Raw genomic sequence first — 56,796 nt, forward strand, 5'->3', positions numbered from 1 at the left:
CTGCAAGGACCTCTCCGAAGAAAACACCCGTAAAATCATGTTCGAAAACGGAATGAACTTCATGAATCTCAAATATTGATCTCCCAGGGGTTTTCCCCTCTCAACGACTGGCCGGCGACGTGTTCGCCGGCCATTTTTTTTGGGAAGATTTGGCGAGAGGGCGGCGCGATCGAGGCCGGTCTAGTCGTGAACCCGTCCCGCTGACGCCTGCTGTCCGGCACGCAGCGCGGTCTCCAGATAGCGGTCAAGGTTGCGCTTCATCCGGTCGAGCGGCGCGGCCAATATCATTGCACCCATGCATCGGCCGTCGGGCTGATGGATCGGTACCGCGATTGCAGCGGTATCGCGCAGCATCTCGCCGAAGCTCGCGCAATACCCTTCCGCCCGGATTTTTTCGAGATTCGCTCGGATTGCTGCGGGATCTGTCTTGGTCTGACCGGTAAGCTGCCGCAGGTGAACGCGCCCGAGATAGGAATCGACGTCGGGCTCCGACCCGAACGCCAGCAGCACCCGCCCGGCCGCGCTGGCGTAAAGCGGCGCGCGGAGTCCGGCCTGCATCGAATAGCGAACGGGCTGCGAACTGTTGACCGCCTCGGTGTAAATGGCTTGGCCGATCTCCCAATCCGCGATCGCATAGCCGACCGACTCGCCTGTCTCGAATGCGAGCGCCTTGACCTGTGACCTGATCATCTCGGGCGCCGACCAGTTGCGCATGATCCGGCTCGCGAAGTGATAGGCGCTCGGTCCCAGTCGGTATTTCGTCCCTTCGAGCGTCAGATACTGAAGCTCGCAGAGGCCGCGTAGCGTGTCGAGAAAAGTGCTCTTGGGAACCGACAGGGCGGCGCTGAGTTCGCCAAGCCCGAGACCATCGGGCTTTCCGGACAGGAGCATCAGCAAGTCCAGTACCCGCGACATTGCACGCGGACCGCTCGATCGCCGCTCCAGACTGCCTGAATCTGTCGTCATCCACATTCCCCGTTATTTCCCGCCAACTCTTAGCCGTTCGAAATTTCGAACGCAATTCGAAAAACCGTTTGCAATGTCGAAGGGACTCGGTATGGTGACGTCATCGGACCGGTCACGAGTCCATGGATTATTGGGAGAGGTGAAAATGGCCACCAGTGCGTCCCGTACGATCAAGTCGGCACATCGCGTGCTCGAGATTCTCGAATATTTCGACCAGGACAGGCGGAGCGCCAGCGTGATGGAAATGTCGCGCGCGCTCAACTATCCGCAGTCGAGCACGTCGGAACTCCTGCGCTGTCTCACGCGGCTTGGCTATCTCCACTATAACCGCTTTCGCCGGGCCTATAGCCCGACCGCCCGTGTCGCGTTGCTCGGTGCGTGGGTGAAGCCATCGCTCTTTCGGGGCGGTCCGGTGCTGTCCGCGATCGACGAGGTGGCCAAGGCGACCGACGAGACCGTTATCCTGTCGACCAGCGCCAACTATGTCGTCCAGCATTTGCACGTCATCCACGGCAACAGCGAAGGCGCCGCAGATATTCATGGCGGCGAAACGCTACCTGTTCTGCACAGTCCGCAGGGCAGGCTGCTCCTTTCGAGCTACCGCAACGAACATGTGCGCTCGGCGGTCCACCGTCTCAATGCCGAGGAGGAGGATCTGGATCGCCGGGTCAACCTCAACGAGGTCATGGGCGAGTTCGTGGCCCTGCGTGAACGCGGATGGGTGATCGAAGAGATCGAAGGCGGAATGACCTGTATTGCTGTCCTGCTTCCGCGCCGCCGCAATCTCGACCGGCTGGTCGTCAGCATCGAGGCGCCGACTGAGAAGGTTAAGGACCGCACCGAGGAGATTCTCGACATTCTCCTGCAGAATCGCGACCGCATCGCGGCCCAGACACCCGAAGAACCGCGCTGCGGCCCGACCGCCGACAATGTCGTGCGGCTGCCCGAGACGATCAAGATCACCAATCATCGCCGCCACTTTGCCTGACAGGCGCGAGCTTTTCGCGCTTGTCGGCTAATCTGGCGCTTCTGGCCCGCGAGGGCGAGGTGAGGGTGGTCGAGCTCCCGGACCCGGGCGATCCGGGGCCGGGACAGGTTCGTCTGCGAATGGCGCACGCGCCGGTCAATCCGGCCGATCTTCTTTCCATCAAAGGCAACTACGCCTTCGCGCTCGACGCTGCGCTCCCGTTCGGCGCTGAAGGCGTGGGCATTGTCGAGGCGGTCGGCGCCGGCGTGTCCGACACGCGAACCGGCCAGCTTGCGCTCCCGCTTCTACGGGGCAACTGGTGCCGGGTGCGGGTCATGGACCGGCAGGCGATCATGCCCGTCCCCGCTGGCATCGATCCAGTCCGCGCCGCGCGTCTCCGCATCAATCCCGCGACCGCATCCCTGCTGCTCGACGCATCGGGGTGCAGGAGCGGCGATATTGTCGCGCAAAATGCCGCCGGCTCGTCGGTTGCGCGCTGGGTCCGATATTTTGCCGCCCAGCGGGGCATCGCGGTCATCGACATCGTTCGCCGGCCCGATCCGGATGTTCCCGGCGCGATTATCGATGGGCCGGAGCTGGCCGGCGACATTCTGCGTGCCACCGATGGCCGGCGCGTCAGCGCTGCGCTCGACTGCGTTGCCGGATCGGCAACCGACCGCCTTGCGCGCGCCGTTGCTCCAAAAGGGCGAGTATTGATATTCGGGCATTTGTCGGGCGAACCCGTCAGCATCAGCTCGCAGCTGCTCACCGGCGGATCGCTCAGCGTGACGGGTTTCAGCCTGCGGCCCGCGGAGAGCGAACTCGATCCCGGGGCGATGGATCGGATGTTCGAAACGATCTTCGCCGCCGAACTCGGCAACGGGCCTGATTTGACGCGGGAAACACGCGTACCATTGTCGCAAGCGGGCCGCGCGATCACGCTGGCGCGTGACGGCGGAGCGGGCCGCATCCTTCTCGATCTGGCGCAATGATATCGGGCATGTGAAGGCTGCCCGTGCTTTTGTTGACAGCGGCGCCGGATTTCCCTCTCAAATCCTCTCGCGCTGACTGGAGAGCAACATATGCAACTGGATTTCACGCCCGCCGAGATCGCGTTTCGCGACGAGGTCCGGTCGTTCCTGCGCGATGCGCTTCCCGACGACCTGCGTCAGAAAATGGTCGATCGCGCTCATCTTGGAAAAGACGACATCGTTCGCTGGCAGCGCATATTGAACGCGCGCGGCTGGGCAGTGACCCACTGGCCTGCCGAATATGGCGGCCAGCAGTGGACGCCGACCGAGCGCTATATTTTCCAGGAAGAGATGGCGCTGGCGCATGCTCCGGAGGGATCGCCCTTCAACGTGAACATGATCGGACCGGTCCTCTGCCGCTTCGGCACCCCCGCGCAAAAGGAGCGCTTCCTCGCTGCGACAGCGAACATCGATATCTGGTGGTGCCAGGGATTCTCCGAACCGGGTGCGGGGTCCGATCTCGCGAGCCTGAAGACAAGCGCGGTTCGCGACGGCGACCATTATGTCCTCAACGGGCAAAAGATCTGGACGACCCAGGCCCAGCATGCCGACTGGATGTTCGGGCTGTTCCGGACGGACAACAGCGGCAAGCAGCAGCAGGGCATCAGTTTCCTGCTCCTTGACATGCGTACGCCGGGCATCACCGTCCGCCCTATCGAGACGATCGACGGCGAGCACGACGCCAACGAGGTTTTCTTCGACGATGTCCGCGTTCCGGTTGAAAATCTCGTTGGCGAAGAGGGTCGCGGCTGGGATGTCGCGAAAAATCTTCTCGGTAACGAACGCAGCGGAATTGCCCGCATCGGGCTGTCCAAGGAGCGCTTGTCGCAGTTGCGCGCGCTCGAGGCGCAGCTGACCGCATCAGGCGAGCTCGCCGAGGAAGAGCGGCATGTGCTCGCGCGCAAGCTTGCCGAGGTCGAAGTCGATCTGCGCGCGCTCGAACTCACCCAGCTTCGCGTCGTCGCCGCCGACGCGCATGGCGGCGGTGCCAACGCGGCCGCTTCGATCCTCAAGGTCAAGGGTACGGAGATGCAGCAACGGATGACCGAACTCGTCACCGAACTCGCGGGACCTGCCGGGCTCGCAATGCCGCAGGCGGGCGGCCGCACAAACGACCCGGACGAGGGCTGGGTCGGCGCCGCCGCGCCCTTCTATTTCACAATGCGCAAGGTTTCGATCTTCGGGGGCTCGAACGAGATCCAGAAGAATATCATCGCCAAGACGCTGCTGGGACTTTGAACGATCATGGATTTTGAGCTGACCGACGAGCAGACGATGCTGAGCGAGACCGTGACCCGGCTCGTCGCGGAATCCTACGATTTCCAGCAGCGCGAACATGCCCTGCGAAGCGACACGGGATGGAGCCGCGAAGCCTATGCGAGTTTCGCTGAAATGGGTCTTCTCGGTCTGCCGTTTGCTGAAGAGGATGGCGGAATCGGAGGTGGCGGCGTCGAGATGATGCTCGTCATGGAGGCGGTCGGTCGCGGCCTCATGGTCGAGCCGTTTTTTGCGACCGTCGTGCTGGCGGGGGGCGTCCTGCGCCGCGCCGCCTCCGCGGCGCAGCGCGCGGCCATCCTGCCGGGCGTCATCGCGGGCGATACGATCCTCGCGCTCGCGCACAGCGAGCCCGGGCTCCCGCGCCACAGTCTCGATGCGCGTGTGGTCGCTAGACACACCGGCGACGGCTGGACGCTCGATGGGCACAAGATCGCCGTCATTCACGGTCAGAGTGCGGACCACCTCGTTGTGAGCGCGCTAAGCGATGCCGGCGTCTCGCTCTTTCTCGTCGAGCGTGACGCCCCGGGCGTCACGATTAGCGCCGCGCGCGGTTATGACGGGATTCCGATCGCGTCTCTCGCCTTGGCCGACGTGGGACTGCCAGCGAGCGCACTCATCGGAAGCGACGGCGAGGGCGCCGCGATCCTCGAGCGGGTCTTCGAGGAAGCCAATGCCGCGCTCGTCGCCGAGGCCGTCGGGGCGATGGCCGAGACCTTCGATGTCACGCTCGACTATCTCAAGACCCGCCAGCAGTTCGGAACCGCGATCGGCAGTTTCCAGGCGCTACAGCACCGGGCGGTCGAGATGCTGATGCAGCTCGAGCTTTCACGGAGCATGGCGATCCTTGCTGCAGTCTCGCTGGACATCGATCCCGGTCAACGCGCGCGGAACGTCTCCGCTGCCAAAGCTCTCATCGGCAAGTCGGGCCGGATCATCGGCCAGGAGGCGGTCCAGATGCATGGCGCGATCGGGATCACGTCCGAATATAAGGTCGGCCATGCGTTCAAGCGCCTGACCGCGATCGATGCGCTCCTCGGCGATCGGGATTTTCATATCTCGCGGCTCGTCGCGCTGCGCGGTGTCTACCCCGCCGCGGCCTGACCGCTCAAGCCCTTGGCAGGGAGGCTACGGCCCGCCGCCGGCCTAACTCGGACAGCGGTCGCCCGCGACAATCGCGCGGCTTTAGCCATCGGCGGCCTTGCGAAGCATGACTGCCCGGTCGCCATCGCGGACCACGACGAGTCGCATGCCGGGCTTGGTATAGTCCGCGAAATTCTCGAATTTCTCGCGGATCCCCGGGTTCAGTACGCGGATGAAACTGTCCGCATCGACGCGGAAACGGCGCTCCCCAAGCGTCCCGGCATCGACCGTGATCGAATCGGGCGCGACCGCGGTGACGGTCGCCGCAATCGCGCTCGGGTTTGCTGCCGACTGGACGCGCGAGTCGAAGGACAAGCGGATGCGATCGCTGTTGTTGGGCATACCGCAATGCGGCGTACTGGGGTGCACGATCAGAACGTCACCCGGCATATAATCCGTCGTCGCCCAGGCGTCGTCGGGGACCGCGTCGCGCGGGAAGGGGAAGGGCGAGCCCTTGCCTACATTATGGAAAAATCCGCGCTTGTTCTGACCGACAGCAAGCGCGAGGCCCCCCATCTCGCGAGGACATGGCGTCAGGACCACCCACACCGGTTTATAGTCCTGGATGCCCGGGCTGTAGAAGCCATCCTGATGCACCGTCGTGACAGGGCCGTTCGGCGGGTAAGCGCGATACTGGACGATCGGCACGGCGCAGGCGGGCTCGCCGAGAATCTTTTCCATCACCGCGATATTCGCGGGATGCTCGATCACGCTGCGCGCGATGCCGGCGAAACCACTATATTCTTCGATCGAATGCGGCAGCTGCCGTCCGGTGGCCTTGCCGAGCGGGTCGCCAGGCTCGGCGACGCCGAGTTCGATCGCGACTTCAAGCATCGCCTCACGCGCTCGTGCGATCGTTTCCGGGTCGAAAACGCCGCGGAGGAGCAGATATCCATTGGCTTGGTAGAATTCCTCGAGGGCGGCATGATCGTCGAGCAGATGGTTGCAGCTCTTCAGCTCGCGCGTGGGACGGACGTCGGTCACGCTGAGATCCTGCGCATCGGGCATGTTGATCGGTTCGATTTTCAAAGCCAGTTCCTCTTCCCACTCGCTGACCTTAAAATGGCAGCTGTCGTGCCCCGACTAGAACGCAGAAGCAGCACAAAAGGAGGGATGTGTTTGTGCAAGCTTCGGATCATTTCGATCATCTGCGCCGATCGGTGTCGATGTCGCGGAGCAGTTTCAATATGCCCATCACAGCGGCGTCCTGATGTTCTGCGATCTCGGCAACGCTCTTGCCGTCAGCGGCGGCGTCCATCTGGGAAATGAGTTCGGCCTGAAGATCCGGATCTCCGAGCGGCGGATCGGTCATCGTCGACCAGCGCTGCATGATGCCAGGGCTGAATTTTGGCAGGAAGGCGCCAAGCCCGCCGTCGCCGCCGGACGTATGGAAAGTCGTAAACTGTCCCTGGACCGCCCATTTGAGCGCCGGGCCGTGGGCGATCGCCCTGTCGATATCCTCGACCGACGCATAGCCTTCCGCCACCAGCCGCACCGCTTCACGAAACATGGCGCTTGTTAGCCGGTTGGCGACATGACCGAATATCTCGCGCTTGAGCCGAATCGGACGCTTGCCCATGCTGGTATATAGATGTTCCGCGAGATCGATCGCTTCGACGTCGCTGTCACCGCCGCCGCCCATCTCCACAAGCGGGATGAGGTGAACCGGATTGAAAGGGTGGCCGAGCACGAAACGCGCCGCGCCCTCAAGGCCAGCCTGCAATTCGCTGATTGGTAAACTCGAGGTGCTGCTCGCAATGACCACGTCGCGGGGTACCAGCCCATCTAGCTCAGCGAATAGCGCGCGCTTTTGCTCGGGCCGTTCGGGCGCGCTTTCCTGGACAAAGTCGGCCTCAGCGACCGCCTCTTCGAGCGTGGCGTGGAAGGATAATCTATGCTCCCACGCGTCGCTCCGAGCGGCGAGCCCGAGTTCAACCATCTGTGGCCACGCCGCGGCGGTGTGCGCGCGGGCGCGCTCGGCGGCGCCCTCCGCTGGATCGAACAGGCGGACCGAGCGGCCGTTGCCGAGGAAGGCAGCGACCCAGCCACCGCCGATGACGCCGCCGCCGACGGCGGCGACGGTTGCAATTTTATCGCGATAGCGCGCCATCCCGATCAATATCCCTGGAAGACCGGCTTTTCCTTGTTGGCGAATGCGTTTGTCGCCGACTCATAATCCTTGGTGAGCATCGTCAGCGATTCATAGGCGATCGACAATTCGCCGATCAGATTGAGCTGTGCCTTGAGCTGCTTGTTGACCGACGCCTTTGACCAGCGGACGGCCCAGATGGGCTGGCCCGCGATCTCGCGTGCGATCTTTACCGCTTCGTCGAGCACTTCCTCCTTGGGGAAGGCGTAATTGACGAGGCCGATCTCCTCGGCCTTTTTGCCGCTGAGGAGCTTGCCGCGCATCAGATATTCCTTGGCGCGCTGAGGCCCCACGAGCAGAGGCCACATGACCGAGCCGCCATCGCCGGTGACGAGACCGACGCGAACATGCGTATCGCCGAGCTTGGCATCGTCGGCGGCGATGCTCATGTCGCAGAAGGCGAACAGCGAGGTGCCGAGCCCGATGGCATCGCCATTGACCGCGGCGATGATCGGCTGCGGCGTCATCAGCAGCTGGTCCCACATGCGAAGGGTGTTGATGGGGACACGCAGCGCATATTTCAGTCCATATTCGGTCTGTGCACGTTCGGCCATTTTCTTGATGTCGCCGCCGGCCGAGAAAGCCTTGCCCGCGCCGGTCAGCACGATCACCTTGATCCGCTCGTCGCGGCCCAGCTTCAGCCAGATATCCTCGAGTTGCCAGTGATTGTGCGGCCCCACAGCGTTGAGCTTGTCGGGATCGTTCATCGTCACGATCGCGACCCCGTCCTCGCCGATTTCGACTTTGAAGAAATCGAACTCGCTATAGTCGATATCGCGCTGAAATTCGTTGGTTTCGCTCATCATTCTCTCCAGAATTCTTTGTTAAGAAGGGGTGTCAGGCAGCGGAACGCGTCCGCTGCCATTCGGCAAAGCTGCTGCCTTTTTCGGCAAGTTCGACGAGAAGCGCCGCGGGCGCGAGCGACGGATCGCCAGGCGTATCGGCAGCGAATTCGCGCAGGCGCGCGACGATATGCGGCAGTCCGATTTCGTCGGCATAGAACATCGGACCGCCGAGATGACGCGGCCATCCATAGCCATTGATCCAAACGAGATCGACGTCCGAAGCGCGAAGCGCGATCCCCTCTTCGAGGATGCGCGCACCTTCGTTGATCAGGGGGAAGATAAGTCGCTCGACCATCTCGTCTTCGGCGATATCGCGGCGCACGATACCGAGTTTTTCCGATGTCGCGACGATCAGCGCGTCGGTGTCGGGGTTATTGTGCGGCGTCCGGTCGCCGGGTTCGTAGCGGTAATATCCGCCACCCGTCTTTTGTCCGAGGCGGCCGCTTTCGACGATCGCATCGGCGATCGGAAAGGGTGTTCCGCGCCGCTTCCGGATCGAATAGCCGATGTCGAGGCCCGACATGTCGTTGGTCGTGAGCGGACCCATCGGGAAACCCAGGTTGGTCAGCGCGGCATCGACCTGCGGGGGGAAGGCGCCCTGCTGCAGCAGGCGTTCAGCCTGCGCGGAGCGCTTGGCGACCATCCGATTGCCGATGAAGCCGTCGCAATTCCCAGAGAGCACCGAGACCTTTCCGATCGCCTTGCCGACGGACATCGCTGTGAGGATCGCCTCGGGACCTGTCTTCTCGGCTTTCACCACTTCAAGAAGTTTCATAACGTTGGCTGGCGAGAAGAAATGCATCCCGACGAAATCCTCGGGCCTGGCGAGCACGGCGGCAATGTCGTCGACGTCGAGCGCCGACGTGTTTGTCGCCAGAACAGTACCGGGCTTCACGCGCTTTTCGAGGTCGGCGAAGATTTCCTTCTTGACCGCCATGTCCTCGAACACGGCCTCGATGATGATGTCGCTATCGGCAGCAGCCTCGCGGTCGGTTGCGGGCGTAATGAGGCCAAGGCGGGTATCCATCTGCCCCTGCGAGATCGATCCGCGCTTGAGCGACGTCGCATAATTCCCGCGAACGCGCTCCATTCCCTTGTCGAGCGCTTCCTGCGTGGTGTCGATGATAGTGACGGGAATACCTGCCGCGGCGAAGCACATTGCGATGCCGCCGCCCATCGTCCCGGCGCCGATGATCGCCGCCTTGTTGATCGGTCGCGGTTTTGCGTCGGCTGCGAGGCCCGGAATCTTGGCAGCCTCGCGCTCGGCGAAGAACAGATGGCGGAGCGCACGCGACTGGCTTCCCACCATCAATTCGCGATTGGCCGTGGCGTCGACCGCCAGCGCCTCATCGAGGGGAAGCGTGAACGACCGGCGCACTGCATCGACATTCGCCGCCGGCGCGAGTTGACCCTTGGCGCGCGCCGTCAGCTTCGCGGCGAGAGCGTCGAAAGCCGAGGGATCGGCGCGGGTCGCTGCGATCTTGTCTTCGCGGTCCCGCACAGCGACGACCGGGAGCCCCTCATCGATCACGCGCCGCGCATAGACGCGGCCCGCATCCTGCGCCTCGCCATTGCCGACGGCGTCGATCAGTCCCATTTCCAGCGCTTGGGGTGCCGCGACCGGTTTGCCGGACAGCACGAATTCCAGTGCCTTCTCGGGCCCGATGAGTCGCGGAACACGCTGGGTGCCGCCGCCGCCCGCGAAAAGTCCAAGGTTTATTTCCGGCAGGCCGACCTTGGCCGAGGGAACCGCCACCCGGAATGCACATCCGAGCGCGAGCTCGAAACCGCCCCCCAGCGCCGTGCCGTGGATGGCCGCGATGACGGGCTTGGCCGATGTCTCCAGCAGCACGATCACATCCTGCAGCGTCGGGGAGAGCCGCGGCTTTCCGAACTCGGTGATGTCTGCACCTGCAAAAAAAGTCTTTCCGCTGCAGCTCAGTACGATCGCCTTGACCGCTGCGTCGGCATCGAGGGCGGCGAGCGCGTCCGCAAGGCCTGTCCGAACGCCGATGCTGATCGCATTGACGGGCGGATTGTCGCTGACGATGAACCCGATGTCGCCTTCGACACGGGTCGAAATGATGTCTTTGGCCTCAGTCATGACAGGTCGATCGATCCTTCAGGAAACCGCGCGGGAGGCGGCAGGAATGTGAAGGTGCCAGAAGCGACCGAACCGTCCACCTTGTCAAGAAAACGGCCAGCGGCATGTCGAGGCATCGCGGATGTGAAGGATTGCGCTCGCGCCTTCGCATCCGTCGCTCGCGGGATTAGTCCATCATCGCTTGACGATCGACGGCTCGGCGCTGCGGCGACCGTGCACCAAATGAGAAAGTGACAGATGAACTTCGAGCTCACCGAAGAACAGACCATGTTCCGCGACGCGGTCTCCGCTTTTGCCCAGCGCCACTTGGCTGTCGGCGCGCTCGAGCGTGCCCATTCCGACGACTATCCTTGGGAGGTTGCGCGCCAGATGGCAGAGCAAGGGCTTATCGGCATCACGATACCCGAAGATAAGGGCGGGCTTGGCGGTTCGCTGATGGACGCGGTCATAGCGATCGAGACGATCGCATCGGTCTGTCCCCGCTCGGCCGACGTCGTGCAGGCCGGCAACTTCGGTGCCATCCGTACCTTTGCGCAGTTCGCGAGCGATGCGCAGAAAGAAGAATATCTCGCGCCGCTGCTTCGCGGCGAGGGACTGATCTCGGTCGCCATGACCGAACCCAATGCCGGGTCGGCGGTCACCGAACTGACCACGACCGCCGTGCCCGACGGCGATGGGTTCCGCATTACGGGCCAGAAGATTTTCACGACGCACGGCACCCACGCCACCGTTTTTCTGGTTTATGTCCGATATGGTCCGGGGACGGAGAATATCGGGTCGGTACTCATTGAGCGGGGCCAGGAGGGCTTCACCTTCGGCAAGCCGATACGGTTCATGTCGGGCGAAGAGTGGAACCCGCTGTTCTTCGACAACGTCTATGTCCCGAAGGATAAGGTGCTTCTCGGGCCCGGCGGGTTCAAGAAACAGATGGGTGGTTTCAATGTCGAGCGCATCGGGAATACGGCGCGCAGCCTAGCCCTCGGTCGCTATGCCTTCACGGCCGCGGTCGAACATGCGAAGACACGCCAGCAGTTCGGGCGACCGCTTTGTGACTTCCAGGGCCTTCAGTGGAAGTTCGCCGAGATGAAACTGAAGCTCGATGCGGCGCAGTTGCTCCTTTACCGGGCCGCTACCAACGCCGATGCGGGTCTGCCTTCTCCCGACGAGACGGCAATTGCGAAGGTCGCTTGTAATCGCGCCGGATTCGATTGCGCGAACGAGGCGATGCAAGTGATGGGCGGCGCGGGTTACAGCCAGGATAGTCTGGTCGAATATTGCCTTCGGCGCACGCGAGGCTGGATGATTGCAGGGGGAGCGATCGAGATATTGTTGAACCGCATCGCCGAAGGTGTCTTCGACAAGCGATTCCCCCAGGGCCCGGCAAAGGTCCGGGCGTAAGACGGACGAGAGGATAAGCGATGAACGAAATGACAAGGCTCGGCGCGCATCAGGATGTCACGCCCGACCGGATCCCGGCCGACGCTTATATATCTCCTGAGTTCGTACGCATCGAAAAGGAGCGACTCTGGCCGCGGATCTGGCAGATGGCTTGCCGTGCCGAGGAGATTCCGAATCCCGGTGACTTCTACACCTACGAAATCGCAGACGAGTCGATCTCGGTCGTCCGCAAACAGGACGGCGCGATCGCAGCCTATTTCAACGTCTGTCCGCATCGCGGCCGTCGTCTCACCGCGGGCTGCGGAAAGATGGGGAAATTCCACTGCAAATATCATGGCTGGCAGTGGTCGCTCGACGGCACCCCCGTCGAGATCGTCGACCGGCACCAGTGGGGCGATTGCCTGCAGGACGCCGACGTCAGCCTGACCTCGGTCAAGGTCGCCGAGTGGGGCGGCTGGGTATTCATCAACATGGACCCCGAGAGCGAGAGCCTCGAAACCTTTCTCGGCGAAGCCAAACGCCTCCTCGACCCATTTGAAATCGACGAGATGCGCTACGTCTGGCGCAAGACGATCGTGCTGCCTTGCAACTGGAAGACCGCGCAGGAAGCCTTCATGGAAGGTTATCATGTGCAGACGACCCATCGCCAGCTGCTCGCCTATCATGACGATCTGACTTACAGTCAGGCCTACGGCAATCATGCCATGTTCGGTTATGCGCCGACCGCGCTGTTCGGGCTGCCGAGCCCGCGGATCAGTGACCAGAGCGGCGACATCCGAAAGGGTCTCTACGAGTTCAATCGCGAGATCTGGAACACGCTGAAAGCGACGGCGACGCAGGAAATGCTTGCAGCCGGCGAGCGGTTGATGGAATTGCCCGAGACCGCCACGCCGTTCGAGGTGTTCGTAGCTTTCGCGCAGTTTCACCGCGAAGAAGCGGCAAAATCTGGCCGGCCCTATCCCGATATCTCGGCCGAGCAGCAGATGGCGGCGGGGACGGACTGGAATATCTTCCCCAATATGGTCTTCCTGCACCAGCCGACCAACATCCTGGCTTATCGTGCACGCCCCTATGGCGACGACCCCAGCAAATGCCGGTTCGACATTTACGTCCTCGAACGCTTCGCGCCCGGTACCGAACCGAAGGTCGAGGTCGAAGACGGCGGGGACGACTGGCGCGCGGTCGACTGGGGCCTCATCCTCGAACAGGACTTCCAGAATATGGAAGAGGTTCAAAAGGGCATGAAGTCGCAGGCCTTCAAGCAGGCGCGCCCCAATCCGGTGCAGGAAATCGAGATCAGCAATTTCCACCGCGTCTATCACGCATTTATCGCAAAGGCCGACTGAATGACCGCTCCGTTTGACGAGATCGCCGATTTCGTGATCGTGGGCTCGGGCGGCGGCTCGATGGCGGCTGCGCTTTATCTCGACTCGATCGGCAAGAAGGCGCTGATCCTCGAGAAGACCGACAAGTTTGGCGGGTCGACCGCGATGTCGGGCGGCGTGCTCTGGGTGCCGAACAACCATCTCCTCGCGCGCGACGGAATCGAAGACAGTCATGAAGCGGCCCGCACCTACATGGACGCGACGGTCGGCGACGACGGCGGCCCCGGGGCGACACCAGCGCGCAAGGAGGCTTATTTGCGCGAAGGGCCGCGGCTTGTGAAATGGCTCGAGGACCGCGGTATGAAGTGGCTCCGCACCGAGGGCTGGGCCGATTATTATGACGATCGGCCGGGCGGTTGTACGCGAAGCCGTTCGCTTGGCGCCCCCATGCTCGACGCACGCGAGCTCGGGCCGCTGTTCGACAAGCTGCGCCTCGGGCCGATGGTGATGCCGCTGCCGACCGACAAGGCCGGGATAATCGGCCTGGCGACGCGCACGCCCCGCGGCATGTGGGAGGGCACGAAGCTTCTCGCGCGCATGTGGCTCGTCAAGCGCCGCGGGAAGCCACTCCTGAGCTTTGGCGGCTCGCTCCAGGGGAGGATGTTGATGCTCGCGCACAAGGCCGGCATCGACATGCGCACCGAACATCCGATCGTCGAACTGATCGAGGAGGAGGGCCGAGTTACCGGGGTTGTGGTCCAGCGCGGCACCCGCCAGCTTCGAATCGCCGCGCGCGACGGGGTCCTGATCAATGCCGGCGGGTTTTCACACAATGCGGAGATGCGCCGCCAGTACGGCCCGCAGCCCAGTTCGACCGAATGGACGAATGCCAATCCGGGCGATACCGGCGAGATGATCCAGATCGCGGAAAAACATGGTGCCGCACTCGACCTGATGGACCAGGCCTGGTGGGTGCCCGGGACGATCCCGCCCGACCAGGGCACCGGTCCCGCGCTCATGCACAACACCGATATTTCGAAACCGCATTGCATCATCGTCAATCGGCAGGGGCGCCGGATCCTGAACGAGAGCGGCTCCTACATGGAGAATGGCCAGCGCCTCTACCAGAATGACGTGCCAGCCTATGTCATCCTCGATAGCCGTCACCGCAAACGCTACGCTTGGGGATATTATCCGCCCGGCAAGACGCCGCCCGAGTGGATCGACAGCGGCTGGATGAAGATGGCCGATTCGATCGAGGAACTCGCCGGCAAGACCGGCATCGACGAGGACGGGCTGCGCAGCGAGATCGCGAAGTTCAACGGCTATTGCGAAACCGGTAAGGACCTCGACTTCAACCGGGGCGGCCGCGGCTACGACAACTGGTTCGGCGATCCGACGGTCAAACCCAATCCCAATCTCGGCAAGATCGACAAGCCGCCCTTCTACGCGATGGAACTCGTGCCGGGTGACGTCGGGACTTCGGGGGGCATGGTGACCGACGAACATGCGCAGGTCCTGCGCGGGGACGGATCGGTCATTCCGGGCCTGTACGCGACAGGAAACTCGACGGCGTCGGTGATGGGCCGTTGCTATCCGGCCGCAGGGGCAAGCATCGGTGCATCCTTCATCTTTGCTTGGATCGCCGCGCGTCATGCCGCAGGCCGCAACGATTAGCTTTCGGCCATGACCGTCAGGTTCTGGCTTGCTCGGTCGTCTCGTCGCGAGCAGCAAGACGCCACTGCGTCGCGGTCATCCCGCAATGTTTGCGGAACATCGCGCGAAAAAGCCGGCTGTCGGAATAACCAACGAGCAGCGCGATCTGGTCGATCGGTCGCGACGAGCGTTCGAGCATTCTTTTCGCCGCGCGAAGACGAAGCTGACCGACATAGTCGCGCGCCGAACAGCCGAGCGCCTTGTGAAATCGCCGATTGAGCGTGGCACTGCTTGTGGAAAGTTCTGCGGCAAGCGCGGCGAGATCGACCGTGCGCGAGAAATTCTGCTCGAGCCAGAAGCGCGCCCGCGCGACGAGGGCATCGGTCACATGATGGGCGGCGCCGGTTTCAAGCCCCATGACCGAGGAGAGCCAGCGCGAAATTTCAGGCGACATCGCGCGCTCGAAGGCATGTGTGACCAGCCCGAGATCGCTCCCGATGCCGCGCGACAGAAGCAGGCGTCCATGATCAGCGACAGCGCCGTCTTCATCGATCGCCTGACGCGGGAAGAGCGTCCGCACCACGGGTGCGAGCGCCGGGCTCGCCGGGACGGCGAGATCGGTTCCAATACCGGCCGCCAGCAGAAGCATAACGCTGCCGCCGCTCGCGCCAATGATCGCGCCGCCCTCTTCCTGGATGCGCAGCCAGTCGATCAGCGGCCGCCAGCTGGTCAGGCGTTCGCGCATGCCCGGTTCGCCGCCTGTTCGGAACGCGGGCAGCCAGATAAAGGGGTGGACGATCGTTCGATCGATCTTGCCGTCGACCACGAGCGGTGTCCCGTCGAAGCAGGTCGATACCGCACCGTCGATCGAAAGATACTGAAGCGATGTGTCCAGATTGAGCGGCTCGACCCCGTCGAACAGATGTTCGCTCCGATCGCGCACGAGGGCAAAGCTATCGGCCAGCGCTCCGATGCTGCTGCGGTAGGCGCCGGGGAGCGCGACAAGAGCGAAATCGGGCATCAGTGTGAGACTGAAACTAGCCGCTTATTGATATGTTTCAACCTGTCGCGCAGGATCTCCACCGATAAGGGTGACGATCGTCACAAGGAGAGTATCGATGCCTGAACCCCGGAATTCCAACAATCGGCTAGCGGGCAAGGTGGCGATCGTCACCGGTGCCGGTGCCGATCGCGACGAAATCGGTATCGGGCGGGCGATCGCGTTGCTGCTGGCGCGCGAGGGCGCGCAAGTCGCCTGCGCCGATCTCGACGCCGGCCGCGCCGCGGCTACGGCGAAACGCATTCAGGTGGAAGGGGGACGCGCGTTCGGGGTCGCCGCCGACGTAACCCAGCCGCGCGACTGCGAAGCGCTGGTAGGCGAGGCGGTTTCGCGATTTGGCAAGGTCGACATACTGGTCAATAATGTCGGGATATCGACACCTGCGAGCCTCGAGACCATCTCGCTGGAGCTCTGGAACAATATCCTGTCGACCAACCTGACGAGCGTTATGCTAATGAGCAAATTTGCCGTTCGCGAAATGGCGCGCGGGGGCGGGGGATCGATCATCAATATCTCCTCGCTTGCCGGGATGCGGGCGATGGGCGCGTTGGCCTATGGCCCTTCCAAGGCAGCAATGGCGCAGCTTTCGCGCGAAATCGGCGTGCTGCACGGCCGCGATGGGATCCGGGTCAACACCGTGGCGCCCGGCCATGTGATGACGCCCCACGCCATGGCGAAAATTCCGGCGGCAATGCGCGAGGCGCGCCGCAAGGTTGGTCCACTCGGTATTGAGGGCGACGCCTGGGACGTGGCGCAGGCCGTGCTCTTCCTTGCCAGCGACGAGGCGCGCTTCGTGAACGGCGTCCAGCTCGCGGTCGACGGCGGCGTCGAGGGCATCGGTCCGATGACAGGTCATGCCTTGATCACCGACGCCACCTGATCGGGGTTCCGGCTCTGTCCGCCCGTCCCCGTTGGCGCACGGCGCATTATCGATCGCCTATGTGATGTTAGTCTGAGGCGCGCAACGTCGGGGCGTTCACGCTTGCGAGCGGGACGAGGGGCCATCATGCTGGTTTCGGCGGTTTACCCAAAGAGGTAAATAAAGCCGGGACAGGATGAGAAAAGGAGAAGCTGATGACGGCACATGCTCGGGGTGATGCCGCGGCGCGCGAGCGTCACCACACCCTCGATTTGGTCGGTCTTCGAGCGCATGCGACCGCAGTGGGATTGATACAGCTTTGCGAAGAGCTCTTGAACGCCGGCATCTTGAGCGCCGATGGGCTGGACCGGATCAAGGACGCGATTTGCTCCGAACTTGCCGTTGGAAAGCGCGCTCGTGTTTCCGAACAACGCGAGTGCGACAATTTGTTGCGGCGTCGCATCGACGCGGTCTTCCCTGTGGCGCCCGGCGGACCTGCTCGCGACAATGTGGGATCGGTCGAAAATTTCGAGGCTGCGCTGACTGGCGGCGCGCGCGCATGATCCTGAACAGACAACGCGCGCCGCCGGTTCGGTCAGTGATGCTCCATTACTCGACCTGAGACGCACCGCAGGTGCTGATCCCGACCTCGTCAGGGTGGGCTCGTCAGCCAGCGCCAGTCTTGCCGCCGAGGAAGCGCTGCATCGTGATCACTGGACTGTCGTGTCACCGGCTGTCACGAGACTTCAGATTTGCAGTTGTTTGCTTTAGGTAGTTTGCTTCCAGAAGCATCAGTCCGCAAATCGCCCAAAGCAGGCAGTGCAACGCTGTTCCGTACTCGCTCCTAGCTGCTTTACGTCTTCCAAGCGAGCTCGGTGTGTCTGCTATCTGGGAATGACGGGTGGAAGCTGCCGTTCTGCAATCGGCCAATTGCGCTGAGAGTTGATCCGCTGCCTCGGGCGCCGATTTGAAAGGCCAGGACGTGGTGAGAGGCAGCGATTCCATTTTCCGTACTGGCGTCGAAATAGCCGCATGGGTATTAGAATGTGCATGACGTCCCTCAGCAACTTGATCATCCTAGCGCTAGCATTCCAAGCCGCAGATCCAGCGAGCGAGCCGAAGAAACCGGGGCTTGCTCAAGTGCGATGGGAAATTGACTACGGCACCACCAAATGCCGGCTTATCCGTCATTTTGTTGAGGCAGGTCAGCCCTACCGCTTGGCGATTGATAGAGATTGGACTTTCGGCGGATACCAATGGGCCCTTTACGGCTCAGCGCTTCCACTTCATTCGTCGATGAAGTCTGTCGAAATAGCGCTTGGCCGGAACGATGTTCGTCGATTCAAGCTCAAATCTTATGTCGTGATGGAAGGCGAAGCGAGGCTGGCATGGAGTGACCCCGACGGGCTTCTGTTCAATAACATTCGCGAAACTGATCGCTTCCAGCTGGCGACAGCGAAACGGCTCGACCTTTCGCTGGATTTGACGAACCTTAATGCGGCGATGGAAGCCCTCGAAAAATGCGAGGATGACCTGTGGCGGAATTGGGGTTTCGACCCGCGACAAATCCGTTTGCTGTCAAAGCGCGCCGAACCGTCGGGCAATGCCGGCAGATGGGCCACCAACGACGACTATCCGCGCGTCGACTTCGTCAACCGGAACGAAGGAATGAGCACCTTTCTGTTGAATGTCGATGCAAAGGGTGCGGTCACTCGCTGTCGAATAGTTGACAGTTCGGGATTCCCCAGCCTCGACAAGCAAACATGCGCGCTCATGCTAGTCCGCGGCGCGTTCGATCCAGCTCGTGATGCGGACGGTAATCCGGTGGCAAGTTTTTACATCAACCGCGTTCGTTGGCAGGTGCCGCGCTGAGGTAGCACGTGCCTGTGGCATTAAAGGCCGTCGGCCCAAAGTTTGCCATATCTACTTCCGTCGTTTCCGGTCAGCCCAACCCGGGGGCCGCGATCGTCCGCTTCTTTCAGTCCTTCACCAAAAGCGGCCTGGCCGCAAACGGCCACAAGCGACTGCGCCACTACGCTTCGCTCGGTGGCGCGTTGGGTTGTCCTTCCAATGCGGCATCGATCATGGCTCGATAAATCCCGCCCATGTCTTCGCTTAGGCCCCCGGCCGCTTTATGGGCACCTGCGTCGATCATGGCGGGGTCTGGTTCGCGCAGCGCCATGATTGCGGCCCAAGCCTCGGGCAGATAATCCTGCCAAAGCGGCTTGCCGTCCATCGTCGCGTTGGGTGGATTGGCATCCAGCTCGCAAAGCGCACGGGCGACTCGTTCCAAGCCAGTCTTCATTCCGGGAGAATATCATAAAAGCTCACCAACGTGCGGTGCGGTTGCCGGGTTAGCTGTTCATGCCCAAATAGTCTCGGGCAGACATGAAAGAGACAGAGTTTTGAAGATCGTGAATGGAGCAAGTTTGCAGCCCCGGTCCGGGGCTGCTCCGAAGAGCCTCGTCCTGCTGCTGCATGGCTTCGGGTCGAGCGGGTCGGACATGATCTCGCTCGCGCCGCAGTGGCAAGACGCTCTGCCCGACACCTTGTTTCTCGCACCGCACGCGCCGCAGCGCTGCGGCATGATGGGGGCGGGCTATCAATGGTGGGGACTTTCCGGCTTTGCGCCGTCCGCGCTCGCTGCCGGCGCGGCCTCGGCTGCGCCGGCGATCGACGCCTTCATTGACCGCAAGCTCGCGCAATATGGTTTGAGCGAGGCTGACCTGGCCATTGTCGGCTTCAGCCAGGGGACGATGATGGCACTGCATGTCGCGCTGCGGCGACCGCGCGCGGTGGCTGCCGTTGTTGGCTATTCTGGCATGTTGGCAGGGACGCTTGGCCTAAGTCACGGAGAACTTCCAAAGCCGCCCGTGCTATTGGTGCACGGCACGGCCGATCCGGTCGTCCCGATCGCCGCGCTGCATATGTCGGAGAGCGAGCTCAAGCGTCTCGGCGTCGACGTCACGACGCACGTCTCCTACGGGGTGGCGCACACCGTGGATCCCGTCGGACTTCGTCTCGGCCGCGATTTCCTGGCGGAGGCCTTCGCTCGCTAGTCCGCGTTTCGCGGACCGAGCCCGAAACCGGACTGCCTCAGTTCGGCCAAAAGACGCGGACCATCGCCGTTTTGATCAATTCGGCGGTCTCCTCGGGCGTCCGGCGCGGCGAGAAAAACGTCAGCGAATCGACCGTCACGACCGTATAGCCGGCTGCGTTGAGCCGTGCCGCAATCCTGGGCGTCTCGCCGACCCGGTTGCCCATGTCGCCCGACAACATGGCGATCGCGGGTTTTGCGGGGCCGGCACCTGGGGCCGGCATGTCCCGGAACAGCGGGCCGTTATAATAGCCAGCATGAATATAGGTCGCCGCAGCGATGCCGAGCGCAATGAGCGGGGCCAAGAGCCATTTTTCACGGGACTTACGTCGCAATCGAAATGGCCATTGCATACGGCCTTCGTTCCTGAAGCGGCGAAGATAAGCCGGCTCGCCTGCCGGGAAGCTGGCGCGAAGATTACGATATTGTCACGTCGCGGCCATGCCCCGGTCGGATCGCCGGGCTTAGAAGGAGGGTGTCCAAGGCGGAGCCATCCCCTCGGCTCCCTCTCGCCCCAGACACCGCCTGGACATTCTGAAGCGTTCGTCCGCGCTCGCCGCGGATCCATGGAGTGAAGAATATGGCAAATTTCCGTACCCTTGTCGGGCTTGGTCTCACATCCACGATGATGATCACCGCTCCGGTCTTTGCATCGACCTCGACGGCTGCCAAACCGGCAACGCATCAGGCCGCGCCTTCGAAGCACGCCGCCTCGGCATGGCAGGCGCGTCCCGCCAAGGCGGCGATGAGCAACGGCAAGAAGACCGCCTACTAAACGCTGCCTCGCGGACAATCGACCCAGCAGGTCTGCAAGGGCCCGGCCCCCGCATCCGCCGGCCCGAAGCAGCCGTCTATCCGGCCAGTTCCCGATTATGTGAGAGCTGGCCGGTTTGGCATGTCCGGTTTCATCTTGCGCCAGCCGGAAGTGGACCGACCGTAACCGGCTACGTCCAGCAGTTTCGTTTCGGTGGGCGGGCGGGCAGGGTGGATGGTCCCCTGTGGCGTGGGAGGCGAATAGTCAGTTTTCAGGACCCGTACTGCGACCGGGTAAGGCCTTCACTTTGGATGCCCGGATGAGAAGGACAATAAGAAATGATAGTCGCCCTGGCCGCCATGGTCGCCACTGCCGCGGTGGCACCGACGGGAAACTGGATCACGCAAGACGGGTCGGCGATGGTTGCCATCGCTCCTTGCGGACCGTCCCTGTGCGGCAATATCGTCAAGGTGCTGAAGGTGGAGGCGGGTGCTCTCAGTACTGATGCTCACAATCCCGACCCGGCCCTTCGCAGCAAGCCCATAGTTGGTCTCAAAATCCTGGGCGGCTTCAGGCCTTCCGGAGGCGAATGGAGCCATGGCAACATCTATGACCCGAGAACGGGAAGGACATACAGTTCGAAGCTGAACCTGAACGACGACGGGTCATTGAAAGTGTCGGGTTGCATCGCATTCTTTTGCCAAACGCAGCGGTGGCGTCGATCTCGCTGAGAAACCGGGATCTGTAATTTTTAGACCGGCCCTTTGCGGGAGAGAAGGTGACCTTTTTTTCGGTCGGGCACGGTCAGGAACGGCGCGCGATACGCGTCTGCTCCGCGGCGCCGATCCGTCCGACACCGGCGGGTTAAAACCTAGGTATAAAAGCGCGATACCCTGCGTTGCGCCTATTCCCACCATCATTGCTGACGGAGTCATGACCATGTTCAAAGCACGCATCCCGATTCTTGCTCTCGCGCTAGGCTTCGCGCCGGTCGCGTCGGGACATTCGCAGCCTGCAGCGCCGAGCGAGTTGCCCGTCGTAAGCGTGGCGCTTTCGAGTTTCGACTTCGATCCGAAAACCATTCATCTGAAGGCGGGAGAGCGCGTGCTCCTGCGGCTGGCCAACACGTCGTCGGGAGGGCATGACTTCGGCGCGCCCTCCTTTTTTGCTGCCGCGACGATCGATCCGGGTGATGCCGCCCTGATCCATAATGGAAAAGTCGAGCTCGGCGCGCATCAGACCGTCGATATCGCGCTCGTCCCTCGCGCCGGGACATATAGCCTCAAGTGCGATCATCCCTTTCATGCCACCTTGGGGATGAAGGGCGAGATCGTCGTGGATTCTGATTAGAACCCTTCTTCCCGGTGGAATCGAATGCTCGCCAGTGGCGACGCGCGTGGGCGACCCCACGAGCAGCCCGGCGCAACGAAAGCTTCTGCATCCTCCGCCATTTTGTCGGCGCTGCAGGAATCGAGCCTTGCCGACGGAGCCGATCATTGTATCGCCAACAATCTGCCGCTGCGGAAGCGGCAAGAGAGCGTTTAATGCGTGTTCAATCGTGTCCGTCCCACGATCCATCCCGTCTTTTTTGTGTAATTTTATAGACTTGGAATGGTCGTGTTATCGACCTGAAACCGTAAGTTCCGTCCCCTAGGCGTCCCGTTGCAAAAACAAACCTACTTGCTCCACCTAGGGGGAAATCCTTGAACAACCGACTTTTGGCCGTCGCGAAGCTCGCGGCCGGCTCCACCTGTTTCGTCCTTCCCATGTCCGCATTCGCAGCCGAGGTTGCCGATAATGCGCCGGCCGACCCTGATGGCCAGACCATCGTTGTGACGGCGCAGAAAATCGAGCAGCGCGCCATCGACGTTCCCATCACCATCAGCGCCATAACAAACGAACGGATGCGGGAAATCGGGGTGTCGGATCTGGACGAACTGTCCAACTATATCCCCGGCCTCAATATCCAGGAGCAGAGCGCCAACAATCCCGGTATCGTCATTCGCGGGATCACGTCGGACAGTGGCTCGTCGCAGCAGGCGGCGCGTGTGACGCTCTATTATAACGGCGTCGATATTTCCCGTTCGCGCGGAGCCTATCAGGGCATCTACGATCTGGAGCGCGTCGAGGTCGTCAAGGGACCCCAGGCCACCCTGTTCGGCACCGCTTCCACCATCGGCGCGATCAGCATCATCTCGGCCAAGCCGAAGCCCGGCTTTTCCGGCGAACTCAGCGGCGGTTACGGCAATTTCGACCAGATCCAGTTCGGCGGCTTCGTCAATGCCGGCTCGGACGTGCTGGCGGGCCGCGTCGCCTTTTCGTGGAAGAAGCGCGACGGCTATGTCCATAATCTCGATCCCGTGCAGGGCGACCTCTATGCGCAGGACCAGCTCGGCATTCGCGGTTCGCTGCGTTTTACGCCCAGTCAGGATTTCACGGCCGACCTGATCGGCACTTATGACCGCCAGCGCAATTCAGGCACGCCCTTCATCAACAAGCGCCTTGCCCCCGTCGGAGTGACGGGCAATGTCTTCGGCGATGTCTGGCTGGGCGGCTCCCCCGTCTCCGAGCAGGTGCTGGGCGCGCCCAAGCTGGGGCTCACGCGCGATGTCTATGATGTCAATCTGACGACCAACTGGAAGTTCGCCGACGATTGGAGCTTCACCACCGTCAACGGCTATCGAAACTTCGACTCGCTCGAGATATTCGACGCCGATGGTTCGCGCGCCTGGTATCTGGAATTTGCCGAGGAAGCGAAGGGGCGGCAGTTCAGCCATGAGGGCCGTTTCGCTTATACCACGGACGCGGTGCGCGCCTCGTTCGGCTGGAACTATTTCTACGAGAAGAACAACCAGTTCGTGCCTTTCTCGTCCGAGGAAGGGACCTTCATCCAATGTTCGGCCGGCACGGTGCCGGGCCTGCCTTGCATCGATGCGAACAATGTGGTGACGGCCGCGCAGGCGACCGCGATCCTGAGCGGCGGCCGGGCGACGGTGCTGCCCTATTCGAGCTGGTTCAACAATCGCGGCAAGAACCAGAGCTGGTCGGTTTTTGGCGAGACGACCTGGGTACCCAACTCTGCATTGGAACTGACCGCGGGGGTCCGCTTTCTGATCGAGAAAAGGCAGTCGGGCTTCGCCGCCTTTGCGCCCAATGCGGTGCTGACCGGCAGGCCCCTGATCCCAACGCAGGTCAATACCAATGGCGCCTATTTCACGTCCGAAGACAGCTTCCAGGCGGTGTTGCCGCGTTTCAACATTCTCTATCGTCTGAACAACAGGCTGAACCTCTATGCGACCGTTTCCAAAGGGCGGCGCTCGCCGACCGTGCAGGTCTCGGCGGCCAGCCTGACGGTTCCGAACATTCAGGTTATCGCGGCGGAAAATGTCTGGAACTATGAGGGCGGCATCAAGGGCCGGGTCGGCGTCCTCTCCGGCTCGCTGGGCGTCTATTACCAGACATATGATAATTTCCAGGTCAGCGTGATCCGGGATGGCCGGGCCGTCACCGAAAGTGCAGGCACGGCCAGCAACCTGGGCGTCGAGGCCGAACTGCAGGCCGACGTAACAAGTTGGTTCCGCCTGTTCGGCAATGTCGGCTTCATCGATGGCGGCATCGACGACAAGCCTGCCAACGGCCGGTTTGCGGGAGACCAGTTCCGACTCCAGCCCAAATGGCAATGGGCGGCGGGCTTCACCCTCGACGCGCCGATTGCCGGCGGCACGCGCCTATTCCTGACGCCCAGCGTGACCCATCGCAGCAAGATCTACTTCGAGATCCCCAACACCGAGGCGATCAGCCAGGATGCCGTCACGCTGGTCAATGTCCGCGGCGGCATGTCGTTCGGCGATGGCCGTTACGAAGTCGCCGCCTTTGCCCGCAACCTGTTCAACAAGGACTATCTGCTCGATGCCGGCAATACAGGTGGCGGCTTCGGATATCCCACTTTCATTCCGGCCGAGCCGCGCCTTTTTGGCGTCCAGCTCACCGGCCGGTTCTGATCTCGCGGGGAGGCGATCATGACGTTTGAAATAGACCGGCGCCTGCTGATGACAGCAGGCGCCTTCGGGCTCGCTGCGCTCGCGACACCGGGCGTGGCACAACTGCTCACCGCCCGCGGCTTCACCCACGGCATAGCCAGCGGCGAACCTTCCGCGAAATCGGTGCTGCTATGGACGCGGTACGTCGGCAACGGCGACAGTCGGCTGCGCTGCGAAGTGGCGACCGATGCGGCCTTCACCCAGGTCGTGGCGGGCGGAGATGTTTCCGCCAGCGCGCAGCATGACCATTGCGCCAAGCTGGTGGTCGATGGCTTGACGCCCGATCGCTGGTATCATTATCGTTTCATCGCGCCCGACGGTACGAAAAGCGACGTCGGCCGCACCCGCACGCTTCCCGATGGCGACACCGCACGCTTCGGCATCGGCCTCTTCTCCTGCTCGAACATGCCCTTTGGCTGGTTCAACGCCTACGGCCACGCGGCGGCGCGCGACGACCTCGACCTGATGGTGCATGTCGGGGACTATCTTTACGAATATGGGCCGGGCAAATATCCGAAGACGGATATGCCCGGGCGGACGGTCCTGCCCGCCAATGAGATGGTGACGCTGGCCGACTATCGCCTGCGCCATGCATCCTATCGCGCCGATCCCGACCTGCGCCGCCTCCATCAGCGTTATCCGATGGTGGCGCAATGGGATGACCATGAGCTCACCAACGATGCCTGGGTCGATGGCGCGCAAAATCATCAGCCGGAAACCGAGGGCGACTGGGCGGTACGCAAGGCCGTAGCGGAGCGCGTCTATCGCGAGTGGATGCCGGTGTCGGAACGACGTTACGACAGCTATCAGATCGGATCCTTGGCGACGTTGTTCCGTCCCGAGACGCGTATCACCGCGCGCTCCAAGCAGCTGGAATTCAGCGATGTGCTCGCAAGTCATGGCGACTTGGACAAGGCGTTCGCCGAATTTCGCGACGGCCTGTGGAGCGCGTCCGATCGTACCTTGATGGGCGCGGATCAGGAAGCCTGGCTCCACGCCGGGTTGGTACAGTCGGTCAAGGCTGGAACCCGCTGGCAGGTTTTGGCGCAGCAGGTCGCCATGGGGAGTATCCGGGCGCCCGAGGCGATTGCGGACTGGGCGCCGGTCGGCGTTCCGCCAGAGGCGCGCAAGACGCTGATGGGAATCGCCGCGGCGTCGAAGGCGGGGCTGCCCTTCAACCTCGATGCATGGGATGGCTATCCGGCGGCGCGGGATCGGTTGTTCGATGCCGCGCTTGAAAGCGAAAGCAATCTCGTCGTCCTGTCAGGCGACAGCCACAATGCGTGGGGCAATAATCTGACCACCCATGGCCGCGCGGTCGGAGTCGAATATGCGGGCCACGCCGTCACCTCGCCCGGCTTCGAGACCTATTTCCCAAGCGTGGCACCCACTGATGTCGCCAAGGGCTTGCGTGAAACCAATCCCGGCCTCGTTTATTCGGATACCAGCCGCAGGGGCTATGTCTCGCTGCAGCTCACGCCCGATCGGGTGCGCGGCGATTGGCATTATGTCCCAACTATCACCGAGCGTTCGATCTCCGGGGTAACGAGCGAAGGACTCAGTGTCCGCTGGGGTGAAAGGCGCTTCTCAGCAGCTTGAAGTGTGAATCGCCGTCAAAGGCGGAGCCTCTGTGCGGCATGGAATCAAAACATTGCACATGGAGGCTGGAGCCAGGTCGCGCGAAGGCAGGCGTTGCTGGTAGATCTTCGAGGTTTGTCGAATCTTTCCGGGGTTCTGTATCAACGCCGATGGCGAAGGATGACCGCTATACGAAGCAGGCTCTTCGGTTGAGGAACATAGTCGAGCGCGCCATAGACAATATTCTCATAGCGACCGGTCAAGGCATCGATCCGTGGCACGACGTCGACATCGTAGCGGCGCAAACGCGATTGGCGGCTTCGCCACAGGTCCAGTTCGTCGGCGCCCCACGGCACGTCGGCGGTGCCAACCGGATAGAAGTTTGAATTGGTCATCGCATTGTCGCCTCACCGAAGAGGCTTCCCGTAAAAAGGGAATGATCGCAGGTTCAACCGTCAAGAAGCAAGGCGGTGGAAAACCGCCCGTTCTTCGTCATATACGTTCCTACCGGAAGTCGCGCGGCTTAATCTTGATGCCCTCAGTCGGCTGGCCGGGGATAATGCCCGAGCCAAGCCGGAGGTCGGGAATGAAGATGTTGCGCGGATTGCGCCCGAGGGGTTGTGTCGTGGGATCGCGCGGGTCGCGGCCGACCGGGCTCTTCACGACATCGGCGCGGCTGACGCGATAGACGTCGGCAACATCGGCGCGGTTGCCGACGCTCGCGAGCAGCGGTGAAAGATCGTCGAGACGCTGCGCGATGACATGGATGACCTCGCCCTCGCGCTGGACCTGGCCGCGCACCCCTATCATCGACGCGCCGAGCACCGTGCGGCGATTGGCCTCGAAGACCTTGGTCCAGACCACGAGATTGGCGACATTGGTTTCGTCCTCGAGCGTGATGAACATGACGCCCTTCGCCGAGCCCGGCTTCTGGCGGACGAGCACGACACCGGCGAGTTCGATCCAGCGTCCGTCCTTGACGCTCTGCAGCTCCTGGCAGCTGATCATCTTGCGCGCGCGCAGTTCGTCGCGAAGAAAAGCGAGCGGATGCGCGCGCAGCGACAGCCCCGCGGCGCGGTAGTCCTCGACCACTTCGGCGCCTTCGCCCATTGGCGCGAGCGGCACCGCTGGCTCGACCGCTTCGCGTTGCAGCCGCCCGTTGCGCTCGTCGGCGGCCGCAAAGAGCGGAAGCGCCGCCGCCCCAAGACCTTTCACCTCCCAGAGGCCTTCGCGGCGCGAAGAGCCGAGCGAGGCGAAGCCGTCGGCATCGCCGATCCGGTCGAGCGCACCGCGACCGACGCCAGCGCGACGCTGGATTTCTTCGGCGCTGGTGAAGACCATGTCGCCGCGCGCCGTGACGATTGCCGCGCCATCCTCGTTGGCGAGCTCGCGCACCATGCGCAGGCCGAGGCGGACGGCGAAATATGGGCCACCGGTTTCCTCGAGCGTGCAATCCCAACGGCTGTGATTGACGTCGATCGGACGCACCTCGACGCCATGCTGACGCGCGTCGCGGACAATCTGCGCCGGCGCATAAAAGCCCATCGGCTGTGCGTTGAGCAATGCGGCGCAGAAGACATCGGGATGATGGCACTTCATCCACGACGAGGCATAGGCGATCAGCGCGAAGCTCGCGGCGTGGCTTTCGGGAAAGCCGTAGGAGCCGAAGCCCTCGATCTGCTTGAAGGTCTTCTCGGCGAACGCCTGTTCGTAACCGCGGGAGACCATGCCGTTGATGAGCTTGTCGCGGAAATGCGAGACGCCGCCGGTGAGTTTGAACGTCGCCATCGCGCGGCGGAGGAGATCGGCCTCGCTCGGCGTGAACCCCGCGCATTCGATCGCGACGCGCATCGCCTGTTCCTGGAAGAGCGGGACGCCCAATGTCTTTTCGAGCACGCGGCGCAGCTCGGGGGTCGGGTAGGTGACCTCCTCCTGCCCGTTGCGGCGGCGGCGATAGGGATGGACCATGTCGCCCTGGATCGGCCCGGGACGGACGATCGCGACCTGAATCACCAGATCGTAGAAGGTGCGCGGCGCCATCAGCGGGATCGACGCCATCTGCGCGCGGCTTTCGATCTGGAAAACGCCGAGCGTGTCGGCCTTGCGGATCATCGCATAGGTCGCGGGGTCTTCCGCAGGGATCGTCGAAAGATCGTGGTCGATACCCTTGGCTTCGCGCAGGAATTCGAACGCACGGCGCATGCAGCTGAGCATGCCGAGCGCGAGGATATCGACCTTCATGAAGCCCAGCGCGTCGATATCGTCCTTGTCCCATTCGATGACCTGGCGGTCGTCCATCGCGGCGGGCTCGATCGGCACGAGTTCGTCGAGCCGGTCGCGCGTCAGCACGAACCCGCCGGGATGCTGCGAGAGGTGGCGCGGGGTGTTGATCAGCGTGCGCGCGAGCTCGAGCGTGAGCATCAGCCGCTTGTCGCCCATGTCGAGGTTCAGAGCCGCGGCATGGCTTTCATCGACGCCTTCGCGGCTATAGCCCCAGACCGCACCCGCGAGCCCCGCGGTCATGTCTTCGCTGAGGCCAAGCGCCTTGCCGACCTCGCGCACCGCCCCGCGCGAACGATAGCGGGTGACCACGGCGGTGAGCGCGCTGCGCGTGCGGCCATAGGTTTCGTAGATCCACTGGATGATTTCCTCGCGCCGCTCATGCTCGAAATCGACGTCGATATCGGGCGGCTCGCGCCGCTCGGCCGAGACGAAGCGCTCGAACAGGAGCTCGGACCGCACCGGGTCGATCGAGGTGATACCGAGCACGTAGCAGACCGCGCTGTTCGCCGCCGAACCGCGCCCCTGGCAGAGGATCTCGCGGCGGCGCGCCTCGGCAACGATCGAGTGGACCGTCAGAAAGTAGGGTGCGTAATCGAGTTCTCCGATCAATCGCAACTCATGCTCGAGCTGCGTGCGCACCTTGCCGTCGATGCCTTCGGGATAGCGCACGGGGGCTTTCTCCCACGTCAGACGCTCGAGTTCCTGCTGCGGGGTGCGTCCGGGGACGCGGATTTCGTCGGGATATTGGTAGCGCAGCTCCTCGAGGCTGAAGGTGCAGCGATCCGCGAATTCGACCGTGCGCGCGACGGGCGAGGAATCCTTGAGGTAGCGGCGAAAGAGCCGCTCCATCTCGGCGGCCGATTTCAGATGCCGGTCGGCGAAGCGCTCGCGGCGATCGCCGAGGTCGTCGATCGTGCATTTCTCGCGGATGCAGGTGACGACGTCCTGCAGCAGGCGGCGCTCGGGCGCATGATAAAGGACATCGCCCATTGCCACGGTCGACACGCGCGCGGCCGCCGCCTGCGCCGCGAGGTCGCGCAGCCGGATCGCATCGCGCGGGCGGCGGCGGATCGTCAGCGCCATATAGGCGCGGTCGCCGAAGATGCGTTTTGTCCGGTCGAGCGCGACCTCGGTCGCCGCGTCGGCGCGGTCGGGAACGAGGCAGGCGATCAGCCCTTCGTTCCATTCTTCCACGTCTGGCCAGTCGAGATGGCACGCGCCCTTGCCGGCGCGGCCCTTGCCGACACTGAGCAGCCGGCACATGCGGCCATACGCTGCCTTGTCGGTCGGATAGACGAGGAGCGCGGTGCCGTCGGTGAGATCGAGACGCGAACCGACGATCGCGCGCACGCCGGTCGCTTTCTCGGCATCCCATGCGCGGACGATCCCCGCGACCGAATGGCGGTCGACGATCCCGAGCGCGGGCAGGCCGAGCAGCGCGGCGGCGGTGAACAGCTCGTCGGGCGAGGAGGCGCCGCGCAGGAAGCTGAAATGCGTGGTGACCTGCAGTTCGACATACGCGGGCTCGGCCCCGCTCAAGCGAAGGCACTCGGGTTCGGTCGCCTTCTCAAGCGAAGGCAGGATCTTGTGGGCCGCATTCTCAAGCGAATGCAGGGTTTTGTTGGTCGCATTCTCAAGCGAATGCTCCGTGAATAAACCAGCGCATCGAGCCGGTCGCGGCATGGATGCCGTCGCCGAGGCGGAACAGCCAGTAGCGGCCGCCCGCTTCGGTCTCGACCTGGTAATAGTCGCGCACGCTGAGCGGGGTCTCGCCCTCGATCCCGCCGTCGCGCCACCATTCGCCCTGCAGGCGTTCGGGGCCGTCGCCCTGCGTCACGCGGTAGCGCTTGCCGCGCCAGACGAAGAGGCGCGGTGCGTCGTCGGGGAGCAGGGCAATCACGTCGACCGGCTCGGGCCGCGCGAGCATCCGCGACGGGCGCGGGAGCTGGTCGGACCATGCCGCGCCATCGGCTTGGCGCAGCGCCGGCGTGATTGTGACCGATCGCTCGGGCATCGCGCCGGGACGCGGCACCGTGCGGTGCAGGCTGCGCTGCCCGAAACGGTTGGCGAGGGTGTCGACGAGCGCGGGCAGGTCGGGCCCGCGCCGCGCCAGGCTTTCGAGGCTCTCGCCCTGCCGCAGCGCCTGCACTTCGATAAGCGGCGCGACGAGCGTCATCGCCTCGATGCCAAGCCCGGGCTCGATGGTCTCGATCTTCGCCGCGAGGAGTTTCGCGAGATGCTTGGGATCGCGCGACGGCGCCGCGGTGCCGACGCGGATCGCCTGCACCTCGCCGTCGACGCGGTGGAAATAGCAGTCGAGCCGGCGCGCACCCTTGCCGAGGCGGCCGAGCTGGTCCGCGATGTCGCGCGCGAGGTCGCCGACGACCTGTGCAAAGGCTTCGGCGGTCGCGATCGGCTCCATGAAACCGCGCCGCGCGCGCGGGAGCTGCTCGGGGAAGATCGGCTCGATCGGCTCGGGTAGCGTACCGAGCGCCTGGTCGAGGCGGCGGTGCAGCTCGCGCCCGAACCTTTTGGCGAGCGGGCCGCGCGGCGCGCCGATCAACTGTTCGACCCGCTCGAAGCCGAGCTTGCGCAAACCCTCGACGTCGGCCGGCGGCAGGCGGAGTGCCCGGATCGGCAGCAGCGCCATCGCCTTGCGGTGCGCGCCGGGCTCGATCGTCACCGGACGTCCGGCGGGGACATAACGGGCGACCGCATGCGCGCAGCCCGCGGTATCGGCGACCGCGATCTGGAGCGCGAGGCCGAAAGTGGCGGTGCGGCGGTGCAGATCCTTGAGCAGCGCGGCCTCGGTCGAGAAGCGCGCGGCGCAGCCGGTGATGTCGAGCCAGAGGCCGTCGGGCGGATCGGGCGCGACGACGGGCGAATAACGCGCACCCGCCCACAGCGCGAGGCGGCGCAGTCCTTCGAAATCGGCGTCGGGCTCGGCGTCGACGACATCGAGCTCGGGCGCGAAGGCGCGCGCCTTGGTGATCGTCATGCCGGGGCGGATGCCGAGCGCGCGGGCCTCCGCGTCGACCGCGGCGACGATCCGCCGGCCATGGTCGGGGATCGCGGTAACGAGCGGCCGGGCAGGGGCGGCGCCGTCAGGCCGCGGCTTGCCGGTCTTCCTGCGCAGCCGGTCGGTCGACCAGTGCGGCAGGAAGAGCGATACGACCCGTCGCATCGCAGCCCTCCAGTATCCAGAAATGCGGATTGCCGCCGCGCACCCGCTCGAGCGCGACGCGCCAGCGCGGGCGGCCGAGGCTCGGAATGCCGAGGTCCTCGCTCGGGCTCGCGGTGATCCGCCAGCGCGTCACCGCGGCGGTGCCTTCGGCGGCCTGTTCGGCCTTGCAGGAGCGGCGAAAGACGAAGGCCGGCACGCCCGAGGTCTCGGCGGCGAGCTGGAGGCGCTTCGATGCAACGCAAGAATATTTGCTCACCTCGCCGACGACGCCGGCGAGGCCGGGGTGCCGCAGGCATTCTTCCATCGCGAGCAGGACATTGGTGTTGCTGCCCGCCTCGACATGGATCACGCGGTCGGGGTGCAATCCCGCGAGATGCAGGGCAGGGGCGAACAGGTCGTGCCAGCGCAGGCACCAGAAAACGGGCCCTTCGGTTCGCGCGAGGATGCCGGCGAGGAAGATCGTCGCGCTCGCATCGTCGGCGAGGTCGGGGCTTCCGGCTATCTCGTGGAGCGCGCCCGTCGCGATTCCACCGCCCGGGAGCCGCGAATCGACCGACTCGACTCCGAACGGGAGGACGTCATGCCGCGCGCACACGCCTTCGATCCGCGCAATTTTGGCGCGAAGATCGGCGAGGACGGCAGGGTGACGCATGATGTCATAGGACTCGGCAAATAGTGGATTCGTTCCCTCTTTGTTCCTTCTCGGCTTGCCGAGTCAAGCGCGACGCCGCAAAGGGGTGGCCGATCATGGTGCGATCCGATCCGGAATGAATCGAGTTTGGCTTGCCAGAGTCTTGATTGTCGGCCAGATTCAGGGGCTGAAATGAAAATGGACATCGATCATCTTCCCGTGCGGCAGCAGGGCGAACTCCAGCGCATCAAGGATGTGCTGATGGAGGAGTTCGCGCGTTCGATCGAACGCGCGACCAAGGCTGAAAAGCGCAACGGCAAGATTCTCAAGATCATCCTGTTTGGCAGTTACGCGCGCAGCGACTGGGTCGACGAGCCCGAGAATGGCTATCAGTCGGATTTCGACCTGCTCGTCATCGTCAGCCACGAGGACCTGACCGATATCTCGGATCACTGGTACATCGCCGAGGACAAGATTCTTCGCGATCCCGAGGTCGGCCGGACGCTCAACATCATCGTCCACACGCTGGCCGACGTGAACAAGGCGCTGACCCGCGGCGAATATTTCTGGGTCGATATCCTACGCGACGGCATCTTGCTGTACGATTTGCCCAATCATCCGCTGGCGGTGCCGAAGCCGCTGACGCCCGCTGATGCCTACGAGATGGCGGCAGGCTACTTCGAGAAACAAAGCGCATCGGCCGCTAATTGGCTCAAACTCGCGCGCCTTGCGAGCGAAGAAGATGCCGATCAAGATTGGCGCAACAAGATCGCGTTCAATCTGCACCAAGCGGTTGAAACGATTTACGCGTGCTTCCTACTGACGACCACGTTCTATTTCCCGCGATCGCACAACATCAAATTCCTCCGCTCGCTGGCGGAAGACCGCGAGCCACAGCTGATCGAAGCTTGGCCCCGCGATAGCAAACTGGATCGGCGCCGTTTCGAGCTGCTGAAACGGGCGTATGTCGAGGCGCGATATTCCCCGAACTACGAGGTCACCGTGGAGGACCTCGAAGCGCTTGCGGCTGCGGCCCGTAATCTGCGCGAGATCGTCGAGCGCCTTTGCCGGGAACAACTGGACCGGCTGCGTTCGGCTGCCGGACTGTAGCGCCCGGCCCTGTGGTCAACGGGGCTTATAGGCTTTCCCGTCACCGATAAATCGCTTGCTCCGCGCCTTCGCGTCGGCGCGGATAACGGCCATCTCGGCATTGTCGCATTCGTCGCCGCGAACCGAGCCATCCTGGCACCCAGCGAAAACTTCGCGCGCCTCGTCGACATGCGCGTCGAAATACTGCTTGCTGCGTGGCTCGTCCTTTCCAATAACTTGCGTCTTCATCAGGCTCTCCTTTGCGAGCCGACAAATTATCGTGGGCCACCACGACCGAGCAACAAAAGACCGCAGAAACTCTCAAATCGAGAGCGATTGTTTTCGCGCGCTGTCGCCAGACCGCCGGGCATTTGATAAAGGCATCACCGCCGGGCGGCCGCCGCATATGTGCAAGCCTCGGCTAAAAGCGGCGGCGCAAGTTCTCGAACTTGTTCTCAACGCCCGGCCCCATGCAGTATGGCAGCTTTGCTTAGCCAAGGGGACTTTCGTGTCTCCGGCCAACGCCGACATTTGTGCATAAATCTACGACTACCTAACTCCCAGACGGCGGGATTGGAACGGCAACTCGGCCGGTCAGTTTCTTCCACTGCTGATTGTCTATTAGAGTTGAACGATAAATACGCAATTTGGAGCACCCCGGCAGAGACTTTAGCGTTTTCTTCACAACCGGAACCAAGGCGGGCGAAAGCCAAGGACTAAGGGTAATTCGGGTTATCGCAGTCAAATCTATCGGCACAGAAAATGCCGGCAATTCTTCGTCGTTGTTGACGTAAACCGCACGATACTCTCTCTCATCGCCATACGGCCAGCGCTTCAGGAAAGGCAGACACTCTAGGTCCACGTCCGCCATCTTGCTGACTTCGGTGATTAGTTGGTAATCTACCGTTTGATGTCGGACGCCACCGGCATCGTCGAGAGACGATCGGAGCTTTTCGCTGTCGAACTCCAGACAGATCCCGTCCGCGCCGTGTGAAAATACCTGCCAGTGATGGTACGTCTCTTCCCGGACTGCGAGACAGATCGCCAGAACGGTTTTCGCGGCTTTTAGCCGCTTATACTCTGCCATAAAGAACGCGTCGTTTCTGTCATCCCACGTTTCCGGGCTCAAAAGTGTAAGGCACTTGTTGCTGAGAATGTGCAATGCCGACGCCAAATTCGTGTAGCGCCGAAAAGTTCTCTCGGTCATTGTCCCTCGTCCTTCCCTATCATCTGGCCATTTAGTCTATATCAGTGACCGATCATCTTGACCTTCATGTTTCGCGTACAAGTGTTCCCGATGCGGGCGATCAGCACTGGGCATTCTTCTGCGACGCTGTTTTCGCGCCGGGGGATTTTCAACAGCGTCCGCGCGACAAGGTGCCGCCCATAATTCGACGGAATAGCGACCACTGGGCGACGACCGTAGAGGATATGGCGCAGCAGTTTTACTTCCTTACTGCGCCGGCCGCGGTCGTACGAAAGCGACTGCTGATTCAGGGTTATTCCTATTTATATGTACAGGATGTATGGGAACAGCTCCGCGAAGCTCACGTCGGGAGGTGGCGCAAGTTTCGGGGAAAAGGCGATAAGCAACTCGAACTCACCGCAACCCTTTCCTATCAGGATTGGCTCGCGCTGATACGCCAACACGAAAAGGATTCGCATTTCGCATCTGTAGACGGCAGTTCGCACTGGCAGAGTCCGCTGGCGTTGCTCAGTCAACCGCGGGACATCCTTGTTCGCCTAGCAATCCTTTGCGAGGCGTTGGAATCCGCCCAAGTTTGGCTGGACTGTGGTTTCCTATACAAGGACGCCCTTGAGACCCGAACGCCGCACGCGATCGCTCAGGCTGAGGCGGGCGCCCCGGACGAGGATCCGACAGGTAAAATCATTGTTCTTACTGAAGGAAAGTCCGACAGCCGGATCATCTCACGCGCGTTGCGGGCCCTCTATCCCGAATTTGCCGACGCTTATCAGTTCATTGATTTCGAAGGATTCCGGATCGAGGGCGGCGCGTCAGTGTTGGCGCGCATGGTAAAGATACTGGCAGGCGCGAGGGTTCAGAACCGTCTGCTGGCAATATTCGACAACGACGCGGCCGGAATGGAGGCGAAGGCAAGCCTGGGCGGTGTTCGGTTTGGTCCAGCGGTACGGCTTATGGCACTCCCCGATACACCCCTCGCTACCCGTTACCCCACGATCGGTCCCGACGGGCTCAAAACCATGAACATCAACGGTTCAGGGGTGGGCATCGAACTCTTCCTTGGACGTTCGTCGCTGCGCCGCGGGCGAACGCTCCAACCCGTCCGTTGGACGCAATGGAACGAAAAAGTCCAACGCTATCACGGCGCAATTGATGATAAGAGCGGTGCTGCTGAGGCGTTCTTGACTGGCATTGCCGATGGGCGACGTCCGGCGCGCCTACGGCGCGCTTACCCCGAGATGACTATGCTTCTCGAAAGTATCTTCGGAGCATTCGAGGACTATCCACCTTCGATGGCGGCCATTGACGACTGGCAAATCAGAGACAAGGGCGCCGACAGTGAAACCTTGGAAAATCTATGAAAGGATGATCGCGCAGTTGCTCGTGGATGGTCTGTCCACGAACCTCGCGGTCACCGTCAACGCCCGAATTCGGGGCGCGATAACCGGAGTTCTTCGTCAAATCGATGTACTGATCGAGCCCCGTCACGATAGTGACAACAGCCAGCGAGCGATTGTCGAAGCGAAGCGGCGGAGACGGGCAATCGACGTTAAGGACGTAGAAACGCTGCTAGGCATGATGGACGACGTCGAGGCGCGTTTCGGATATCTAGTCTGTCCGACGGGTCATTCAGAGGCAGCGCTCCGCCGCGCGCAAGACACGGTGCGTATCTGCCTGGTGCCGCTCGACCGTATTGCCGATTTCGATCCGACTGCGTGGCCTGCGTGCCGCGCGCCGCGTTGCGCAACCGGAAAGATCTTCTGGGATGGCTTTCCCCAAGTCGAGATGGCGGGCGTACCGCTCGCGCTAGTGGGCAATGCGATCGACGCAGCGGCGCACGTTGGCTTTCCCCAGATGGTCGGAAAATGCGAAACATGTGGAGCGTTTCACGCCTCATGCCTTACATGCGGCGACATCCTCCTTGTACCGCACGCAGATGACGAAGATTATGGCCACCAATGCAGCTGCCGTTCCTTCTGGTTCTGGCTAGGTTCAATAGAGCGCGACGCGCACGGACGAAGGTCCGCCGAGCTTCATCTAGTGATTCTCGCAACCGTCCATACCGTCAATCGTCGGTCGCTCTAAAGCTGTAGAGCAAGCCGCCCGCAATCGCTTGCAAGGCCTCTCCCTAGTCGGAAGGATAGAGCGTAGCCGCCCACTCACGATAGTCGGCTTCCGCGAAACGAGCAGTCGCTAGCAATCGACCCGCCTTTTCGATCATCTTCTCAAGAACATCGTCTTGCCTTACGTGCGTGTCGAGGTCGAACATCGCAATCGTTGTTTCAGCGAGCGCAAGCCCAGCCTTAACCTCGCACATCACCGGGACATTTTCCGCAGGGGGAAGTATCGCGGCCGGATCGTGCACGACCTGGGGCGCACCGTCGCATCGGAACGCTAGCGACAGCATGTCCGGGCCATCTGGCCCGGACTGGTAATAGCAACCGCTGAGAAGCGTAAGGCCGCGAGGTGGGGCGGCTTTCGCAAGGATGCCGAGCAGCCACTTGCCGAGACCCGCACTGAACAGCTTTAGAAATCGGACATCTTGAGTAAGCCAAGCGGATTGAAGATCGGCATCGAGTTCATCGACCTTGCACGCCAGCAGCTCGATCAGCTTGGCTTTGAAGGCATCGCTGGCTTGAGAATTCGCATCAAGCGCATTCATGAATCCGTCGCGCGCAAAATCGCCGACGAGGCCTGGTTGCGCCTTGGTTGTAATGAAGAAAAGCCAAGGTTCAGTCGAACGCAACTGCAGCTCAAGCAGCTTGCCTGCGGCCTCGAGCGGGCTACCCTTGCTGTGTCCTATTTCGCGAAACGCGATCGACTCGCAAAGGTCGAGATTAATCGCGTGAAAAGGCCCGGCCTTCATCGTTACATTGTGGGCGGGACTTCGCATGTTCGCGATCGCCTCGAGCCGATACTCGAGAACGTGCGAAAGGCTGTCGATCGAGGCAAGCGACCGGACCTCGCTCTGCGATAGCGCCAGCTCGGTCGCCTCCGGGGTTTGGGGCCCTACGCTATTGAAGCCGAGATATCGCAATTTCACGCCCGCTTTGTCGCAGACCCCGTGCAGCGCTCGCACATCGAGTAGCTCGTTCCCGGGCAGGGTCAAATATTTGAATGGATCGCCATTCGCGAGCCCGAGCGATGGAATTAATTTGCGAACTTCCGCGCACCATTGCTCGATCCGGACAAATTGCTTGCGTGGATGATGCCAAGGCTGGAAGTCAGTTTTCAGCTTTCCGCGCGTCAGCGAATGCGCGGGCTCTGGCTGATAAATGTCCAGTTCGTCCTCCCGGGACAGCTCATCGTTCGTCATGTCTGCCCATCGTCGAAGAAGACCGCCAAGATTGCATTCATCAATCGGTGCTGGTCGTCATATTCCATAGTGTCGAAGACCCCGAACCCATCAAGGATCGTAGCAATCGCTTTCAGCTTTTGCTCGCGTTCGGTAGCTTCGCGCGCCTTACCGGTTCCGGGCCTAACGGCTGCGACCTTGCTCCGGTCGAAGGCGATTACGCCCTGCTGGCGACGTTCTGCGGCAGCTGAGGCGTCACGGACCATTTCAACCGGGGGTGGGCGCTCATTCTGCTCGCGCTTGGCCTCGCGCCAAGCCGCCGATGCAAACTTATCGAGCTGCGCACCTTTCTCTTCCTGCCGAACTTCAGCCTCGACTTCCCGAATTGCGCCGCTCATCGCTTTTTGGGTATTGGCGAGCTGGCGCAGGGCTTTGTGCAGCCAGTTACTCACCAGCGCGTAGTGGGGATGGGCGAAGTTGAAGGACTCGCGGTCGATGTTGAGCGCCGCGTCTAGCCCCTTCGATACGAAAATCTCAGCAGTGACCTGTCGCAGGCGTGTTTGCTCCGACACCTGATACTTCATGAATGTGTCGTCGAACAGCGCCCCGCTGGCGCCGTGGATTCGAACCAGCACGCCGTTATTCTCTTTCGGGACGATCTTCGAATTCCAGAAGAGATAGGCTTCGAACGCGAGTTCCCCGCCCCGGATTGAAGCCGGCACCCTAGAAAGGTCAGGGGCGTATTTTCCGACGAACATCATCGGGTGTTGGAGCGCCTGACGTTCGGAAGGCCACCATTCGAATGTGATCGGGCGCCTGAGCTCGATCCCATCTACGAAAACGCTAAACCCGCCGGCGGCCGAGCTATCGCTGGCCTCAAGGCCAACCGCTTCGCGGACGGTTTGGCCATCTTTCAATGTGAGGGATTTCGCTTGGCCTCGTGCGTTAGTTAGCGCGAAGGCGGCGGGATCGTCCTCGTTTGTCAGATCAAATGGATGCTTCTCAAGATAACGAACAGGGGCCGACAGACTGAGAGTCCAAAGCAATGCAAGGTAGTTGTCGAACGTCCGCGCGACTTCCGGACGGTCGGAAACACTCCCAACTTGGTCCGCGAGAGCAGCACGCAGCAGTTCAAATTTCTGGAGCGGCGTCGGTTTGAGTGGCTGCTCAAGGATGAGTCCCGGCTGGTCGACCATGTTCCACGGAAGATTCGGAGCCTCGCGGAAAACCAACTGTTTGTCGTCCGGATCGGGTTCCTGTTGAAGATTGCCGGAATGGAATACAGGAGCCGTAATCGCTGGATCGCGCTCCTTCTCTGGAAGCGCCATCTGCTCGTAGTAATTTTCCCACCGCTCGCGGCTCCGTAGAATATTCTTCGCGCGCGGGTGGATTTGTCTGAGGATAATCTGGGTGCCTTGGGCATCGATATCCTCAGCTGGCACGCTGATCACCTTAACCGTGCCCGTCTCGAAAGCGCCGTCAGCGGCCGCCTCATCCTCATCCTCGAGATAGGTACGAAGCACCACGTCGGCAAAAAGGCGGTGGTCCGAGCCTTTTCGTTTCGTGATAATCTGAAAATGCGACGTAAGCTGGCTGACCGAAAAAAGGCCGATGCCAATCTTACCGATCAGTCTACGCCCCGCTGGCGACAAACCGGCATTCGCAGCCGAGGTCGTGCCCATTTCCTTGCCGAGGCTCGTCCGCTTCGTACTGCCGCCGATATGGTGGATGAGACGCGAGAGAGCCTCCTCGTCCATCCCAACACCGTTATCGCGCACTTCGATCTGTGAGTAGCGTGGAGAGTCGGTCTCGATATAGACCTCTGTTGCATCAGCATCATAGGCGTTCGAAATCAGCTCGCGCAGGGCCGACGAGGGCTGGCGATAGATGCCGTCGGTGATCCGAGCGAGAACTCGGTCGTCGGTCATTAGGACTGTCTCGGCAGGTTCGCCGGTAGTCCGCGATTTGATCATATCTTCCGTGAAGCGTTTCTCTGCTTCGAACACGTTCTTCCTAGCTGATGCCCCGGCGCTCGGGGCCTTCGCTTCCGACTGTGCCTTGTCATCGCTGCCCGATGTCATGCGGCGAGAACCGAATGGCTAGCAATAGAGGCAGTGTAATGGGTCACGCTGCTGCGCGCCGTTCAAGCGCCGCGACAAATTCGGCCACAGCCTCCCCCACAACCTTTGCCATCGGGGGCGGAACCGCTTCGCTAACTTGATCAATTTGCGAGGAAAGCGATCCGATCAACTCATACTCGTGCGGGAACCCTTGGAGGCGCATACCCTCGTAGACGCTGAGGCGGCGCTTGCCGCTAGGATGGACGTGCACCTCGCGATGGCCGTAAGCGACGGTGATGCTCGGCTTGTCCCAGCCCAAGGTCTTGAAGCTGCGGTGGCCGGTGGAACCCGCTTTCAGCGACCCGTTCCGGAAGCGCGGCGATTTGGGCGCCATGCACCAGTGGTTGACGTGATAGTCGAAGGTCTCAGGTTTCGACGATCGACTGAAATGCTCTGGCTCGGGGAGATCACCGATCGCTGCTCGAACGGTCACGTCGGCAGGGGACCTAGTTGTTGCGCTGGGCAACGGCCAATTGACCCTACCGAACAGACACTGGTTGATACCAACGAGGAACAGGCGTTGCCTCTTCTGCGGGACTTCGTAATTGGATGCGTCCAGCAATTGTTCGGTGACGTGGAAACCCGCCTCACCGAGGGCCTTTTTGAACAACGCCAAGCGATGCGCATGGACTCCACTACGCAGGCCTTTCACATTCTCCATCACAAAGAATTTCACCGGATTGCGAGCATTTAGGGCGCCGAGAAGGCGAGCATAGACGAGCGGCAATTGGTGACGTGGGTCAGAATCGGTGATTGACCTATTTGCTTGGCTGAAGCTCTGACAAGGTGGCCCACCAATCACGCCGGTTGGGGCGAACTCCGACCCGAAAAGCTCGTCGAGCATGGCGAGTGTGATGTCATTCACGTCGCGGCAATAGCCGTTCTTTTTCGATCGGTTATGATTGTAGGACGCGACGCTGTCAGCCTTCTTGTCGAAGGCAAGCCCGACGTCGAACTCGGCTTGTTCAAAACCGAGATCCAGTCCTCCGGCGCCACAGAATAGGCTCAGAAGCAATTCGTTCTCCCTGCTTCGAACCGTTGATCCCCGGGCCCGCTTAGCCGAGATCACCGATAAACTTCAAATAAAAGATGAAAATGCTTCCAGAATGCTTCCAATTTTTTAGCCAAGCGCGCGCTTTCTCGGGCTCTCTGCGATTTCATACAGCCGCCCGAACCTCTCTCTAAAATCTACTTCCTTAAAGATTCCCCCAGAAGCCAGCCGGCTGGAGTCGCGGTTCCTTGGTTCGAAATGCGTCGGAGACGTACCTCGGTGCGTCTTAGACGTACTGTAAGTTTGGCCGCCTAGCGCGGATTTTAAGGGCTCGGGTCCGGACAAAGCTGTCCGGACGGGAGCCTTATCATGACCCCGACCAAATTGCTCATCGGCCAGATCCTGATCGTCTTCGCGATCGTGATCCTCGGCGTCTGGGCTGCCACGCAATGGGCCGCGGCCATGCTCGGATATCAGCCGGAGCTGGGCGCGCCATGGCTCAGCCTCGGGGGAGTGCCGGTCTATCGGCCGTGGGATCTCTTTCCGTGGTGGTATCACTATGAAGCTTACGCACCGGACGTCTTCGACAAGGCGGGCTCGCTCGCGGCGGCGAGCGGCTTCATCGGCTGCGGAGCCGCGATCGGCGGGTCGCTCTGGCGCGCGCGGCAGAAGGGCCAGGTCACGACCTATGGCTCGGCGCGCTGGGCGAAGGAGCGCGAGATCGACGCTGCGGGGCTGCGCGGCGATGCCGGCGTGTTTCTCGGCCGCCTGTCGGGCCGCTATTTGCGCCACGCCGGCCCGGAGCACGTCATGGCGTTCGCGCCGACGCGAAGCGGGAAGGGCGTCGGACTTGTCGTTCCGACCTTGCTCAGCTGGACCGGCTCGGCCGTGGTCCACGACATCAAGGGCGAGAATTGGCAGCTGACCGCGGCGTGGCGTTCGCGCTTCTCGCACTGCCTCTATTTCGATCCGACCGACGTCCGCTCGGCGCGCTACAATCCACTGCTCGAAGTGCGCAAGGGCGACTGCGAAGTCCGCGACGTTCAGAATATCGCCGATATCCTCGTCGATCCGGAAGGGGCGCTCGAGCGGCGAAATCACTGGGAAAAAACCTCGCATTCGCTGCTCGTCGGCGCGATCCTGCACATTCTCTACGCCGAGGAAGAAAAGACGCTCGCGCGCGTCGCAACCTTCCTCTCCGATCCTTCGCGCAGCTTTGCCGCGACGCTCGTCGCGATGATGCGCACCAATCATCTCGGGACGGCCGACGAACCGCGGGTCCATCCGGTCGTGGCATCGGCGGCGCGCGAACTGCTCAACAAGAGCGAGAACGAACGCTCGGGCGTGCTCTCGACCGCGATGTCGTTCCTCGGCCTCTATCGCGACCCGACCGTCGCCGCGGTGACGTCGGGCTGCGACTGGCGGATCGCCGATCTTGTCTCCGCCGACCGGCCACTTTCGCTCTATCTCGTCATCCCGCCGTCGGACATCTCGCGGACCAAGCCGCTCGTCCGCCTGATCCTCAACCAGATCGGCCGCCGCCTCACCGAGAAGCTCGACGACCGGCGCTCGACCGTGCGCCGCCACGACCTCCTGCTGATGCTCGATGAGTTCCCGGCGCTCGGGCGGCTCGATTTCTTCGAGACCGCGCTGGCTTTCATGGCGGGCTACGGCATCCGTGCCTTCCTGATCGCGCAGTCGCTCAACCAGATTTCGAAAGCCTATGGCGAGAACAACGCCATCCTCGACAATTGCCATGTCCGCGTCGCCTTCGCGACCAACGACGAGCGCACCGCAAAGCGCATCTCCGATGCCCTCGGCACCGCGACCGAGCAGCGCGCGATGCGCAACTATGCCGGGCACCGGCTCGCGCCCTGGCTAGCGCATGTCATGGTCAGCCGGCAGGAAACCGCCCGCGCGCTGCTGACGCCGGGCGAGGTCATGCAGCTGCCGCCGACCGACGAGCTGGTGCTCGTCGCGGGGCTGGCGCCGATCCGCGCGCAGAAGCTGCGCTACTTCGAGGACGCCAATTTCAAGGCGCGCCTCGGCCCGGCGCCCGAACTGGCCGACGACGGCTATGCTGATCGCCCCGCGACGCGCGGCGACGACTGGAGCGGCTGCGTTGCAGAGCCGGGCGCAGCCGAAATCGACGCGGATGACGCCGACGACAACCTGGTCGAGGACGGCGGCGCACAGCAAGCGAAAGAGCCCGAGCTCGCCGAGCAGCCTGAGCAGCGGACTGAAACCGTGCGCCCGACCAATCCGCTCGGCATCGACGACGATGCCGATCCCGCGCTCGACAAGAAACTGATGGACCGCGTCCGCCCGCTCGCGCCGGTGCTGGTCGGCCATGCGATGGACGAGGCCGTGTCGCAGGGCGTCGACCAATTGGGGCTCGGGCTGTGAGCGCGCGCGGCAGCCAGGTCCGGCATCAGCTCTTTATCGAGCGCGATCTCAGCGACCGGCTCACGCTGCTCGCGCGAAAGCCCGGCGTGACCAAATCGACGATCCTCGCCGAGGCGCTCGAAGCCTGGCTGACGCGCCAAGGCGTCAACGAAATGCAGCAACGCTTCGGTCCGCGCCTCGACGGTCTGGCGCGCGTGCTCGCGCGGATCGAGCGCAACAGTCAGATCGAGATCGAAATCCTCGCGCTCCTTGTGCGCTACATCCTCGCATCGGTGCCGCCCGTTGCTGAGGGCGACGACGTCGCGCGTGCGCAAGGCCGCGAGCGCTTCGAATGGTTCACGATGAAAGTCGCAGAGGCATTTCGCGAGGGCCGAGCGAGCTTCGGCTCGGGAGGCGGATCGTGAGCGCGGACGTCTCCGCCGAACGCCGGCGCACGATGCTGCGCACCGCGATGGGCCCCGCGATCGAGGCGGCCTTGTCGAACGCACATGTCGTTGAGGTGATGGTCAATCCGGATGGCGCGCTGCGCGTCGACGTGCTCGGCGAAGGCCGGGTCGATACCGGCGTTCGTATGGCCCCCGACCAGGTCGAGCGCATCATCCGCCTCGTAGCGAGCCATGCGCGCACCGAAGTCCACGCCGCAGCGCCAATCGTTTCTGCTGAATTGCCGCCGCACGGCGAGGGGGCAGGGGAGCGCTTCGAGGGTCTCCTGCCACCGGTCAGCCTCGCACCCTGTTTTTCAATCCGGAAGCCCGCGGCGCGCGTCTACACTTTGATGGACTATGTGAGCGCGGGTATCGCGACGCCCGAGGCCGCGCGCCTCCTGTCACTCGCGGTCGTCGAACGGCTCAATATCCTCGTCGCAGGCGGCACCAGCTCGGGCAAGACGACGCTCGCCAATGCGCTGCTCGCGGAGATGGCGAGCCTCGACGAGCGCGTCATCCTGATCGAGGACACGCGCGAGCTCCAATGCCCTGCGCCCGACCGCGTCGAGCTGCGCACGCGCGCCGGGGCGGTATCGATGGCCGATCTCGTCCGCTCGACGCTGCGGCTGCGCCCCGATCGCATCATCGTCGGCGAGGTGCGCGGCGCCGAGGCGCTCGACATGCTCAAGGCCTGGAACACCGGCCATCCGGGCGGCATCGCGACGGTCCATGCCAATAGCGCGGCATCGGCGCTGACCCGGATCGAGCAACTCGTCCAGGAAAGCGTCGTCACCGTGCCGCGGCGCCTGATCACCGAAGCGATCGACCTCATCGTCTTTATCGCCGGCCGCGGCGCCGCGCGCCGCATCGCGTGCGTAGCGCGCGTCGAAGGCGTCGGCCCGACTGGCAACTATGCCCTTACTGAGGTTCCCATCCAGCCTGAAGGAGAAATGCCATGTCCCTGATACCCCTTGCAATGTCGCGCGCCACCGTGGGGACGCACGCGGGGCGCCCGCTTCTTGTCATCGGTCTGACTCTCGGTCTTGCCGCAACGGCGCTCGCCGCCGGGTCGGGCATGCCTTGGGAAGAACCGCTCCAGCAGGTTCTGGAATCGGTCCAGGGCCCGGTCGCGAAGATCATCGCGGTGATCATCATCATCACCACCGGACTGACGCTCGCGTTCGGCGAAACCTCGGGCGGCTTCCGGCGACTGATCCAGATCGTGTTCGGCCTTTCGATCGCCTTCGCGGCCTCGAGCTTTTTCCTCTCCTTCTTCAGCTTCGGCGGCGGGGCGCTCGTCGCATGAGCCACATTGAAGGCTATGAAGCGCCGATCCATCGGTCGCTCGCCGAGCCGATCCTGCTTGGCGGCGCACCGCGCGGGCTCGCGATCGTCAACGGCACCATCGCCGCGGCGATGGGGCTCGGGCTCCAGCAATGGGTCGCTGGCCTCATCCTCTGGGCGCTCGGACACACGCTGATGGTGTTCGCGGCGAAACGCGATCCCGATTTCGCGCCGGTGCTCGCGCGCCACCTCCGGCAGAAAGGCGAGCTCACATGCTGAACCTTGCAGAATATCGCCCGCGCGCCGACCGGCTCGCCGATCACCTGCCATGGGCGGCGCTCGTCGCGCCCGGGATCATCCTCAACAAGGACGGGAGTTTCCAGCGCAGCATCGCCTTTCGTGGTCCCGACCTCGACAGCGCGACCGAGGCCGAACTCGTCGCCGCCTGCGCCCGCGCGAACAATATGCTGCGGCGCTTCGGATCGGGCTGGGCGCTCTTCTTCGAGGCCGAGCGCGTCGCCGCGGCGGGCTATCCCGAGAGCGACTTTCCCGACGCGGCCTCGTGGCTCGTCGATGCCGAACGGCGCGCCGCGTTCGACGACAAAGAGCGACAGCATTTCGAGAGCCATTTCCACCTGACGCTCGTCTGGATGCCGCCCGCCGACCAGGCCGACAGCGCCGGGCGCGCACTCATCGAACGTCCGGGCGCCGCGACCGGCGCGCGCGACTGGCGCGAGGCGCTCGCGCGCTTCGAGGCCGAGAGCCTGCGTGCGATCGACCTCATGGCGAGTTTCATGCCCGAGGTTCGCGCGCTCGATGCCAGCGAGACTCTGACCTATCTCCACCGCGCGATCTCGCCGCACCGCCACCGCGTCCGTGTACCCGCGACGCCGATGTATCTCGACGCACTGCTCGCCGACACGCCGCTGACGGGCGGGCTCGAGCCGATGCTCGGCAACCAATATCTGCGGTCGCTGACGATCCTCGGCTTTCCCTCGATCAGCCGCCCCGGCATCTTCGACGCGCTCAACGGACAGGATTTCGCGTACCGATGGACGACGCGCTTCATCGCGCTCGACAAGGCGGACGCGACCGCTGCGCTGACCAAGCTTCGCCGGCAATGGTTCAACAAGCGCAAGTCGCTCTCGGCGCTGCTCCGCGAGGTGATGTATAACCAGCCGGCGCAACTGCTCGACAGCGACGCCGACAACAAGGTCATCGACGCCGATGCCGCGCTCCAGGCGCTCGGCGGCGATCATGTCTCGTTCGGTTATCTGACGACGACGATCACTGTGTCCGATCGCAATTGCGCGCGCGCCGAGGAAAAGCTGCGTGCCGCCGAACGCATCGTCCACTCGCTCGGTTTCACCGCGATCCGCGAGAGCGTCAACGCGGTCGAAGCCTGGCTATCGAGCCTGCCGGGCCAGACCTATGCCAATGTCCGCCAGCCGCTCGTCCACAGCCTCAACCTCGCGCATCTGATGCCGCTCTCGTCGGTGTGGGCGGGACCCGACTGGAACCGCCATCTTGGCGGCCCGCCCCTACTGGTGGCCGAGACCGGCGGTTCGACGCCGTTCCGCCTCTCGACGCATGTCGGCGACGTCGGTCATATGATGATCGCCGGGCCGACGGGGGCAGGGAAGTCGGTGCTGCTCGCGCTCGTCGCATTGCAGTTCCGCCGTTACGCGGGCGCGCAGCTCTATATCTTCGACAAGGGCAATTCGGCGCGCGCCGCGGTGCTGGCGATGGGCGGGCGGCATCACGCGCTCGGCGAGGGCGAGGATATGCTCGCTTTCCAGCCGCTCCGCGCGATCGACCGGCCTGAGGAGCGAAGCTGGGCCGCCGACTGGATCGCGTCGCTCGTCGCGCACGAGGGCGTTGCGGTGACGCCCGATATCAAGGACGCGATCTGGTCGGCGCTGACAAGCCTCGCGAGCGCGCCGGCGTCGGAACGCACGCTCACCGGTCTGTCGCTGCTCCTCCAGTCGAATGCGCTGAAAGCGGCACTCCAGCCCTTCACGCTCGAAGGTCCGCACGGACGCCTGCTTGACGCCGCCGAGGAAGGGCTGGCGCTCGGATCGGTCGAATGTTTCGAAACCGAGGCGCTGATGGGGCAGGCGAGTGTGGTCGAACCAGTGCTCTCCTATCTCTTCCACCGGCTCGACGCGCGCTTCGACGGGCGGCCGACTTTGCTCATCCTCGACGAGGCCTGGATCTTTCTCGACAACCCGCTCTTCGCGGCGCGCATCCGCGAATGGCTGAAAGTGCTGAGAAAGAAGAATGTCGCGGTGATCTTCGCGACGCAAAGCCTCGCCGATATCTCGAACAGCAGCATCGCGCCCGCGATCATCGAAAGCTGCCCGCAGCGCATATTGCTCCCGAACGATCGCGCGATCGAGCCGCAGAGCCGCGCGGCCTATGCCGCCTTCGGGCTCAACGAGGCGCAGATCGAGCTGATCGCGCGCGCGACGCCGAAGCGCCAATATTATCTCCAGTCGGCGCGCGGCAACCGCCTCTTCGAGCTTGGTCTCGGACCCGTCGCGCTGGCGCTCTGCGGCGCGTCCGATCCGGCGACGCAAGCGCGGATCGACGCCATCCTCGCGGAGCATGGCGAAGCCGATTTCGCGTCGCATTTCCTTCGCGATGCCGGCCTCGACTGGGCCGCCGACCTGCTCGCCGGCTTTCCCGGCCTCCCCACGACCGATCGACCTGCCCCCCAAGAAGGAGACATGTGATGAAGACGCTTGCCCATATGCTGCTCGCCGCCGCCGCCATTCCGGCGTTGCTGCTTGCCGTGCCACCCGCCGCTGCGATGCCGGTGTTCGATCAGGCGAATTACTCGCAGAACCTGCTCACCGCCGCGCGTACGCTCAAGCAGATCGACCAGCAAATCAGGCAGTTGCAAAACGAGGCGCAGATGCTCTCCAACATGGACAAGCATCTGAGGCGCGTCGATTTCCCCGAGCTCGCGAAGCTCAAGGACAATCTCGCGCGCGTCGAGGCGCTGATGGAGAAGGCCGAAGGCGTCGATTTCGGCGTCGACCAGCTCGACGCGCGCATGGCGGCGCTCTTCCCGAAGGACGTCTCCGGCCTGACCCGGTCAGCGAGCGTCGCGCAAGCCAAGGCTCGCCTCGAGGCGGCCATGGCGTCGTACCGCCGCACACTCGCAGTCCAGTCCAGGATCGCCGCCGACGTCAAGGAGGATGCCGCGGTGCTCGCCGAGGTCGCGGCGCGGAGTTCGAGTGCGGAGGGTAGCCTGCAGGCGCAACAGGCGACCAACCAGCTTCTCGCGCTCGCCGCCAAGCAGCAGATGCAGCTCCAGCAGATGATGGCGGCCGCCTATGAGGCCGACATGCTCGACCGCGCGCGCGCGGCGCAGAGCGCGGCCGAAGCGCGCGAGCGCATGCGCCGCTTCCTCGGGGACGGCAAGGCCTACACCCCGATCCGCTGACCAGCGACACGAACGGCGCGAGGCTGCCCCTCTCCTGGCCCGCCGTTCGCCGCGGGGTCTTGCATGCTCCCCTGCGAGGCCCCGCGGACCCTTCATCCCCTTCGAAAGCCCGCCCGATGGACGACCTCAATGTCATCGACCGCTTCATGGAAGCCTTCATCCGCTACATCGACAGCGGGTTCGGGCTGCTCGGCGGCGATGTCGCTTTCCTCACCAGCATATTGATCGGTATCGACATCACGCTCGCCGGACTCTTCTGGGCAATGGGCGGCGAGAATGACGTCATCGCGAAGCTGCTGAAGAAGATCCTCTATGTCGGCGTATTCGCCTTCATCATCGGTAACTTCGGGGCACTTTCGGATATTATCTTCCGCTCCTTCGCGGGGCTTGGCATCACTGCCGGCGGCGGCACGATCTCGGCCGAAGACCTTCTGAAGCCCGGACGACTTGCCGGTGCTGGGTTCGAGGCGGCGCATCCGCTCATCGACCAGATCAAGGACATGCTCGGGCCGATCGCCTTTTTCGAGAATTTTCTCGAGATCGTGGTGCTGCTGATCGCCTGGGTCCTCACGATCCTCGCCTTCTTCATCCTCGCAATCCAGCTCTTCATCACGCTGATCGAGTTCAAGCTGACGAGCCTCGCGGGCTTCGCGCTCATGCCCTTTGCCCTCTGGAACCGGACCGCCTTCCTCGCCGAACGCGTGCTCGGCAGCATCATCTCATCAGGCGTCAAGGTGATGGTGCTCGGCGTGATCGTCGGCATCGGCTCGGGCTTCTTTCCCGATTTTCTGACGACGATGGCGGGCTCCGAGCCCGACGTCGAGGAAGCGATGTCGCTCGCACTCGGTGCTTTGGCTCTGCTCGGGCTCGGTATCTACGGCCCCGGCATCGCATCGGGCCTCGTCGCGGGAGCACCGCAGCTGGGCGCAGGCGCCGCGGTCGGGACGGTCGCCGCAGCCGCAGGCACAATGATTGTCGCCGGCGGCGCCGGCATAGCCGCCGCACGCGCAGGCGGCGGTGCCGCGCTCGGCGCCGTCCGCGCCGGGACGTCGATGGGGGCGGCCGCATCGACGTCGTACAAGCTCGGGCAGGAAACCTCGGGATCGCAAACGGTCGGCGCCGGTCTCGCGGGCGTCGCAACCGCGACCAAGGGCGCGGCGGTCAATGCTGCGCGCCGCGCCGGCAGCTCGCTCGGGATCGCCGACGCGGCCGCTGCCGGGCGCGACGCCGCCTGGAACGCCGGAAACCAGAGCAAGAGCCCGGCTTCGCCGCCGTCGAACGAACATGCCGCCGCGTCGGCTGCACCGCCCGCGTGGGCGACCGACCTCAAGGCTGACCAGCGCCGTCGCTCGGCGCGGCAGACCGCCGCCCATGTGATTTCCGACGGGAGCCGCGGCGGCAGCGGCGCAAGCCCCGACATCGCCGAAAAGGAGGATTGATCCGATGAAGTTCAGACGACCTATTCAACGCTACGGGCGGACTCCCGAGCCTGTCACGCCCTATCAGCGCGCCGGCCAGGCGTGGGACGACCGGATCGGCGCCGCGCGCGTTCAGGCGCGAAACTGGCGGATCATGGCGTTCGGCGGGCTGCTGCTTTCGACCGGGCTCGCCGGCGGCCTGGTCTGGCAGTCGGTGCAGAGCCGCGTGACGCCCTATGTGGTCGAGGTCGACCGGCTCGGCGAGGCGCGCAGCGTTGCCCCCGCGGTGGCCGATTACAATCCGACTGACCCACAGATCGCATGGGCCCTCGGCCGTTTTATCGCGAATGTTCGCGGCATATCGCTCGATCCGGTGCTGATGCGCGAGAATTGGCTCGCCGCCTATGATTTCGCGGGCGAACGCGGCGCCCTGTTCCTCAACGAATTTGCCCGCAGCAGCGATCCCTTCGCGCAGGTCGGCACGCGCTCGGTCTCGGTCGAGATCACCAGCGTCGTGCGCGCCTCACCGCGATCGTGGCAGGTGAAGTGGAAGGAGAGCGCCTATGAGCGCGGCAGCCTCGCCGCGACTTCGCGCTGGACCGCAATGCTGACCGTTGCCGTCAAACCGCCGCGTTCCGCCGATGTCCTCCGCAGGAACCCGCTCGGTCTCTATGTCGAGGCCATCGACTGGAGCCGCGAATATGAGCGCGAGGAGCGGGCGCCTGCGGCCAGGAGCGTTCCGCCGCCGGTGGACGAACTGCTCGTCGATACCCCTCCCGTTCCCGCAACCGCCGAAGGAGCCCTGCCATGATCTGCTTTCGCCCGATCCTTGCCGCCGCCGGTGCGGCAGTCCTGAGCTCATCCGCCAGCGCCGGACCCGGACCGGTCGAGCGTGTCCGTGCGGCGGCGGCCGCAGCAGTCAAGGAGCCGCGTACGCAGGACTACCGCGGCGCGATCCAGACCTATGCTTATGTCGAAGGCGGGGTCTACCGCCTCGTCACCGCGCCCGAGCATGTTACCGACATCGCGCTTCAGCCGGGCGAAGCGCTCGTCGCGGTCGCGGCGGGCGATACCGCGCGCTGGACGGTCGGCGATACGACGAGCGGGGCGGGGGATGAGCGTCGCGTCCATATCATGATCAAGCCCCTCGCGCCCGGCCTCGCCACCAATCTCATCATCACGACCGACCGGCGCGTCTATCACCTCGCGCTCGCGAGCACCGCGCGCACGGCGATGGCGGCGGTCTCCTGGACCTATCCGCACGACAGTCTTCTCGCGATCGAGCGCGCCGCAACTGCAACGCGCGCGGCGATTGAGGCGCGTCCGGCGGTCGACCCGGTCCGTCTCGACTTCGGGTATAGGATCAGTGGCGACAAGCCCGCCTGGCGTCCCTTGCGCGCCTTCGACGACGGACGGCAGGTCTATATCGAGTTCCCCGCGACATTAGGGCAGGGCGAGGCGCCGCCGCTGTTCGTGACCGGCGAGGCGAAAACCCCCGAACTGGTCAACTACCGCGTCAACGGGCGCTTTTATGTTGTCGACCGCCTCTTCGACCGCGCCGAGCTCCGCCATGGGACGAAGCGCCAGACAGTCGTCCGCATCGTTCGCACGCGGCCCGGAGCGAGCCGGTGAGCGCGTCGGACATGCCGGTGCGCGATGACAGGGAGGACGCGCCGCCGAAGGTTGGAGTTGAACCGCCTGATCCGGCTCCCGACGGTTCCGCGCCGTCGCCACCCAAGGTCGATCCCGAGAGCCTCGTCCTGCGCGGAAGCCCGCGCCGCGTCGTCCGCTTCCGGCGCGAGTTGATCATCGGCATTGCCGCCGTCGGCGCGCTGGCGATCGCAGCGACCGCCTGGATCGCGCTCAGCCCCACGTCGTTCAAGCTTGCCGCGAGTGGCGACGAGATGTTCGAAGCAAGGGAGGCCCGCTCGCCCGAGGCGCTCGCCGCTGCGCCGGGTAGCTATGATGCGATCCCGAAGCTTGGCCCGCCGCTACCCGGAGACCTTGGGCGCCCGATCCTCGCGCATCAGCGCAAGCTGGCAGGGGAAGGCGAGGCGATGCCTGCCGATCCCGCCGCAGATGCGGCCGCCGCCGCCCGCGAAAAGGCCTTGGCGGACCGGGCGGCGGCGCGCCAATCTGCGGTGCTGATGTCGCTCGGCGGTCGTGGCGGGGCGGCCGACTTTTTGGGCGTTGGCACAGCATCGGTGTCTGCGAAGCCAGGCGAGGCGGTTCCGGCGGCCGCGGGCATTGGTCCGGCGACCGGCAGTGCGGCGGCCGCTGGCGCCACGGAGGTCAGCGCGTACCGGATCCAGCCTCCGGCCTCGCCGTGGATCGTGAGCAGCGGCAGCATCATCGCGGCGAACCTCGTGACCGGGCTCGACAGTGACCTGCCCGGCATCGTCGTCGCGCAGATCAGTGAGAATGTTTATGACAGCATCACCGGACGCACGCTCCTCATTCCGCAGGGCGCGCGGCTTCTCGGGCGTTACGAAAGCAATATTGCCTTCGGCCAGCGCCGCGCCTTTGTCGTTTGGCAGCGCATCATCTGGCCCGACGGATCGTCACTGACGCTCGACAACGCGCCCGCGAGCGATGCCGCGGGATATGCCGGGCTTGCAGACAAGGTCGACTTTCACAGCTGGGCTTTGCTCAAGGGCGTCGGTCTCGCGACGCTGCTCGGTGTCGGTACCGAGCTCGGCTTCGGGAGCGACGAGAGCGAGCTTGTCCGCGCGATGCGCGAGTCCGCACAGACCAACGGCGCCCGCGCGGGCGACCGCATTGTCGAGCGGAACCTCGACATCCCGCCGACCATCCGCGTCCGGCCCGGCTGGCCGTTCCGTGTGATCGTCCACCGCGATCTCATCCTCGCGCCGTGGAGGCCATGATGCCCGATATCAAACTCGCTAAGATCCCCGATCGCAAGCCCGTGAAGCTCGTCGTCGAGATGCTGCCCGACCTCGAACAAGCGCTCGCGGATTACGCCGACGTATATGCGTCCACATATGGGCAACGCGAGAAGCCGAGCGATCTTGTTCCCTACATGCTGTGGTCATTTCTTGAAGGCGACCGCGCTTTCATGCGCTCCCGTTCGAAGTCATGAGGAGCCAGACCCGCGACAGGAGCGGTATGTCAATCATCTCGGCGCAGGAGATGTTCGGGGACTTGCCGGTGGAACCGATTTGCGTGCGTGTTTCGGTGGCGGTGAAGCTGACAGGCATTAGCCGGTCTACCCTCTACGAACTCATTGCAGACGGCGAGCTCGAAGTGTCGAAAGTCGGTCGGTCGACCTTCATTCGCTACGAGAGTCTCAAGCGCCTTTTCGAGCGACAATAGGCTCCTGCGCGGCTGACGAGACGTGGCCAAGTTGGTCTTTCCGCTTTGACGAATCAGGTGTTAGAATGTAGCGGACGGGTAAGCGATCAAGCGTTCCCTGTTTAGGAAACGAACCCGACACACGAAACCGAGTGGGGGCCAGTTTGGGGGCCACGGCGAAAAATCGAAACTAGAAGACCTCGGATATCAGTTGGCTAGGAGCCGGATTGGAATCCCGCTACCTCCACCAAAATCCTGCATCGATGAGGCGAAATCTCCGGCTTCGGCTGGTCGCCGTTTTGCGCCGGTAAGGCCCCGGAACCCGCGGCAACATGCCGGCGTTATCCATCTGCCTGAACCGATGCACAGCCGGACAGAATCGCGTTGTTTGCGCGGCGTCGCTCGGCTTGGACCGGCCGGGTGGGGGGCATTAACGATCAGGAGAATTCCTATGTCCCCGTCTCTGAAAAAACTAGCACCCGTGGTTGTGATTTTGGCCGGTTCCCTGGGCTTGGGCGGCTGCGCGACCAAAGGCTTTGTGCGCGAGCAGGTCGCCGTGGTGAGCCAGCGCGTCGATGCACTCGAAGCGCAATTGCAGGCGACCGACGCCACCGCGAAGCAGGCATTGACCGAAGCGCAGGCCGCATCGGGGCAGGCGCAGAATAATGGCCAGCGCCTCGATCAGCTGAGCGGCCGCGTCGATGGCATCGAACAGCGCATGCAGGCGCAGCAGAAGCGGCCGCGCAATTGACGCGACACGGCGGAAATTGTTGAGACCGTGATTTTCGGCGCCGTCGCCCGCGGGCGACGGCGCCCACTATTCGAGTGCATCGACCTATGATCAAAACCTTCGTGGCGCTTGCGGGATTTGCGCTGACCGTTCCGGTGTCCGCAGGATCGGCCGCGCCGGCCAGCGAGGCCGAAACCGCGGATGCCGCAACTCGCTCGGAGGCCGCGACGCGGGTTGCCGACTGGATTGCCGCCTCGGGCGACAATGGCGGCTTGCCGTACATCATCATCGACAAGCCCGCGGCCTCGCTGTTCCTGTTCGATGCCAAAGGGAAATTCCTCGGCCGGGCACCGGTCCTGATTGGCGTTGCGCTCGGCGACGAGGCCACCCCGGGGATCGGATCGAAGGATCTTGCCGAGATCGGCCCCGCCGAGCGAACGACGCCCGCCGGACGCTTCCTCGCGAAATTCGGGATGGCGGCGGGGCGGCAGAGTGTGCTCTGGGTCGATTATGCCACCTCGGTGGCGCTCCACCCGATCCCGAAGGGCAGCCAGAAGGAGCGCCGCCGGCAGCGGATGCTGTCGCCCGGTATCGACGACAACCGCATCACCTTCGGATGCATCAACGTCCCGCTAGCGTTTCATAACAAGAGTGTTCGCCCACTTTTCCAGAAGAAGGGCGGATATGTCTATGTGTTGCCCGACACCAAGCCGCTCGAGGCGGTCTTTCCGCGCCTGCACGCCCAGCCGCGCCCCGGCGCCCCGACAGATTATCCGGCCGGTTCGACGCCGAGCAACTCGACCGTGAACAGCAAGGTCGCGCCGCCGGGGATCGGGCCCTTGCCGACGGGGCCGTAGGCGAGCTGCCAGGGGATCGCGAATTCGACCTTGTCGCCGACGCCCATCAACTGCACGCCTTCCTGCCAGCCGTCGATCACACGGTTGAGCGGAAAGCTCGTCGGTTCGCCGCGCCGGACCGAGCTGTCGAACTCGCGGCCGTCGGCGAAGGTGCCGACATAATGGACGGTGACATTATCGGCCGGGCCGGGGTGTATGCCGCTGCCATCGCCCGCGATCCGGCGCCAGCGCAGTCCGCTAGGCGTCATGCGCCAGCCGTCGGCGCCGTGACGTTCGGCGAGTGCCGCCATCTGCTTGTTGAGATAGGCGGTGCTCCGGGTGGACGGCGTTTCGCCCTGCTGGGCGGTGGCGGACGCCGGAATGCAGCTGCCCAGTGCGGCCGCCGCGAGCAGCCGGTTCAAAGACGATATGTGCATGAAAACTCCCTCGATCGTTGCACGCATAAACGCACCGCGGGCCGAATAGGCAAGAGCCTATCGGTCGGAAGGTGCGAGAGCGGCAGGAACCTTCGTCGGCATCCATCGTTTCAGCTTCGTACACATCAATCAGAGACTTGAGGCGCGGCCACCGGCTGTTTCGTCATTCGAAAAACCCGTTTCGCGGGCTTTCGAAGCCGGTGCCGTGTGTCCTGCTCTGCAATCGAAGGAGACGTCAGATGTTTAAATGGGCTTTGATCTTTGCAGTGATCGCGCTCGTCGCGGCCGTTCTCGGCTTCGGCGGCGTTGCAGGCACCGCGGCGGGGATTGCCAAGATCCTGTTCTTCGTCGGCCTTGCGCTCGTTGTCCTGTTCCTGATCCTCGGATCGGCTGCGGCGCGGAAGATCACATAAAAAATCGAACGCCGCGGGAACCAAGTCGAACCTGCGGCGTTTCACTCATCTACTAGATCGAAAGAGAAGGTAGAATCTGGTTCCTGTCTTCGGACGGAACCTAGGGAGCCCCGCCGCAGAAATGCGACGGGGCTTACCTGTTTCTGGCTACCCGATCCTCAACCCCATGCCTTTGGTTCATGGCTTGCGCGCCCAAATGGCGCTGGATTTCAGCTAGTGAATCCGTCACTTACCACGCACCAAAGGACGGCGGCTGCAGGCCGACAGGGGGATCGATGTCGAAATATCTGATACCGGCGGCGCTCGCCGGCGCGCTGCTCGCCATGCCGGCGGCGGCGAAGGAGCGTTACGACGCGACGATCGTCCGGACGAGTTACGGCATTCCGCATATCACGGCAAAGGATTGGCGCGGTGCGGGCTATGGCGTCGGCTATGCCTATGCGCAGGACAATCTGTGCATGATCGCCGAGGAGTTCGCGACGGTCGCGGGCGAGCGGTCGCTGCATTTCGGCCCCGAAGCCAAAGCGGTGTTGGGCTTTGCGCCGGTCGACAATCTGTCGTCCGATTTCTTTTTCCGGTCGGTCATCGACCTGCCGCGCCTACGGGAAGGCGCGAAGGCGCAAGGGCGCGAAGTGGCGTTGACCACCGATGGCTATGTCGCCGGCTATAATCGCTGGCTGCGCGAAATCGGGCCCGAAGGCGTGCCCGAGGCGTGCCGCGGAAAGGCGTGGGTGCGGCCGATCACGACCGACGACCTGCTGCGGCTCAACGAAAAGAACATGATCCTGGGCACGCTCGCGCTGGCGAGCGGCATCGCCAATGCCGCGCCGCCGGGCGGCAAGCTGGCCATGCGCCCCGGCGACGCCTTGCCCGGCCAGGACGACGTGGTCATGGGCAGCAACGGCTGGGCGTTCGGCGGCGATGTGACCGCCGACGGCCGCGGCATGGTGATCGGCAACCCCCATTTCCCGTGGACCGGGCCGAACCGGTTCTGGCAGATGCATGTCACCGTGCCCGGCAAGCTCGACGTCATGGGGGTC

54 protein-coding genes (1 of these 54 only partly in view) are annotated in these 56,796 nt (G+C 63.3%); 36 read left to right on the forward strand and 18 right to left on the reverse strand.

All coding sequences use genetic code 11. From position 1 onward, the window contains the following. Positions 1-180: 180 nt before the first annotated feature. Positions 181-972, reverse strand: a complete 792-nt coding sequence (locus V8J55_RS11175) for an IclR family transcriptional regulator (protein WP_336445739.1) — start codon at positions 970-972, stop codon at positions 181-183. A 139-nt stretch (positions 973-1,111) separates the two neighbouring features. On the opposite strand from V8J55_RS11175, the gene V8J55_RS11180 reads away from it, so the two are divergent. From V8J55_RS11180 to V8J55_RS11195, 4 genes are all read left to right on the forward strand, one after another. Beyond that, positions 1,112-1,954, forward strand: coding sequence for an IclR family transcriptional regulator (locus V8J55_RS11180; RefSeq protein ID WP_336445740.1), 843 nt, complete (start codon positions 1,112-1,114; stop codon positions 1,952-1,954). A 65-nt stretch (positions 1,955-2,019) separates the two neighbouring features. Continuing rightward, on the forward strand, positions 2,020-2,925 hold the full coding sequence (locus V8J55_RS11185; protein WP_336445741.1) for an alcohol dehydrogenase catalytic domain-containing protein: 906 nt from the start codon (positions 2,020-2,022) through the stop codon (positions 2,923-2,925). 90 nt (positions 2,926-3,015) lie between these two features. After that, the gene (locus tag V8J55_RS11190) at positions 3,016-4,203 is read left to right on the forward strand and encodes an acyl-CoA dehydrogenase family protein (RefSeq protein ID WP_336445742.1); all 1,188 of its coding nucleotides are present in this window, start codon (positions 3,016-3,018) and stop codon (positions 4,201-4,203) included. A 6-nt stretch (positions 4,204-4,209) separates the two neighbouring features. Then, positions 4,210-5,343, forward strand: coding sequence for an acyl-CoA dehydrogenase family protein (locus V8J55_RS11195; protein ID WP_336445743.1), 1,134 nt, complete (start codon positions 4,210-4,212; stop codon positions 5,341-5,343). A gap of 81 nt (positions 5,344-5,424) precedes the next feature. On the opposite strand, the gene V8J55_RS11200 is transcribed toward V8J55_RS11195, so the two are convergent. The 4 genes from V8J55_RS11200 to V8J55_RS11215 form a co-directional block, all read right to left on the reverse strand. Then, complete coding sequence (locus V8J55_RS11200) at positions 5,425-6,411, reverse strand: phytanoyl-CoA dioxygenase family protein (protein WP_336445744.1); 987 nt, start codon at positions 6,409-6,411, stop codon at positions 5,425-5,427. Between the two features lie 115 nt (positions 6,412-6,526). Continuing rightward, complete coding sequence (locus V8J55_RS11205; RefSeq protein ID WP_336445745.1) at positions 6,527-7,492, reverse strand: 3-hydroxyacyl-CoA dehydrogenase NAD-binding domain-containing protein; 966 nt, start codon at positions 7,490-7,492, stop codon at positions 6,527-6,529. A 5-nt stretch (positions 7,493-7,497) separates the two neighbouring features. Next, positions 7,498-8,334, reverse strand: coding sequence for an enoyl-CoA hydratase/isomerase family protein (locus V8J55_RS11210; RefSeq protein WP_336445746.1), 837 nt, complete (start codon positions 8,332-8,334; stop codon positions 7,498-7,500). Between the two features lie 34 nt (positions 8,335-8,368). Then, positions 8,369-10,480 carry a 3-hydroxyacyl-CoA dehydrogenase NAD-binding domain-containing protein gene (locus V8J55_RS11215; RefSeq protein ID WP_336445747.1) on the reverse strand — a complete coding sequence of 704 codons (2,112 nt, stop codon included), beginning with the start codon at positions 10,478-10,480 and terminating at the stop codon, positions 8,369-8,371. Between the two features lie 237 nt (positions 10,481-10,717). Here V8J55_RS11215 and V8J55_RS11220 point away from each other — a divergent pair, with 237 nt between their 5' ends. Genes V8J55_RS11220 through V8J55_RS11230 form a run of 3 tightly spaced genes read left to right on the forward strand, consistent with a single transcriptional unit; the run spans position 10,718 to position 14,880 of the window. Beyond that, a complete protein-coding gene (locus tag V8J55_RS11220) occupies positions 10,718-11,878 on the forward strand; it encodes an acyl-CoA dehydrogenase family protein (RefSeq protein WP_336445748.1) in 1,161 nt (386 codons plus the stop codon). Between the two features lie 20 nt (positions 11,879-11,898). After that, the gene (locus tag V8J55_RS11225; RefSeq protein WP_336445749.1) at positions 11,899-13,224 is read left to right on the forward strand and encodes an aromatic ring-hydroxylating oxygenase subunit alpha; all 1,326 of its coding nucleotides are present in this window, start codon (positions 11,899-11,901) and stop codon (positions 13,222-13,224) included. Then, positions 13,225-14,880: an FAD-binding protein gene (locus V8J55_RS11230; protein WP_336445750.1), complete on the forward strand. Its 1,656-nt coding sequence runs from the start codon at positions 13,225-13,227 to the stop codon at positions 14,878-14,880. Between the two features lie 16 nt (positions 14,881-14,896). Here V8J55_RS11230 and V8J55_RS11235 read toward each other — a convergent pair whose 3' ends face one another. After that, entirely contained in the window at positions 14,897-15,880 is a 984-nt protein-coding gene (locus V8J55_RS11235; RefSeq protein WP_336445751.1) for a helix-turn-helix domain-containing protein, read from the reverse strand. Positions 15,881-15,977: 97 nt separating this feature from the next. On the opposite strand from V8J55_RS11235, the gene V8J55_RS11240 reads away from it, so the two are divergent. The 3 genes from V8J55_RS11240 to V8J55_RS11250 all read left to right on the forward strand — a co-directional run bounded on the left by V8J55_RS11240 (position 15,978) and on the right by V8J55_RS11250 (position 18,650). After that, positions 15,978-16,799 carry an SDR family NAD(P)-dependent oxidoreductase gene (locus tag V8J55_RS11240; RefSeq protein ID WP_336445752.1) on the forward strand — a complete coding sequence of 274 codons (822 nt, stop codon included), beginning with the start codon at positions 15,978-15,980 and terminating at the stop codon, positions 16,797-16,799. Between the two features lie 194 nt (positions 16,800-16,993). After that, entirely contained in the window at positions 16,994-17,341 is a 348-nt protein-coding gene (locus V8J55_RS11245; RefSeq protein WP_336445753.1) for a hypothetical protein, read from the forward strand. Between the two features lie 487 nt (positions 17,342-17,828). Next, positions 17,829-18,650, forward strand: coding sequence for a TonB family protein (locus V8J55_RS11250; RefSeq protein WP_336445754.1), 822 nt, complete (start codon positions 17,829-17,831; stop codon positions 18,648-18,650). A 160-nt stretch (positions 18,651-18,810) separates the two neighbouring features. On the opposite strand, the gene V8J55_RS11255 is transcribed toward V8J55_RS11250, so the two are convergent. Beyond that, complete coding sequence (locus V8J55_RS11255; protein WP_336445755.1) at positions 18,811-19,071, reverse strand: hypothetical protein; 261 nt, start codon at positions 19,069-19,071, stop codon at positions 18,811-18,813. A gap of 121 nt (positions 19,072-19,192) precedes the next feature. On the opposite strand from V8J55_RS11255, the gene V8J55_RS11260 reads away from it, so the two are divergent. Continuing rightward, complete coding sequence (locus V8J55_RS11260; protein ID WP_336446867.1) at positions 19,193-19,837, forward strand: alpha/beta hydrolase; 645 nt, start codon at positions 19,193-19,195, stop codon at positions 19,835-19,837. 37 nt (positions 19,838-19,874) lie between these two features. Here V8J55_RS11260 and V8J55_RS11265 read toward each other — a convergent pair whose 3' ends face one another. Next, a complete protein-coding gene (locus V8J55_RS11265) occupies positions 19,875-20,180 on the reverse strand; it encodes an AcvB/VirJ family lysyl-phosphatidylglycerol hydrolase (RefSeq protein WP_336445756.1) in 306 nt (101 codons plus the stop codon). A 275-nt stretch (positions 20,181-20,455) separates the two neighbouring features. On the opposite strand from V8J55_RS11265, the gene V8J55_RS11270 reads away from it, so the two are divergent. The 5 genes from V8J55_RS11270 (at position 20,456) to V8J55_RS11290 (ending at position 26,268) form a co-directional block, all read left to right on the forward strand. Next, positions 20,456-20,650 carry a hypothetical protein gene (locus V8J55_RS11270; RefSeq protein WP_336445757.1) on the forward strand — a complete coding sequence of 65 codons (195 nt, stop codon included), beginning with the start codon at positions 20,456-20,458 and terminating at the stop codon, positions 20,648-20,650. A 317-nt stretch (positions 20,651-20,967) separates the two neighbouring features. Beyond that, on the forward strand, positions 20,968-21,360 hold the full coding sequence (locus V8J55_RS11275; RefSeq protein WP_336445758.1) for a DUF2147 domain-containing protein: 393 nt from the start codon (positions 20,968-20,970) through the stop codon (positions 21,358-21,360). A gap of 208 nt (positions 21,361-21,568) precedes the next feature. Continuing rightward, positions 21,569-21,979, forward strand: a complete 411-nt coding sequence (locus tag V8J55_RS11280) for a cupredoxin domain-containing protein (protein ID WP_336445759.1) — start codon at positions 21,569-21,571, stop codon at positions 21,977-21,979. A gap of 416 nt (positions 21,980-22,395) precedes the next feature. Beyond that, on the forward strand, positions 22,396-24,630 hold the full coding sequence (locus tag V8J55_RS11285) for a TonB-dependent receptor (RefSeq protein ID WP_336445760.1): 2,235 nt from the start codon (positions 22,396-22,398) through the stop codon (positions 24,628-24,630). An 18-nt stretch (positions 24,631-24,648) separates the two neighbouring features. Further along, positions 24,649-26,268 carry an alkaline phosphatase D family protein gene (locus V8J55_RS11290; protein ID WP_336445761.1) on the forward strand — a complete coding sequence of 540 codons (1,620 nt, stop codon included), beginning with the start codon at positions 24,649-24,651 and terminating at the stop codon, positions 26,266-26,268. Between the two features lie 140 nt (positions 26,269-26,408). On the opposite strand, the gene V8J55_RS11295 is transcribed toward V8J55_RS11290, so the two are convergent. The 4 genes from V8J55_RS11295 to V8J55_RS11310 form a co-directional block, all read right to left on the reverse strand. After that, on the reverse strand, positions 26,409-26,642 hold the full coding sequence (locus V8J55_RS11295) for a hypothetical protein (RefSeq protein ID WP_336445762.1): 234 nt from the start codon (positions 26,640-26,642) through the stop codon (positions 26,409-26,411). Between the two features lie 109 nt (positions 26,643-26,751). Next, a complete protein-coding gene (locus tag V8J55_RS11300; RefSeq protein WP_336445763.1) occupies positions 26,752-30,069 on the reverse strand; it encodes an error-prone DNA polymerase in 3,318 nt (1,105 codons plus the stop codon). Between the two features lie 94 nt (positions 30,070-30,163). Then, on the reverse strand, positions 30,164-31,714 hold the full coding sequence (locus tag V8J55_RS11305; RefSeq protein WP_336445764.1) for a DUF6504 family protein: 1,551 nt from the start codon (positions 31,712-31,714) through the stop codon (positions 30,164-30,166). Further along, positions 31,635-32,366: an ImuA family protein gene (locus tag V8J55_RS11310; RefSeq protein WP_336445765.1), complete on the reverse strand. Its 732-nt coding sequence runs from the start codon at positions 32,364-32,366 to the stop codon at positions 31,635-31,637. The genes V8J55_RS11305 and V8J55_RS11310 overlap by 80 nt, the downstream gene beginning before the upstream one ends. Positions 32,367-32,537: 171 nt before the next feature. Between V8J55_RS11310 and V8J55_RS11315 the strand changes: the two genes are divergently transcribed. Continuing rightward, positions 32,538-33,455 carry a HEPN domain-containing protein gene (locus V8J55_RS11315; protein ID WP_336445766.1) on the forward strand — a complete coding sequence of 306 codons (918 nt, stop codon included), beginning with the start codon at positions 32,538-32,540 and terminating at the stop codon, positions 33,453-33,455. 15 nt (positions 33,456-33,470) lie between these two features. On the opposite strand, the gene V8J55_RS11320 is transcribed toward V8J55_RS11315, so the two are convergent. Both V8J55_RS11320 and V8J55_RS11325 read right to left on the reverse strand, forming a co-directional pair. Continuing rightward, positions 33,471-33,683, reverse strand: coding sequence for a hypothetical protein (locus tag V8J55_RS11320; RefSeq protein ID WP_336445767.1), 213 nt, complete (start codon positions 33,681-33,683; stop codon positions 33,471-33,473). Positions 33,684-33,987: 304 nt separating this feature from the next. Then, complete coding sequence (locus V8J55_RS11325) at positions 33,988-34,641, reverse strand: hypothetical protein (RefSeq protein WP_336445768.1); 654 nt, start codon at positions 34,639-34,641, stop codon at positions 33,988-33,990. 44 nt (positions 34,642-34,685) lie between these two features. Between V8J55_RS11325 and V8J55_RS11330 the strand changes: the two genes are divergently transcribed. After that, positions 34,686-35,999, forward strand: coding sequence for a hypothetical protein (locus V8J55_RS11330; protein WP_336445769.1), 1,314 nt, complete (start codon positions 34,686-34,688; stop codon positions 35,997-35,999). Further along, entirely contained in the window at positions 35,977-36,723 is a 747-nt protein-coding gene (locus V8J55_RS11335; protein WP_336445770.1) for a restriction endonuclease, read from the forward strand. Before V8J55_RS11330 ends, V8J55_RS11335 begins: the two co-directional genes overlap by 23 nt. Positions 36,724-36,766: 43 nt before the next feature. Here V8J55_RS11335 and V8J55_RS11340 read toward each other — a convergent pair whose 3' ends face one another. From V8J55_RS11340 to V8J55_RS11350, 3 genes are read right to left on the reverse strand one after another with little or no spacing between them, the layout of a single operon-like run. Next, on the reverse strand, positions 36,767-37,954 hold the full coding sequence (locus tag V8J55_RS11340; RefSeq protein ID WP_336445771.1) for a PP_RS20740 family protein: 1,188 nt from the start codon (positions 37,952-37,954) through the stop codon (positions 36,767-36,769). Then, complete coding sequence (locus V8J55_RS11345; protein ID WP_336445772.1) at positions 37,951-40,014, reverse strand: ATP-binding protein; 2,064 nt, start codon at positions 40,012-40,014, stop codon at positions 37,951-37,953. The genes V8J55_RS11340 and V8J55_RS11345 overlap by 4 nt, the downstream gene beginning before the upstream one ends. A 43-nt stretch (positions 40,015-40,057) precedes the next feature. Further along, positions 40,058-41,068 carry a DNA cytosine methyltransferase gene (locus tag V8J55_RS11350; RefSeq protein ID WP_336445773.1) on the reverse strand — a complete coding sequence of 337 codons (1,011 nt, stop codon included), beginning with the start codon at positions 41,066-41,068 and terminating at the stop codon, positions 40,058-40,060. Between the two features lie 345 nt (positions 41,069-41,413). Between V8J55_RS11350 and V8J55_RS11355 the strand changes: the two genes are divergently transcribed. The 15 genes from V8J55_RS11355 to V8J55_RS11425 all read left to right on the forward strand — a co-directional run bounded on the left by V8J55_RS11355 (position 41,414) and on the right by V8J55_RS11425 (position 54,927). Next, positions 41,414-43,450, forward strand: a complete 2,037-nt coding sequence (locus tag V8J55_RS11355; RefSeq protein WP_336445774.1) for a conjugal transfer protein TraG — start codon at positions 41,414-41,416, stop codon at positions 43,448-43,450. Then, positions 43,447-43,854 (forward strand): CopG family transcriptional regulator, encoded by a 408-nt coding sequence (locus tag V8J55_RS11360; protein WP_336445775.1) that lies wholly within the window; start codon positions 43,447-43,449, stop codon positions 43,852-43,854. The genes V8J55_RS11355 and V8J55_RS11360 overlap by 4 nt, the downstream gene beginning before the upstream one ends. Further along, positions 43,851-44,840: a P-type conjugative transfer ATPase TrbB gene (gene trbB, locus V8J55_RS11365; protein ID WP_336445776.1), complete on the forward strand. Its 990-nt coding sequence runs from the start codon at positions 43,851-43,853 to the stop codon at positions 44,838-44,840. The genes V8J55_RS11360 and trbB overlap by 4 nt, the downstream gene beginning before the upstream one ends. 11 nt (positions 44,841-44,851) lie before the next feature. Then, positions 44,852-45,181: a TrbC/VirB2 family protein gene (locus V8J55_RS11370; RefSeq protein WP_336446868.1), complete on the forward strand. Its 330-nt coding sequence runs from the start codon at positions 44,852-44,854 to the stop codon at positions 45,179-45,181. Next, positions 45,178-45,438 carry a VirB3 family type IV secretion system protein gene (locus V8J55_RS11375; protein ID WP_336445777.1) on the forward strand — a complete coding sequence of 87 codons (261 nt, stop codon included), beginning with the start codon at positions 45,178-45,180 and terminating at the stop codon, positions 45,436-45,438. Before V8J55_RS11370 ends, V8J55_RS11375 begins: the two co-directional genes overlap by 4 nt. After that, positions 45,432-47,894 (forward strand): conjugal transfer protein TrbE, encoded by a 2,463-nt coding sequence (trbE, locus tag V8J55_RS11380; RefSeq protein WP_336445778.1) that lies wholly within the window; start codon positions 45,432-45,434, stop codon positions 47,892-47,894. The genes V8J55_RS11375 and trbE overlap by 7 nt, the downstream gene beginning before the upstream one ends. Further along, positions 47,894-48,610 (forward strand): P-type conjugative transfer protein TrbJ, encoded by a 717-nt coding sequence (gene trbJ, locus V8J55_RS11385; RefSeq protein WP_336445779.1) that lies wholly within the window; start codon positions 47,894-47,896, stop codon positions 48,608-48,610. Before trbE ends, trbJ begins: the two co-directional genes overlap by 1 nt. Positions 48,611-48,726: 116 nt before the next feature. Beyond that, a complete protein-coding gene (gene trbL / locus V8J55_RS11390) occupies positions 48,727-50,049 on the forward strand; it encodes a P-type conjugative transfer protein TrbL (protein WP_336445780.1) in 1,323 nt (440 codons plus the stop codon). A gap of 4 nt (positions 50,050-50,053) precedes the next feature. Next, positions 50,054-50,839 carry a conjugal transfer protein TrbF gene (gene trbF / locus V8J55_RS11395; protein ID WP_336445781.1) on the forward strand — a complete coding sequence of 262 codons (786 nt, stop codon included), beginning with the start codon at positions 50,054-50,056 and terminating at the stop codon, positions 50,837-50,839. Continuing rightward, a complete protein-coding gene (trbG, locus tag V8J55_RS11400) occupies positions 50,836-51,660 on the forward strand; it encodes a P-type conjugative transfer protein TrbG (RefSeq protein ID WP_336445782.1) in 825 nt (274 codons plus the stop codon). The genes trbF and trbG overlap by 4 nt, the downstream gene beginning before the upstream one ends. Next, the gene (locus V8J55_RS11405; RefSeq protein ID WP_336445783.1) at positions 51,657-52,913 is read left to right on the forward strand and encodes a TrbI/VirB10 family protein; all 1,257 of its coding nucleotides are present in this window, start codon (positions 51,657-51,659) and stop codon (positions 52,911-52,913) included. The genes trbG and V8J55_RS11405 overlap by 4 nt, the downstream gene beginning before the upstream one ends. Continuing rightward, on the forward strand, positions 52,913-53,128 hold the full coding sequence (locus tag V8J55_RS11410; protein WP_336445784.1) for a DUF2274 domain-containing protein: 216 nt from the start codon (positions 52,913-52,915) through the stop codon (positions 53,126-53,128). The genes V8J55_RS11405 and V8J55_RS11410 overlap by 1 nt, the downstream gene beginning before the upstream one ends. A gap of 26 nt (positions 53,129-53,154) precedes the next feature. Next, positions 53,155-53,361, forward strand: a complete 207-nt coding sequence (locus V8J55_RS11415; protein ID WP_336445785.1) for a helix-turn-helix domain-containing protein — start codon at positions 53,155-53,157, stop codon at positions 53,359-53,361. 430 nt (positions 53,362-53,791) lie between these two features. After that, positions 53,792-54,091 carry a hypothetical protein gene (locus tag V8J55_RS11420; RefSeq protein ID WP_037514816.1) on the forward strand — a complete coding sequence of 100 codons (300 nt, stop codon included), beginning with the start codon at positions 53,792-53,794 and terminating at the stop codon, positions 54,089-54,091. A gap of 86 nt (positions 54,092-54,177) precedes the next feature. Continuing rightward, on the forward strand, positions 54,178-54,927 hold the full coding sequence (locus tag V8J55_RS11425) for a hypothetical protein (protein WP_336445786.1): 750 nt from the start codon (positions 54,178-54,180) through the stop codon (positions 54,925-54,927). Here V8J55_RS11425 and V8J55_RS11430 read toward each other — a convergent pair. Next, complete coding sequence (locus V8J55_RS11430; RefSeq protein ID WP_336445788.1) at positions 54,840-55,343, reverse strand: FKBP-type peptidyl-prolyl cis-trans isomerase; 504 nt, start codon at positions 55,341-55,343, stop codon at positions 54,840-54,842. The two genes, V8J55_RS11425 and V8J55_RS11430, sit on opposite strands and share 88 nt — an antisense overlap. A 239-nt stretch (positions 55,344-55,582) precedes the next feature. On the opposite strand from V8J55_RS11430, the gene V8J55_RS11435 reads away from it, so the two are divergent. Continuing rightward, on the forward strand, positions 55,583-55,756 hold the full coding sequence (locus V8J55_RS11435; RefSeq protein ID WP_037514818.1) for a DUF1328 domain-containing protein: 174 nt from the start codon (positions 55,583-55,585) through the stop codon (positions 55,754-55,756). Positions 55,757-56,031: 275 nt separating this feature from the next. Next, positions 56,032-56,796: the beginning of a penicillin acylase family protein gene (locus V8J55_RS11440; RefSeq protein WP_336445789.1), read on the forward strand. It continues 1,512 nt past the right edge of the window; 765 of the gene's 2,277 nt are visible here — the first part of the coding sequence; the start codon lies at positions 56,032-56,034; its stop codon lies off the right edge, out of view.

The organism is Sphingopyxis sp. CCNWLW2 (assembly GCF_037095755.1).
In the GTDB taxonomy this organism is placed as follows: Bacteria; Pseudomonadota; Alphaproteobacteria; order Sphingomonadales; family Sphingomonadaceae; genus Sphingopyxis.

Coding starts and splice junctions, on each gene's coding strand:
- V8J55_RS11175 (WP_336445739.1), bottom strand. CDS start 972: ATGTGGATGACGACAGATTCAGGCAGTCTGGAGCGGCGATCGAGCGGT.
- V8J55_RS11180 (WP_336445740.1), top strand. CDS start 1,112: ATGGCCACCAGTGCGTCCCGTACGATCAAGTCGGCACATCGCGTGCTC.
- V8J55_RS11190 (WP_336445742.1), top strand. CDS start 3,016: ATGCAACTGGATTTCACGCCCGCCGAGATCGCGTTTCGCGACGAGGTC.
- V8J55_RS11195 (WP_336445743.1), top strand. CDS start 4,210: ATGGATTTTGAGCTGACCGACGAGCAGACGATGCTGAGCGAGACCGTG.
- V8J55_RS11205 (WP_336445745.1), bottom strand. CDS start 7,492: ATGGCGCGCTATCGCGATAAAATTGCAACCGTCGCCGCCGTCGGCGGC.
- V8J55_RS11210 (WP_336445746.1), bottom strand. CDS start 8,334: ATGAGCGAAACCAACGAATTTCAGCGCGATATCGACTATAGCGAGTTC.
- V8J55_RS11215 (WP_336445747.1), bottom strand. CDS start 10,480: ATGACTGAGGCCAAAGACATCATTTCGACCCGTGTCGAAGGCGACATC.
- V8J55_RS11220 (WP_336445748.1), top strand. CDS start 10,718: ATGAACTTCGAGCTCACCGAAGAACAGACCATGTTCCGCGACGCGGTC.
- V8J55_RS11225 (WP_336445749.1), top strand. CDS start 11,899: ATGAACGAAATGACAAGGCTCGGCGCGCATCAGGATGTCACGCCCGAC.
- V8J55_RS11230 (WP_336445750.1), top strand. CDS start 13,225: ATGACCGCTCCGTTTGACGAGATCGCCGATTTCGTGATCGTGGGCTCG.
- V8J55_RS11235 (WP_336445751.1), bottom strand. CDS start 15,880: ATGCCCGATTTCGCTCTTGTCGCGCTCCCCGGCGCCTACCGCAGCAGC.
- V8J55_RS11240 (WP_336445752.1), top strand. CDS start 15,978: ATGCCTGAACCCCGGAATTCCAACAATCGGCTAGCGGGCAAGGTGGCG.
- V8J55_RS11245 (WP_336445753.1), top strand. CDS start 16,994: ATGACGGCACATGCTCGGGGTGATGCCGCGGCGCGCGAGCGTCACCAC.
- V8J55_RS11250 (WP_336445754.1), top strand. CDS start 17,829: ATGACGTCCCTCAGCAACTTGATCATCCTAGCGCTAGCATTCCAAGCC.
- V8J55_RS11270 (WP_336445757.1), top strand. CDS start 20,456: ATGGCAAATTTCCGTACCCTTGTCGGGCTTGGTCTCACATCCACGATG.
- V8J55_RS11275 (WP_336445758.1), top strand. CDS start 20,968: ATGATAGTCGCCCTGGCCGCCATGGTCGCCACTGCCGCGGTGGCACCG.
- V8J55_RS11280 (WP_336445759.1), top strand. CDS start 21,569: ATGTTCAAAGCACGCATCCCGATTCTTGCTCTCGCGCTAGGCTTCGCG.
- V8J55_RS11285 (WP_336445760.1), top strand. CDS start 22,396: ATGTCCGCATTCGCAGCCGAGGTTGCCGATAATGCGCCGGCCGACCCT.
- V8J55_RS11290 (WP_336445761.1), top strand. CDS start 24,649: ATGACGTTTGAAATAGACCGGCGCCTGCTGATGACAGCAGGCGCCTTC.
- V8J55_RS11295 (WP_336445762.1), bottom strand. CDS start 26,642: ATGACCAATTCAAACTTCTATCCGGTTGGCACCGCCGACGTGCCGTGG.
- V8J55_RS11305 (WP_336445764.1), bottom strand. CDS start 31,714: ATGCGACGGGTCGTATCGCTCTTCCTGCCGCACTGGTCGACCGACCGG.
- V8J55_RS11310 (WP_336445765.1), bottom strand. CDS start 32,366: ATGCGTCACCCTGCCGTCCTCGCCGATCTTCGCGCCAAAATTGCGCGG.
- V8J55_RS11315 (WP_336445766.1), top strand. CDS start 32,538: ATGAAAATGGACATCGATCATCTTCCCGTGCGGCAGCAGGGCGAACTC.
- V8J55_RS11320 (WP_336445767.1), bottom strand. CDS start 33,683: ATGAAGACGCAAGTTATTGGAAAGGACGAGCCACGCAGCAAGCAGTAT.
- V8J55_RS11325 (WP_336445768.1), bottom strand. CDS start 34,641: ATGACCGAGAGAACTTTTCGGCGCTACACGAATTTGGCGTCGGCATTG.
- V8J55_RS11340 (WP_336445771.1), bottom strand. CDS start 37,954: ATGACGAACGATGAGCTGTCCCGGGAGGACGAACTGGACATTTATCAG.
- V8J55_RS11345 (WP_336445772.1), bottom strand. CDS start 40,014: ATGACATCGGGCAGCGATGACAAGGCACAGTCGGAAGCGAAGGCCCCG.
- V8J55_RS11355 (WP_336445774.1), top strand. CDS start 41,414: ATGACCCCGACCAAATTGCTCATCGGCCAGATCCTGATCGTCTTCGCG.
- V8J55_RS11370 (WP_336446868.1), top strand. CDS start 44,852: ATGTCGCGCGCCACCGTGGGGACGCACGCGGGGCGCCCGCTTCTTGTC.
- V8J55_RS11375 (WP_336445777.1), top strand. CDS start 45,178: ATGAGCCACATTGAAGGCTATGAAGCGCCGATCCATCGGTCGCTCGCC.
- trbE (WP_336445778.1), top strand. CDS start 45,432: ATGCTGAACCTTGCAGAATATCGCCCGCGCGCCGACCGGCTCGCCGAT.
- trbJ (WP_336445779.1), top strand. CDS start 47,894: ATGAAGACGCTTGCCCATATGCTGCTCGCCGCCGCCGCCATTCCGGCG.
- trbL (WP_336445780.1), top strand. CDS start 48,727: ATGGACGACCTCAATGTCATCGACCGCTTCATGGAAGCCTTCATCCGC.
- trbF (WP_336445781.1), top strand. CDS start 50,054: ATGAAGTTCAGACGACCTATTCAACGCTACGGGCGGACTCCCGAGCCT.
- trbG (WP_336445782.1), top strand. CDS start 50,836: ATGATCTGCTTTCGCCCGATCCTTGCCGCCGCCGGTGCGGCAGTCCTG.
- V8J55_RS11410 (WP_336445784.1), top strand. CDS start 52,913: ATGCCCGATATCAAACTCGCTAAGATCCCCGATCGCAAGCCCGTGAAG.
- V8J55_RS11415 (WP_336445785.1), top strand. CDS start 53,155: ATGTCAATCATCTCGGCGCAGGAGATGTTCGGGGACTTGCCGGTGGAA.
- V8J55_RS11420 (WP_037514816.1), top strand. CDS start 53,792: ATGTCCCCGTCTCTGAAAAAACTAGCACCCGTGGTTGTGATTTTGGCC.
- V8J55_RS11425 (WP_336445786.1), top strand. CDS start 54,178: ATGATCAAAACCTTCGTGGCGCTTGCGGGATTTGCGCTGACCGTTCCG.
- V8J55_RS11430 (WP_336445788.1), bottom strand. CDS start 55,343: ATGCACATATCGTCTTTGAACCGGCTGCTCGCGGCGGCCGCACTGGGC.
- V8J55_RS11435 (WP_037514818.1), top strand. CDS start 55,583: ATGTTTAAATGGGCTTTGATCTTTGCAGTGATCGCGCTCGTCGCGGCC.